The sequence below is a fragment of the Stenotrophomonas sp. YJH_SMC_65 genome (assembly GCF_059369475.1).
Genome location: NZ_JCAFSR010000012.1, coordinates 1 through 54230, shown reverse-complemented (window position 1 = coordinate 54230; position 54230 = coordinate 1). Strand labels below are relative to the sequence as shown.

General features: G+C 67.0%; 57 protein-coding genes and 4 tRNA genes (1 of these 61 running past the window's edge). 26 read left to right on the top strand and 35 right to left on the bottom strand.

Translation table 11 applies throughout. The features are described from left to right. The 3 genes in view from AC5P7A_RS18850 to AC5P7A_RS18840 are tightly spaced (each overlapping or abutting the next) and all read right to left on the bottom strand, a layout consistent with a single transcriptional unit that may run on beyond the window. A protein-coding gene (locus AC5P7A_RS18850) for a purple acid phosphatase family protein (protein WP_014646781.1) crosses the window boundary here: on the bottom strand, positions 1-350 show its start. It extends 1018 nt beyond the left edge of the window; the window shows 350 of its 1368 coding nt (coding positions 1-350); the start codon lies at positions 348-350; its stop codon lies off the left edge, out of view. After that, on the bottom strand, positions 347-1462 hold the full coding sequence (locus AC5P7A_RS18845; protein WP_032959149.1) for an NHL repeat-containing protein: 1116 nt from the start codon (positions 1460-1462) through the stop codon (positions 347-349). The genes AC5P7A_RS18850 and AC5P7A_RS18845 overlap by 4 nt, the downstream gene beginning before the upstream one ends. Beyond that, positions 1462-3975 (bottom strand): TonB-dependent receptor, encoded by a 2514-nt coding sequence (locus AC5P7A_RS18840; RefSeq protein WP_425604835.1) that lies wholly within the window; start codon positions 3973-3975, stop codon positions 1462-1464. The genes AC5P7A_RS18845 and AC5P7A_RS18840 overlap by 1 nt, the downstream gene beginning before the upstream one ends. Positions 3976-4192: 217 nt before the next feature. On the opposite strand from AC5P7A_RS18840, the gene upp reads away from it, so the two are divergent. Further along, positions 4193-4825 carry a uracil phosphoribosyltransferase gene (gene upp, locus AC5P7A_RS18835; protein ID WP_005409099.1) on the top strand — a complete coding sequence of 211 codons (633 nt, stop codon included), beginning with the start codon at positions 4193-4195 and terminating at the stop codon, positions 4823-4825. A 114-nt stretch (positions 4826-4939) separates the two neighbouring features. Here upp and AC5P7A_RS18830 read toward each other — a convergent pair whose 3' ends face one another. Continuing rightward, complete coding sequence (locus tag AC5P7A_RS18830) at positions 4940-5419, bottom strand: SRPBCC family protein (RefSeq protein WP_495220456.1); 480 nt, start codon at positions 5417-5419, stop codon at positions 4940-4942. Then, the gene (locus AC5P7A_RS18825) at positions 5400-5825 is read right to left on the bottom strand and encodes an ArsR/SmtB family transcription factor (protein WP_229653747.1); all 426 of its coding nucleotides are present in this window, start codon (positions 5823-5825) and stop codon (positions 5400-5402) included. The genes AC5P7A_RS18830 and AC5P7A_RS18825 overlap by 20 nt, the downstream gene beginning before the upstream one ends. Positions 5826-5882: 57 nt before the next feature. Between AC5P7A_RS18825 and AC5P7A_RS18820 the strand changes: the two genes are divergently transcribed. Beyond that, entirely contained in the window at positions 5883-6176 is a 294-nt protein-coding gene (locus AC5P7A_RS18820) for a PsiF family protein (protein WP_046430010.1), read from the top strand. A gap of 85 nt (positions 6177-6261) precedes the next feature. On the opposite strand, the gene AC5P7A_RS18815 is transcribed toward AC5P7A_RS18820, so the two are convergent. From AC5P7A_RS18815 to rsmD, 6 genes are all read right to left on the bottom strand, one after another. Further along, the gene (locus tag AC5P7A_RS18815) at positions 6262-7149 is read right to left on the bottom strand and encodes an MBL fold metallo-hydrolase (protein ID WP_019338337.1); all 888 of its coding nucleotides are present in this window, start codon (positions 7147-7149) and stop codon (positions 6262-6264) included. Positions 7150-7269: 120 nt separating this feature from the next. After that, a complete protein-coding gene (gene ggt / locus AC5P7A_RS18810; protein WP_014646774.1) occupies positions 7270-9000 on the bottom strand; it encodes a gamma-glutamyltransferase in 1731 nt (576 codons plus the stop codon). Further along, positions 8997-9278: a YfhL family 4Fe-4S dicluster ferredoxin gene (locus AC5P7A_RS18805; protein ID WP_004153175.1), complete on the bottom strand. Its 282-nt coding sequence runs from the start codon at positions 9276-9278 to the stop codon at positions 8997-8999. The genes ggt and AC5P7A_RS18805 overlap by 4 nt, the downstream gene beginning before the upstream one ends. Positions 9279-9410: 132 nt before the next feature. After that, positions 9411-9902 (bottom strand): hypothetical protein, encoded by a 492-nt coding sequence (locus AC5P7A_RS18800; protein WP_032959157.1) that lies wholly within the window; start codon positions 9900-9902, stop codon positions 9411-9413. Positions 9903-9962: 60 nt separating this feature from the next. Beyond that, a complete protein-coding gene (gene coaD, locus AC5P7A_RS18795) occupies positions 9963-10472 on the bottom strand; it encodes a pantetheine-phosphate adenylyltransferase (protein ID WP_014036814.1) in 510 nt (169 codons plus the stop codon). Between the two features lie 26 nt (positions 10473-10498). Further along, positions 10499-11077 carry a 16S rRNA (guanine(966)-N(2))-methyltransferase RsmD gene (rsmD, locus tag AC5P7A_RS18790; protein ID WP_014646773.1) on the bottom strand — a complete coding sequence of 193 codons (579 nt, stop codon included), beginning with the start codon at positions 11075-11077 and terminating at the stop codon, positions 10499-10501. An 813-nt stretch (positions 11078-11890) separates the two neighbouring features. Between rsmD and htpG the strand changes: the two genes are divergently transcribed. After that, positions 11891-13780, top strand: coding sequence for a molecular chaperone HtpG (gene htpG / locus AC5P7A_RS18785; protein ID WP_046429950.1), 1890 nt, complete (start codon positions 11891-11893; stop codon positions 13778-13780). Between the two features lie 216 nt (positions 13781-13996). On the opposite strand, the gene AC5P7A_RS18780 is transcribed toward htpG, so the two are convergent. Beyond that, positions 13997-14296, bottom strand: a complete 300-nt coding sequence (locus AC5P7A_RS18780; RefSeq protein ID WP_014646771.1) for a hypothetical protein — start codon at positions 14294-14296, stop codon at positions 13997-13999. A 129-nt stretch (positions 14297-14425) separates the two neighbouring features. On the opposite strand from AC5P7A_RS18780, the gene ftsY reads away from it, so the two are divergent. From ftsY to AC5P7A_RS18765, 3 genes are all read left to right on the top strand, one after another. Then, positions 14426-15757, top strand: a complete 1332-nt coding sequence (gene ftsY / locus AC5P7A_RS18775) for a signal recognition particle-docking protein FtsY (protein WP_046429948.1) — start codon at positions 14426-14428, stop codon at positions 15755-15757. 82 nt (positions 15758-15839) lie between these two features. Then, positions 15840-16964 carry an A/G-specific adenine glycosylase gene (gene mutY / locus AC5P7A_RS18770; protein ID WP_046429947.1) on the top strand — a complete coding sequence of 375 codons (1125 nt, stop codon included), beginning with the start codon at positions 15840-15842 and terminating at the stop codon, positions 16962-16964. Positions 16965-16969: 5 nt separating this feature from the next. Then, positions 16970-17239, top strand: a complete 270-nt coding sequence (locus tag AC5P7A_RS18765) for an oxidative damage protection protein (protein WP_004153160.1) — start codon at positions 16970-16972, stop codon at positions 17237-17239. A gap of 74 nt (positions 17240-17313) precedes the next feature. Here the strand turns inward: AC5P7A_RS18765 and AC5P7A_RS18760 are convergent, their stop codons facing one another. The 10 genes from AC5P7A_RS18760 to AC5P7A_RS18715 all read right to left on the bottom strand — a co-directional run bounded on the left by AC5P7A_RS18760 (position 17314) and on the right by AC5P7A_RS18715 (position 24242). Then, positions 17314-17763, bottom strand: coding sequence for a DUF6491 family protein (locus AC5P7A_RS18760; protein ID WP_032958624.1), 450 nt, complete (start codon positions 17761-17763; stop codon positions 17314-17316). A gap of 107 nt (positions 17764-17870) precedes the next feature. Beyond that, the gene (gene lolD, locus AC5P7A_RS18755; protein WP_014036806.1) at positions 17871-18584 is read right to left on the bottom strand and encodes a lipoprotein-releasing ABC transporter ATP-binding protein LolD; all 714 of its coding nucleotides are present in this window, start codon (positions 18582-18584) and stop codon (positions 17871-17873) included. Next, a complete protein-coding gene (locus tag AC5P7A_RS18750; RefSeq protein ID WP_032958619.1) occupies positions 18577-19818 on the bottom strand; it encodes a lipoprotein-releasing ABC transporter permease subunit in 1242 nt (413 codons plus the stop codon). The genes lolD and AC5P7A_RS18750 overlap by 8 nt, the downstream gene beginning before the upstream one ends. 23 nt (positions 19819-19841) lie before the next feature. Next, positions 19842-20291, bottom strand: coding sequence for a hypothetical protein (locus tag AC5P7A_RS18745; protein ID WP_053496093.1), 450 nt, complete (start codon positions 20289-20291; stop codon positions 19842-19844). After that, positions 20242-20490, bottom strand: a complete 249-nt coding sequence (locus tag AC5P7A_RS18740; protein WP_005409080.1) for an FAD assembly factor SdhE — start codon at positions 20488-20490, stop codon at positions 20242-20244. Before AC5P7A_RS18740 ends, AC5P7A_RS18745 begins: the two co-directional genes overlap by 50 nt. Before the next feature lie 75 nt (positions 20491-20565). Further along, entirely contained in the window at positions 20566-21351 is a 786-nt protein-coding gene (locus AC5P7A_RS18735; RefSeq protein WP_005409079.1) for a succinate dehydrogenase iron-sulfur subunit, read from the bottom strand. 66 nt (positions 21352-21417) lie between these two features. Beyond that, complete coding sequence (sdhA, locus tag AC5P7A_RS18730; RefSeq protein WP_495220455.1) at positions 21418-23208, bottom strand: succinate dehydrogenase flavoprotein subunit; 1791 nt, start codon at positions 23206-23208, stop codon at positions 21418-21420. Between the two features lie 31 nt (positions 23209-23239). Continuing rightward, positions 23240-23626, bottom strand: coding sequence for a succinate dehydrogenase, hydrophobic membrane anchor protein (gene sdhD, locus AC5P7A_RS18725; protein ID WP_005409077.1), 387 nt, complete (start codon positions 23624-23626; stop codon positions 23240-23242). Next, positions 23623-24015, bottom strand: a complete 393-nt coding sequence (sdhC, locus tag AC5P7A_RS18720; protein ID WP_024958620.1) for a succinate dehydrogenase, cytochrome b556 subunit — start codon at positions 24013-24015, stop codon at positions 23623-23625. The genes sdhD and sdhC overlap by 4 nt, the downstream gene beginning before the upstream one ends. Before the next feature lie 56 nt (positions 24016-24071). After that, positions 24072-24242: a DUF1674 domain-containing protein gene (locus AC5P7A_RS18715; protein WP_005409075.1), complete on the bottom strand. Its 171-nt coding sequence runs from the start codon at positions 24240-24242 to the stop codon at positions 24072-24074. Between the two features lie 39 nt (positions 24243-24281). Here AC5P7A_RS18715 and ygfZ point away from each other — a divergent pair, with 39 nt between their 5' ends. After that, the gene (gene ygfZ / locus AC5P7A_RS18710) at positions 24282-25157 is read left to right on the top strand and encodes a CAF17-like 4Fe-4S cluster assembly/insertion protein YgfZ (protein WP_032958610.1); all 876 of its coding nucleotides are present in this window, start codon (positions 24282-24284) and stop codon (positions 25155-25157) included. 103 nt (positions 25158-25260) lie between these two features. Here ygfZ and AC5P7A_RS18705 read toward each other — a convergent pair whose 3' ends face one another. Then, complete coding sequence (locus AC5P7A_RS18705; RefSeq protein ID WP_049442320.1) at positions 25261-26343, bottom strand: ABC transporter ATP-binding protein; 1083 nt, start codon at positions 26341-26343, stop codon at positions 25261-25263. Positions 26344-26695: 352 nt separating this feature from the next. On the opposite strand from AC5P7A_RS18705, the gene zwf reads away from it, so the two are divergent. From zwf to AC5P7A_RS18680, 5 genes are all read left to right on the top strand, one after another. Beyond that, a complete protein-coding gene (zwf, locus tag AC5P7A_RS18700; RefSeq protein WP_014646761.1) occupies positions 26696-28132 on the top strand; it encodes a glucose-6-phosphate dehydrogenase in 1437 nt (478 codons plus the stop codon). After that, positions 28129-29136 carry a glucokinase gene (gene glk, locus AC5P7A_RS18695; protein WP_014646760.1) on the top strand — a complete coding sequence of 336 codons (1008 nt, stop codon included), beginning with the start codon at positions 28129-28131 and terminating at the stop codon, positions 29134-29136. The genes zwf and glk overlap by 4 nt, the downstream gene beginning before the upstream one ends. Continuing rightward, positions 29133-29858, top strand: a complete 726-nt coding sequence (pgl, locus tag AC5P7A_RS18690) for a 6-phosphogluconolactonase (protein ID WP_014646759.1) — start codon at positions 29133-29135, stop codon at positions 29856-29858. The genes glk and pgl overlap by 4 nt, the downstream gene beginning before the upstream one ends. Positions 29859-29916: 58 nt before the next feature. Further along, positions 29917-31833, top strand: coding sequence for a phosphogluconate dehydratase (edd, locus tag AC5P7A_RS18685; RefSeq protein ID WP_032958604.1), 1917 nt, complete (start codon positions 29917-29919; stop codon positions 31831-31833). Between the two features lie 116 nt (positions 31834-31949). Then, positions 31950-32609 carry a bifunctional 4-hydroxy-2-oxoglutarate aldolase/2-dehydro-3-deoxy-phosphogluconate aldolase gene (locus AC5P7A_RS18680; protein WP_014646757.1) on the top strand — a complete coding sequence of 220 codons (660 nt, stop codon included), beginning with the start codon at positions 31950-31952 and terminating at the stop codon, positions 32607-32609. 159 nt (positions 32610-32768) lie between these two features. On the opposite strand, the gene AC5P7A_RS18675 is transcribed toward AC5P7A_RS18680, so the two are convergent. From AC5P7A_RS18675 to ispG, 3 genes are all read right to left on the bottom strand, one after another. Further along, entirely contained in the window at positions 32769-33416 is a 648-nt protein-coding gene (locus AC5P7A_RS18675) for a response regulator (protein WP_005416124.1), read from the bottom strand. Positions 33417-33617: 201 nt separating this feature from the next. Next, positions 33618-34367 carry a phosphatase PAP2 family protein gene (locus tag AC5P7A_RS18670; protein ID WP_014646755.1) on the bottom strand — a complete coding sequence of 250 codons (750 nt, stop codon included), beginning with the start codon at positions 34365-34367 and terminating at the stop codon, positions 33618-33620. After that, positions 34348-35613, bottom strand: coding sequence for a flavodoxin-dependent (E)-4-hydroxy-3-methylbut-2-enyl-diphosphate synthase (ispG, locus tag AC5P7A_RS18665; protein WP_087922229.1), 1266 nt, complete (start codon positions 35611-35613; stop codon positions 34348-34350). The genes AC5P7A_RS18670 and ispG overlap by 20 nt, the downstream gene beginning before the upstream one ends. Positions 35614-35727: 114 nt before the next feature. Here ispG and AC5P7A_RS18660 point away from each other — a divergent pair, with 114 nt between their 5' ends. Together AC5P7A_RS18660 and AC5P7A_RS18655 are read left to right on the top strand one after the other, a co-directional pair. After that, complete coding sequence (locus tag AC5P7A_RS18660; protein WP_032960817.1) at positions 35728-36954, top strand: ATP-binding protein; 1227 nt, start codon at positions 35728-35730, stop codon at positions 36952-36954. Beyond that, complete coding sequence (locus AC5P7A_RS18655; RefSeq protein ID WP_012510702.1) at positions 36951-37520, top strand: response regulator transcription factor; 570 nt, start codon at positions 36951-36953, stop codon at positions 37518-37520. Before AC5P7A_RS18660 ends, AC5P7A_RS18655 begins: the two co-directional genes overlap by 4 nt. A gap of 124 nt (positions 37521-37644) precedes the next feature. On the opposite strand, the gene pgi is transcribed toward AC5P7A_RS18655, so the two are convergent. The 6 genes from pgi to pcnB form a co-directional block, all read right to left on the bottom strand. After that, complete coding sequence (pgi, locus tag AC5P7A_RS18650) at positions 37645-39159, bottom strand: glucose-6-phosphate isomerase (protein WP_049442316.1); 1515 nt, start codon at positions 39157-39159, stop codon at positions 37645-37647. Continuing rightward, positions 39156-39536 (bottom strand): aspartate 1-decarboxylase, encoded by a 381-nt coding sequence (gene panD / locus AC5P7A_RS18645; protein WP_014646751.1) that lies wholly within the window; start codon positions 39534-39536, stop codon positions 39156-39158. The genes pgi and panD overlap by 4 nt, the downstream gene beginning before the upstream one ends. A gap of 161 nt (positions 39537-39697) precedes the next feature. Beyond that, positions 39698-40537 carry a pantoate--beta-alanine ligase gene (gene panC / locus AC5P7A_RS18640; RefSeq protein ID WP_014646750.1) on the bottom strand — a complete coding sequence of 280 codons (840 nt, stop codon included), beginning with the start codon at positions 40535-40537 and terminating at the stop codon, positions 39698-39700. After that, on the bottom strand, positions 40534-41349 hold the full coding sequence (gene panB, locus AC5P7A_RS18635) for a 3-methyl-2-oxobutanoate hydroxymethyltransferase (RefSeq protein WP_014646749.1): 816 nt from the start codon (positions 41347-41349) through the stop codon (positions 40534-40536). The genes panC and panB overlap by 4 nt, the downstream gene beginning before the upstream one ends. Before the next feature lie 34 nt (positions 41350-41383). Beyond that, complete coding sequence (folK, locus tag AC5P7A_RS18630; RefSeq protein ID WP_495220454.1) at positions 41384-41869, bottom strand: 2-amino-4-hydroxy-6-hydroxymethyldihydropteridine diphosphokinase; 486 nt, start codon at positions 41867-41869, stop codon at positions 41384-41386. Positions 41870-41872: 3 nt separating this feature from the next. Further along, the gene (gene pcnB, locus AC5P7A_RS18625; protein ID WP_032960826.1) at positions 41873-43252 is read right to left on the bottom strand and encodes a polynucleotide adenylyltransferase PcnB; all 1380 of its coding nucleotides are present in this window, start codon (positions 43250-43252) and stop codon (positions 41873-41875) included. A gap of 52 nt (positions 43253-43304) precedes the next feature. Here pcnB and AC5P7A_RS18620 point away from each other — a divergent pair. Beyond that, positions 43305-43379 (top strand) — tRNA-Glu (locus AC5P7A_RS18620). A 526-nt stretch (positions 43380-43905) separates the two neighbouring features. Here the strand turns inward: AC5P7A_RS18620 and AC5P7A_RS18615 are convergent. Continuing rightward, positions 43906-45330 (bottom strand): sugar porter family MFS transporter, encoded by a 1425-nt coding sequence (locus AC5P7A_RS18615; RefSeq protein ID WP_495220453.1) that lies wholly within the window; start codon positions 45328-45330, stop codon positions 43906-43908. Between the two features lie 180 nt (positions 45331-45510). On the opposite strand from AC5P7A_RS18615, the gene fdxA reads away from it, so the two are divergent. After that, positions 45511-45834, top strand: coding sequence for a ferredoxin FdxA (gene fdxA, locus AC5P7A_RS18610; protein WP_005409054.1), 324 nt, complete (start codon positions 45511-45513; stop codon positions 45832-45834). Positions 45835-46021: 187 nt separating this feature from the next. Here fdxA and AC5P7A_RS18605 read toward each other — a convergent pair whose 3' ends face one another. Both AC5P7A_RS18605 and dapA read right to left on the bottom strand, forming a co-directional pair. Next, positions 46022-46537: a hypothetical protein gene (locus AC5P7A_RS18605; RefSeq protein ID WP_032960832.1), complete on the bottom strand. Its 516-nt coding sequence runs from the start codon at positions 46535-46537 to the stop codon at positions 46022-46024. 32 nt (positions 46538-46569) lie between these two features. Further along, complete coding sequence (dapA, locus tag AC5P7A_RS18600) at positions 46570-47463, bottom strand: 4-hydroxy-tetrahydrodipicolinate synthase (RefSeq protein WP_032960833.1); 894 nt, start codon at positions 47461-47463, stop codon at positions 46570-46572. Positions 47464-47626: 163 nt separating this feature from the next. On the opposite strand from dapA, the gene AC5P7A_RS18595 reads away from it, so the two are divergent. The 10 genes from AC5P7A_RS18595 (at position 47627) to AC5P7A_RS18550 (ending at position 53579) form a co-directional block, all read left to right on the top strand. Further along, positions 47627-48187 carry a glycine cleavage system transcriptional repressor gene (locus AC5P7A_RS18595; RefSeq protein ID WP_005409051.1) on the top strand — a complete coding sequence of 187 codons (561 nt, stop codon included), beginning with the start codon at positions 47627-47629 and terminating at the stop codon, positions 48185-48187. 91 nt (positions 48188-48278) lie between these two features. After that, positions 48279-48758, top strand: coding sequence for a peroxiredoxin (locus AC5P7A_RS18590; protein ID WP_014646743.1), 480 nt, complete (start codon positions 48279-48281; stop codon positions 48756-48758). Positions 48759-48842: 84 nt separating this feature from the next. Beyond that, the gene (locus AC5P7A_RS18585) at positions 48843-50243 is read left to right on the top strand and encodes a PhoH family protein (RefSeq protein ID WP_014646742.1); all 1401 of its coding nucleotides are present in this window, start codon (positions 48843-48845) and stop codon (positions 50241-50243) included. Beyond that, positions 50240-50746, top strand: a complete 507-nt coding sequence (locus tag AC5P7A_RS18580; RefSeq protein ID WP_014646741.1) for a hypothetical protein — start codon at positions 50240-50242, stop codon at positions 50744-50746. The genes AC5P7A_RS18585 and AC5P7A_RS18580 overlap by 4 nt, the downstream gene beginning before the upstream one ends. 12 nt (positions 50747-50758) lie before the next feature. Beyond that, positions 50759-51427, top strand: coding sequence for a YoaK family protein (locus tag AC5P7A_RS18575; RefSeq protein WP_329889838.1), 669 nt, complete (start codon positions 50759-50761; stop codon positions 51425-51427). Positions 51428-51535: 108 nt separating this feature from the next. Then, positions 51536-52345 carry a bifunctional hydroxymethylpyrimidine kinase/phosphomethylpyrimidine kinase gene (thiD, locus tag AC5P7A_RS18570; RefSeq protein ID WP_046429932.1) on the top strand — a complete coding sequence of 270 codons (810 nt, stop codon included), beginning with the start codon at positions 51536-51538 and terminating at the stop codon, positions 52343-52345. Next, entirely contained in the window at positions 52342-53268 is a 927-nt protein-coding gene (locus AC5P7A_RS18565; protein WP_142234573.1) for an alpha/beta hydrolase family protein, read from the top strand. Before thiD ends, AC5P7A_RS18565 begins: the two co-directional genes overlap by 4 nt. Further along, a tRNA-Arg gene (locus AC5P7A_RS18560) sits at positions 53259-53335 on the top strand. Before AC5P7A_RS18565 ends, AC5P7A_RS18560 begins: the two co-directional genes overlap by 10 nt. A gap of 58 nt (positions 53336-53393) precedes the next feature. Further along, positions 53394-53470 (top strand) — tRNA-Arg (locus AC5P7A_RS18555). Positions 53471-53502: 32 nt separating this feature from the next. Then, positions 53503-53579 (top strand) — tRNA-Arg (locus AC5P7A_RS18550). Positions 53580-54230 lie beyond the last annotated feature (651 nt).

Sequence of the window (54230 nt, the reverse complement as noted above, 5' to 3'; positions counted from 1 at the left end):
TGCAGGCCATCGATATCTGCCCGATGGTGGTGCGACAGACCGTTCTCGGTCTGCAGCGCGCGGGTCGTCGCACGCACCTGGCGGATGCCTTCAATGGCCGGCGAATCTGCGGCCAGCGCGATTTCCAGCAGCGGCGCCTGCACGCTGTCGTCGGTACGCCAGGCCACGGCGAACCCATGACTGGAATCAACCGCCGGCGAGGCGACGATGCGGTCCGGCACCGTCGTCGCCGCGTAGTGGCGGCTACCTGCCGGCACCTGGGTATTCGGTTCGGCCGCCGCGAACGACAGCGACGGCAGCGCCAGCAGCAGGCCCAGCGCCAGCGCGCGCATTACGCACTGCCCGCTCATGCGCCACACTCCAGCGGCAACGCCAGCTGCTTGGCGATGCTCTCCCAGTCGAAGGCCACCACGCCCTGGTCGTCATGTACTGCATACAGCGCACCGTGTGGGAAGCGCGCGCTGGGCTGCTGCATCATCCAGATGCCATCGGTGTTGGCCACGGTATTGCCCTGGAACGCGCCGACCGGCTTCAGCGTGTGCCGGTCGAACAGGTGGAACACGCTGCGCTGCTTGCCCTGTTCGGTGGTGATCCACCAGCCGTCCTTGCCGCAGGTGCGCAGGGTCACGCCTTCGGCCTGGGCCTTGAACACGTCGCGGCCAAAGGTGGTGCCAGTGAAGCGGCCCGCCAGGGTGTAGACCTTGAACTCGCTGGCGTAGCGCTCGTCCTCTTCGGCAATCAGCAGCCGGTCGTTCTCGGGGTCGCCCCAGATCGACTCGACCACGCGCAGTGCACCGGCCTCGGTGGTATCGCCGATGCTGGCCACCAGCTTCGCCTCGACCTTCGCGCCGTCGCGGGTCACATGGTACTGGCGCACGCGCTTGTCCAGCTCGGCCAGCGGCGGCAGGATGTCACGCCCCTGCGCATCCTCGCCGTTGTCCCAGGAATCGGTGACGTAGACGCTGTAGCCATCGGCACGGCGGTCGACCCACAGACCGTACGGCTTGCGCAGGTCGTCCGCAGCGAAGGTCGCCAGCGGCGCGAAGTCCGGCAGGCTCAGCACCTGCACGCGGTGATTGTCGCGCTCGACGATCCACAGCAGGTCGTCGGTCACCGCGATGCCGTTTGGGCGGTCGAACTGCCCCGGTGCGGTGCCGCTGCTGCCGACGTCACGCAGGTGCTGGCCGGTGCTGCCGTCGTAGACCACCAGCTTGTCGGTGGCCTTGGCGGTGGCGATCAGCCACAGCGCGCCGTCCGGCGCGCGCCAGGCCGCCGGCGAGTCGATGTTGTCGGCCGGGGTCATCGGTGACAGGAACGCTTCGGCGATGGTGCTCACCACGCGCTCGCCATTGGCGGCCGGCGCGGCCGCTCCCGCAACCGGATCGTTGCCGGTGGCCGGCGTGCAGCCGGCGACCAGCGTAGCCGCCAGCGCGGCGGCCAGGACAGTGACGCCACGCCCCATCACAGCGCCACCTTCAGGCCCAGCGCATAGGTGCGGCCGTACTCTTCCATCTGCAGGGTGCGCGAGCGGGTGCCCTGGTAAAGCTCCAGCGGCTTGTCCAGCAGGTTCTGCGCTTCGAAGTACATGCTCACGCGCGGGGTGAACTTGTAGTCCAGCGAGAAATCGAGCTGGGTGTTGGGTGCCACGTAGATGTCGAATGCACGCCCCTTGCCGATGCTGTCCAGATACTCGCTGCGGTACACGGCCGCCAGACGCGTGCTTACACCGTACTTTTCATAGCCGATGTGTGCGCTGTAGACATGCTTGGAAGCGCGCGGCAGGGTGAAGTCCTCGCCCTCACGTCCCTTGATGCCGGCATCGAACGTGGTGTCCAGCCAGGTGCCACTGGCACCGATCAGCAGGCCATCCAGGCCCTCCGGCAGGAAGGCCAGCTGCTGCTGCCAGTTGAATTCCGCGCCACGCACGGTGGCCTTGCGACCATTGATCGGCTGGGTCACGTCGAATCCGCCGTAGGCCGGATCATTGGTCCGCACGGTCTCCACGATGTAGCCATCGATCGACTTGTGGAACAGGCCCAGCGAAACGATGCCGCTGCTGCCGATGTACTTCTCCACCGACAGGTCGATGTTCTTCGACTCGTACGGATCCAGTTCCGGGTTGCCCAGGCGCACTTCCTCGTCACCGCGGCTGTAACCCACGCGCGGCGAGACGTCGCCGAAGGACGGGCGCGATACGGTCTTGTTGGCCGAGGCGCGCAGCACCCAGTCATCGGCCGCGTCATAGCGCAGATGCAGGCCCGGCAGCACGTTGGTGTAGCTGCTGTTGGCCACGCGCGGGGTGACGGTGAAGCTGCGGCCGTTGGCGGCCACGTCCACCTGGTTGCCGACTGCCTTGAAGCGGGTGTTCTCCACGCGCACGCCGCCGATGATGCGCAGCGCGCCCACATCCCAGGTACCCATGGCATAGCTGGCGAAGATGTCCTCGCTGGCCACGTAATCCTCTTCCAGCGACGTCATCGCATTGCCGCCGACATCCTGCGGGCGGGCGCTGTACTGGCCACCATTGGCGGCCCAGAACGCGCGCATCGCAGCCGAGTCCATGCCATCCCCCATGTTGCCGTGGCGATGCTCCGGCGAAGAGGTGGTCCAGCTCGACAGCACCACCTTCGGGCCGACGCGCAGTTCGCGCTCATCGACATTCACGTCGCGGTCGCGCCAGCGGCCGAGCAGGCCGAACTTGATGCTGCTGCTGTCGCCGTCGAAGCGCACGTTGACCTGCGCGCTGTGTTCCTTGTCGTTCACCTGCTTGGGCGAAAGCACGACGCGGTCGAACGCGTAGTTGCCGTTGTCCAGCCACTGCGGATTGTCGAAGCTGTAGCTGGGCAGGCGGCTGCTCTGGTCCAGGGTGCCATTGAAGGCCTTGCCGTTGAGCTTGAAGCGCGCCTCCATCTCGTCGTTCACGCGCTCTTCGGTACGGGTGTAGCCGATCCGGTAATCGACCACGGCGTTGGTCAGCTTGTTCTCGCCACCAAGACTGGCCGCAAAGGTGTTCTCCTTCTTGGTGCGGTAGCGCATGCGCTTGTCGATCGAGTCCTTCGGCATGCCATCGAGCCGGTACTGGTCGGTGCCGGTCTTGACCATCTTCGCGTCGTCGAAGTTGAAGATCACGCGCTGGCGGGTCTCCGCATCGTCGAACTGGCTGTACAGCGTGCGCAGGTAGTACGTGCTGTCTTCGTTGGGGCGCCAGTCGAGGTTGAGGTTGGCACCGATGCGCTTGCGCTCGATCTCGTACTTGCGGTGCTGCAGGTTGATCGCGGTCACGTCACCGGGGGCGGCATCGTCCTCGCCGTCGTACTCCACTTCGGTGTTGTCCGACTCGAACCGGCGCTTCTGGTAATTCACGCCCAGCGCCACGCCGAACGTGTCGTTGAACACTTCGCTGTAGTTGAAGGCGGCCTTGGGGCTGGTCTCGCCGGACAGCTGCTGGTGGCTGCCCTCGATCTTGCCGCGCAGGCTGCGGCCGTCGCGGTCGAAGGCCGACGCCGATTCCACCAGCACGGCGCCGCCGATGGCATCACCGGGCATGTCCGGGGTCGGCGACTTGACCACGCGCAGGCGCTCGGTGGAGTCCGATGGGATCACGTCCAGCGGCGCGGCGCGGCTGGAATCTTCCGGCGTACCGATGGCGATGCCATCCACGCTGACGCTGTTGAGATTGGCATCCAGGCCGCGAATGACCACGAAGCGGCCTTCGCCCTGGTCGCGGGTCACGCTGACGCCCGGCAGGCGCTGCAGTGATTCGGCCACGTTCTTGTCCGGATACTGGCCCAGGGCATCGGAGGACACCGCGTCCTCGATGGCGTCGCTGCTGCGCTTGAGGTCGACCGCGCGGATCTGCGATTCGAGCTGGGCGCGCACTTCGATACGGTCCAGGTCTACCGCGTCGGCCGCCACGGCGCCGGTAGCGGCTACCGCCTGTTGCCCGGCAGCCTGCAGCGGTGCCGCGGCCCCCATCGCCAGGGTCAGGGTGATGGCAACGGCCAACGGAGTCTTGATATGCACTGGGAATCCCCATTCCTGTTAAGAATGGGTCTGCACGGTATGTCCGCAAGGTTGCATGGCAGTGACATGAGGCTGCACATTTCATGTACATCAGATCCAGGCCCGGTTTGGGGTTCGACACGCCAATCCGGCAAAATGGCCTCCTCTCTCCTTTTCCCCCTTCCCGACCATGAAGATCGTCGAAGTGCGCCACCCGCTGGTGCAGCACAAGATCGGCCTGATGCGCAACGCTGCGCTCAGCACCAAGGATTTCCGCGAACTGGCCAACGAGCTGGGTACGCTGCTGGCCTACGAGGCCACCGCCGACCTGGACACCGAGCCGCACACCCTGCCCGGCTGGGCCGGCCCGGTGACGGTGCAGCGTATTGCCGGCGCCAAGATCACCGTGGTGCCGATCCTGCGTGCCGGCCTGGGCATGCTCAGCGGCGTGCTGTCGCTGATACCGGCGGCCCGTGTCAGCGTGGTCGGCCTGCAGCGCGACGAGGAAACCCTGCAGCCGGTGCCCTACTTCGAGCGCCTGACCGGCCGCCTGGAAGAGCGCGACGCGCTGATCCTGGACCCGATGCTGGCCACCGGCGGCACCCTGATCGCCACCATCGACATGCTCAAGCGTGCCGGTGCCCGCCGCATCAAGGGCATCTTCCTGGTGGCCGCGCCGGAAGGCATCGAAGCGGTCAAGGCCGTGCACCCGGACGTGGAGATCTACACCGCAGCCATCGATGCCCAGCTCAACGACAAGGGCTACATCCTGCCGGGCCTGGGCGACGCCGGCGACCGCATCTTCGGTACCCGCGTCGGTTGATCCGGTGAACCGGGGTCAGAGCCCTTTCACAGCGAAAGGGATCCGACCCCAACATCGCGGGGGTCGGACCCCTTTCGCAGAAAGGGCCCTGACCCCACCACCCCGCATTCCGGCCTACAGCCCGGCGGCGAAGGCTTCCAGCTGGTCGATGGCGGTGTTCCAGCCGTTGAAGAAGCCCAGCTGCTCATGCTGGTCACGCAGGGCCTTGTCCGGGTGCATCACCCGCGCGGTGTAGCGGCAGCCCTGCCCCTCGTCCTCCATCGTGATCACGGCGGTAAAGCCCAGCCAGGGTGACTGCGGTCGCCAGCCCGCACCCAGCATCGAGGTGAACACCAGGCGCTGCTGCGGCACGATCTCCAGGAAACTGCCCGGATTGTCACTGCTGCCGCCATCGGGGCCCTGCATGAAGGTGTGGAAGGCCCCGCCGGGGCGCAGGTCGAATGCGCGTACCTCGGTGGTCCACGGCTTCGGGCACCACCACTGGCGCAGCAGTTCCGGGTCGGTCCACGCCCGCCACAAGGCGGCGCGCGGTGCGTTCAGCACACGGCTGATCACCAGATCGGTGTCGGGGTTGTTACCTGCGTCTACGGCCATGGGCCTGCTCCTGTCGGTGAAGGGTTTCGACGAAATCGACCATGCGGTCGGAACGCGCTTCCCAAGCCGCACGCTGTTCTGCGAGCCATTGTTCGGCCTGGCCCAGCCGCGCCGGCACCAGTTCGCAGGTGCGTGTGCGCCCCTGCTTGTGGCTGCGCACCACGCCGCTGCGCTCCAGCACGGCCAGGTGTTTCATCAGCGAGGGCAAGGCCATCTCGAAGGGTTCGGCCAGCATCGACACCGTGCGCGGTCCCTGCCCAAGCGCCGCTACGATCGCGCAACGGGTCGGGTCGGCCAGTGCCTGGAAGACGTCTTCAATGGCAGGATAATACTTACCCATATAGCTAAGTAATACGCCGGTCTGAACGTTGCCGCAAGCAGGCGCGGCACTGGCGTGATTCTTCACGTGGCCTTGCCGGCCTGAAGCGAATGCTCCGCGCACCCGCCACCCTTGGAGCTCCCGATGAAAGCCTCTTTCCTGCTGGCCGCCGTCCTGCTGGTCGGCCTGCCCCTGGCTGCCAACGCCACCACCCCGCAGCAGCAGCGCATGGCCGAATGCTCGGCCAAGAACAAGGGCTTGAAGGGTGATGCCTACAAGACCGCGCAGAGCTCCTGCCTCAGCGGCCACGCTGCCGAGACCAAGGCGGTCAATCCGCAGCAGGAACGGATGCGCAAGTGCAACGCTGACGCGGGCGCGAAGAAGCTGGCCGGTGATGCGCGCAAGACCTTCATGAGCAGCTGCCTGAAGTCGTCATAATCGTCGCGTCCGGATCGAACGCCATCCACGCATGGCGTGGATCTACCACCGTCAGTGAAAGGCCGGGCATTGCCCGGCCTTTTCATTACCCCAGGGCGCGCGCCTTCAGCTCGCCCTGTTCGTGCAGGGTCACGAAACGTCCCTTGTCATCACGGCCCAGCTGCGCCAGCGCCACCTGCGGGTCGTGGGTGAAGAACAGCCGCACGTTGCGCGCCAGCTTGTCTTCAAGGAACTGCCGCTTCTCGTCGATCAGCAGCTCGGCGTTGCGGTCGTAGCCCATGGTGATCGGCACGTGTACCCATGAGCGCCCCGGGATCAGGTCGGCACAGAACACCACGCCACCATGCGCACTTTCGCCGGCATGCGCGTGACCGACGATCTCGGCCAGCATCAGTCCCGGCGTATGCCCGTCGCTGTAGCTGAAGCGCACGCTGCGGCCAAGTGCCTTCGAGTACTCCCCGTCCACCACTTCCAGCCGGCCACTGGCCTGCAGCAGGCCCGGCAGTTCCGGAATGAAGCTGGCACGGTCGCGCGGATGCGGCTGCACGGCGCGCTGCCAATGCTGCGCACCGACCACGTAGGTCGCGTTGGGGAACAGCAACTCGGGTTCACGCCCTTCGCTCCATGCCGCCAGCAAGCCGCCAGCATGATCGAAATGCAGGTGGCTGAGCACCACCACATCGATATCCTCGTGCTCGAAGCCGGCTTCGCGCAACGAATCGATCAGTACGTGCTGGCTTTCCTGCACGCCGTAGCGCTCGCGCATGCGCGGATCGAAGAACGCCCCGATACCGGTTTCAAACAGCACGGTCTTGCCTTCCAGCGGACTGGCAAGCAGTGCGCGGCAGGCCAGCTCGATGCGATTGAGCTCGTCCGGTGCCGCCCATTTTTCCCACAACGCACGCGGTGCGTTGCCGAACATCGCGCCGCCATCGAGGCGCTGCGAGTTTCCACGAATAGACCAGAGTTTCATGCGTCGATTATCGGCGCCGGCCCGTTAAATAATCGCTAGAAAGGAAACAGAAAACCCCGCCGGCAAAGGCGGCGTTTCGGTAATCTGCCGGATTGCCGGCCAGCAGCCGGCGCTACCGGATCAGCGTGCCGGCACGACCTGGGCGCTGCCCACCGGGTTGCGGGGGTCGCTGCCGCCGAACAGCTTGTTCGCCTTGCGGTCCCATTCCACGGTCTGCAGGTTGCCCCACACGTGACTGGAACCGCGGCCGCCTGCGGCGACGTCACCCGGCAGGTCGATCTTGTGGCCCATCGCCTGCAACTGCTTCACCGTCGCCGCGTCGAACGCATCGTCCTCGGCTTCGATCAGGTCCGGCAGCCACTGGTGGTGGTAGCGCGGCAGCGCGGCCACCTGCTGTGCATCCAGGCCGTCGTCGTAGCCGAGGATGCCCAGCAGCACCATGGTGATGATGCGGCTGCCACCCGGGGTGCCCAGCACCACGACCTTGTCGGCGTTCTCCATGAAGGTCGGCGTCATCGAGCTGAGCATGCGCTTGCCGGCCTTCGGCGCATTGGCCTCATAGCCCATCACGCCGAACGCATTGGGCGTGCCCGGCTTCAGCGCGAAGTCGTCCATCTCGTTGTTCAGCAGCACGCCGGTGCCCTTGGGAATCAGCCCCGAGCCGTACAGCAGGTTGACGGTCTGGGTGGCGCCGACGCGGTTGCCATCGCGGTCGATGATCGAGAAGTGCGTGGTCTCGTCATCTTCCAGCGGCGTCGGATTGCCCGACAGCAGGTCGCTGGGCGTGGCCTTCTCCGGATGGATGGTCGCCCGCAGGCCCTGCGCATAATCCTTGCTGGTCAGCACTTTCTGCGGGATCTGCACGAAGTCCGGATCGCCGAGGAAGAAGGTGCGGTCGCGGTAGGCGCGGCGCATCGACTCCACCACCAGGTGGGTGCGGTGGGCCGGGTCCATCTTCCTGATGTCCCAGCCTTCCAGGATCTGCAGCATGCTGGCCAGCGCGATGCCACCGGACGACGGCGGCGGCGCGGTGGTGATCTTCCAGCCGTTGTAGTTGAACACGATCGGCTCGCGCTGCTTGACGCGGTAACCGGCCAGTTCTTCAGCGGTCCACTTGCCGCCAGCCTGCTTCACGCCCGCCAGCAACAGCTTTCCGGTCTGGCCCTTGTAGAAGCCATCAAAGCCACCCGCGGCCAGGCGCTCCAGCGTCTGCGCCAGTTCCGGCTGCTTGAACAGGTCACCGCTGGCGATCGGCTTGCCATTGCGCAGGTAGACCTCGCGCGTGCCGGGATAGCGCTCCATCACTTCACGCCGCGACGCGTAGCCCTTGGCCATGCGGTCGTACACCGGGAAACCTTCGCGCGCGATGCGGATCGCCGGCTGCAGCGAGGCCGACAACGGCAGCTTGCCATGCTTGGCCGACAGCTCGACCAGCGCTGCGGGCAGGCCGGGAATACCCGCCGACCAGGCACCGTTGACCGAACGATCACGGTCCAGGTTGCCCTGCTTGTCGAGGAAGGCCTGCGGGGTCGCCGCAGCCGGGGCGGTCTCGCGCGCATCCAGCATCACATCCTTGCCGGTGGCCGCGTCGTGCAGCAGGAAGAAGCCGCCGCCGCCCAACCCGGAACTGATCGGCTCGACCACCGCCAGCGTGGACGACACCGCCACTGCAGCGTCGAAGGCGTTGCCGCCCTGCGCCAGGATGTCGATGCCGGCCTGGGTGGCCAGTGCGTGGCCGCTGGCAATGGCCGCGCCATCAGGGCGATCGGCACGGGCCGGGCTGTCAGCCCAGGCCATGGGGCTCAGCAGCAGGCCGAGCAGCAACAGGGGGCGGACGATCAGCGTCTTCATTCGGATGGGGGCTCCGCGTAGAGTTCGGGGTGATCGTGCTGCAGCTGGCGCAGCTTGGCCAGCAGCTGGTCTTCCGTTTCCACGATCTCCGGGTCCGGGTCGATGCACTCGACCGGGCAGACGACCACGCACTGTGGCTCGTCGAAATGACCCACGCATTCGGTGCAGCGCGCAGGGTCGATCACGTAGATGGTTTCACCCATCGCAATGGCCTGGTTGGGGCAGGCCGGCTCGCATACGTCGCAGTTGACGCAGAGCTCGTTGATTTTCAGCGACACGGCGATACTCCTCGCCCGCGCCCTGGGACAAAGGACCGGCCAGCGCGGGCGCGCGGGCCGGTCAGGTCATCAGCGGCGCCCTTGCAGGATGCCGCCCGGGCCATGCCGTAGCATGGCCGCCATGGCTCGGTATTACTTGGCTTCGACGAAAATGTACTCGGCACCGGTCGGCTGGATCGCAGCCTGCACGCGGGCGTTGTCGGCCGACTGGCCGATGAAGACGACGCGCACGCCCTTCATCGAATCCGGCGACACGTCCTTGAACACGGCCTGGATCATGTCAGCCATCTTGCCCGAGGCCGACGAACCGAAGGCCAGCATGTTGCCCGGCTGCACGCCACGGGCCACGGCCTGGGTCGCGCTTTCGGTCTGGCGCTCGTACTTGGCCTGGAAGTCCGGGTCCGATTCCGGCGAGAGGTAGTACAGGAACGGGCTGTTGGTGATGTTGCCCATGTTCTGGATCGCCACTTCCTGCAGGTACTTCTTCCAGCCTGCATCGTCGTCCTTGGCCGGGGCGACCAGGGCCGGCTTGGCCTCGTCGACCGGAGCGGCCTCTTCCTTCTTGCAGGCGGTGAAGGCCAGGGCCAACGAAGCGATCAGCATCGCGCGCATGGTGGTGTTCATGGGTTTCCTCCCGGAATGGTGCGTGGTGGTGTACGTAATGGGGTGCGGGTACAGCGGGGCTTACGACTGTGCCGACTTCGCTTCGCGGACCTTGCGCAGGGCTTCGAGCACCGCGGCCGGCACGAAACCGGACACGTCGCCGCCCAGGCGCGCGATCTCGCGGACCAGCGAGGACGAAATGAAGCTGTGCTGCTCGGCCGGGGTCAGGAACAGGGTCTCGACCTCGGGGATCAGGTGGCGATTCATGCTGGCCATCTGGAATTCGTACTCGAAGTCGGACACCGCGCGCAGGCCGCGCAGCAGCACCCCGCCCTGCACCGAACGTACGAAATGGGCCAGCAGGGTATCGAAGCCGATGACCTCGACGTTGCCGTGGTGGGCCAGCGCGCCACGCGCCAGCTGCACGCGCTGCTCCAGCGGCAGCGCCGGGCCCTTGGACGGGCTCTGCGCCACGCCGACCACGACCTTTTCGAACAGCGGCGCGGCCCGGCTCACAAGGTCGATATGACCGTTGGTGATGGGGTCGAACGTGCCGGGGTAGACGGCAATGCGGCGATTGGCCACGGTCATGGGCGGATGCAGATGTTCAGATGAGGTCAAAGTGTAGCAGTGGCACGGCGGTACAGGGCAAAGCGCACCTCGCGGGTGCCACCCTCGCGGTGCAGCAGCCAGTCCGGCGGCAGCACCGGCACGTGGCCGGCCGGCGATTCCAGGTACAGCCAGGCGTCGGCGGCCAGGTGCCGCGGCAGCTGGGCCAGCACGTCCTGCCACAGGCCATCGGCAAACGGCGGGTCGATGAAGACCAGATCGGCCTGCTGCGCCTGCGCCCCTTGCAGCCAGCGCAGGGCATCGGCCTGCACGACGGTGATCTGGTCGCTGGCCTGCAGCCTGGCGACGGCGGCGGTCAGGTTGCGTCCCAGCTGCGCATCGCGCTCGACCAGGGTGGCGTGGGCAGCGCCACGCGAGACCGCCTCCAGGCCCAGCGCGCCACTGCCGGCGAACAGGTCCAGCACGCGGGCCCCGCCGAGCTTGGGCATCAGCCAGTTGAACAGGGTCTCGCGCACGCGGTCGCTGCTGGGGCGAAGGCCCGGCAGGGTCGGCACCGGCAGCCGGGTATTGCGCCAGCGCCCGCCGATGATGCGGACCTGGCCGTCATTGCCACCGCGGCCGCTCATCGGCGCCCCCGGCGGGAGGAATTCGAGAAATTCAGCATGAGCGGGATTGTAGTTCGGCCGAGCGGCGCCCGGCACCCGCAGAAGCCGAAGCAACAGCAACAGCGGGCATCCCCGTGGGATGGCGGGGTGGGTCCGGTTGAGGGGGACGCTGCAAGTACGTCCATGTAAGCTCGGTCGCCGCATCCATGCGGCTCACGCCCCCTCAACCGGACCCACCCCGCCTTCGACAGTTTCCTGCGATCTGTCGGAACGGCTCTTGGGGTCAGATCCGTTTTCCTGCAGAAAACGGATCTGACCCCATTGGATGCACCCCGCCTTCGACAGTTCCCTGCGATCTGTCGGAACGGCTCTTGGGGTCAGATCCGTTTTCCTGCGGAAAACGGATCTGACCCCAGATTTATTTCGATGTCTGACAGATGTGTCGACCAAGGTCGACACCCACCAACAGCCGAGTGAACCTGTCAGAGGCGGGGCGGTGTGGGGTGGCAGGACCGTTGGCGCCATGGATGGCGCCATCGAGCCCCCATGGGTGAGGGCGCTTTGCTTGCGAAGCACTGCTTCGCGAGCGCCCGAACGCACAGCCGCCAGCGGCTGGGCCGGCCCCCGGAGGGGGGTTTACGGCGTGTCCTGCCAACCCACACCGCCCCGCCATCCCACGGATAGCCCGCTGTTGCTGTTGCTGTTGCTGTTGCTTCGGCCTCTGCAGGTGCCGGGCGCCGCCCGGCCGACCAACCCCTTGATTTCGGGACAATCAGCCATACCCCTTGGCGAGGCCGCACGCGCTGGCGCGGCATTGCACATGGAGCCCTATCGATGACCGAGACCACCCAGACCGAAACCCTTGGCTTCCAGACCGAAGTCAAGCAGCTGCTGCAGCTGATGATCCACTCGCTGTACTCCAACAAGGAGATCTTCCTGCGCGAGCTGGTCTCCAACGCCGCCGACGCCGCCGACAAGCTGCGCTTCGAGGCCCTGACCCAGCCGGCCCTGCTGGAAGGCGACAGCGAACTGCGCGTGCGCGTCAGCTTCGACCCCGCCGCCCACACCATCACCATCGAAGACAACGGCATCGGCATGAGTCGCGCCGAGGCGATTGCCCATCTCGGCACGATCGCCAAGTCCGGCACCGGCGATTTCCTGCGCCAGCTGTCCGGCGACCAGAAGAAGGATTCGCAGCTGATCGGCCAGTTCGGCGTCGGCTTCTACAGCGCCTTCATCGTTGCCGACGAGGTCGAAGTGACCTCGCGCCGCGCCGGCCTGGCCGCAGGTGAAGGCGTGCGCTGGACCTCGCGCGGCGAAGGCGATTTCAACGTCGCCACCGTCGACAAGGCCGAGCGCGGCACCCGCATCGTCCTGCATCTGAAGGATGGCGAGCATGATTTCGCCGACGGCTGGCGCCTGCGCAGCATCCTCAAGAAGTACTCGGACCACATCGGCCTGCCGATCCAGATGCCGAAGGAAGGCGAGGAAGGCGCCACCGTCGAGTGGGAGACCGTCAACCGCGCCAGCGCGCTGTGGACCCGTCCGCGCACCGAGATCGGCGACGCCGAGTACACCGAGTTCTACAAGCACGTGGCGCACGACCACAGCGATCCGCTGGCGTGGAGCCACAACAAGGTCGAAGGCAAGCTGGAGTACACCTCGCTGCTTTACGTGCCCGGCCGCGCGCCGTTCGACCTGTACCACCGCGATGCGCCCAAGGGCCTGAAGCTCTATGTGCAGCGCGTGTTCGTGATGGACCAGGCCGAGCAGTTCCTGCCGCTGTACCTGCGCTTCATCAAGGGCGTGGTCGACTCCAACGACCTGTCGCTGAACGTCTCGCGCGAGATCCTGCAGTCCGGCCCGGTCATCGATTCGATGAAGGCGGCGCTGACCAAACGCTCGCTGGACATGCTGGACAAGCTGGCCGCCGACAAGCCGGAGCAATACGCCACGTTCTGGAAGGAATTCGGCCAGGTGCTGAAGGAAGGCCCGGCCGAGGACTACAACAACCGCGAGAAGGTGGCCGGGCTGCTGCGCTTCGCCTCCACCCGCGGCGACAGCGATGCGCAGACGGTGTCGCTGGCCGATTACCTCGGCCGCATGACCGAAGGCCAGGACAAGATCTACTACCTGACCGGCGAGAGCTACAGCCAGGTGCGCAACAGCCCCCACCTGGAAGTGTTCCGCAAGAAGGGCGTGGAAGTGCTGCTGCTGACCGACCGCATCGACGAGTGGCTGATGGGCTACCTGACCGATTTCGACGGCAAGGGCTTCGTCGACATCGCTCGTGGCGATCTCGACCTGGGCGCGCTGGAAACCGAAGCGGACAAGCAGGAACAGGAAGCCGCGGCGAAGGACAAGCAGGGCCTGGTCGAGCGCCTGAAGACCGTGCTGGGCGATGACGTGGCCGAAGTGCGCGTGTCACACCGCCTGACCGATTCGCCGGCGGTACTGGCCATCGGCGAACAGGACCTGGGCCTGCAGATGCGCCAGATCCTGGAAGCCAGCGGGCAGAAGGTGCCGGACAGCAAGCCGGTGCTGGAAATCAACCCGGGCCACCCACTGATTGCCAAGCTGGATGCCGAAGCCGATGGCGCGCGTTTCGACGACCTCGGCCGGGTGCTGTTCGACCAGGCCGCGCTGGCCGCCGGTGACAGCCTGAAGGACCCGGGTGCCTACGTGGCGAGGCTGAACAAGCTGCTGCTGGAGCTGTCGGCCTGATCGACAGGGTGGTCGCCGGGCATGGCCCGGCTTACCCGGCGGTGCTCTGGTAGAGGCCGACCTTGGTTGGCGCCCCAAAAGCGTGCCAACCAAGGTTGGCACCTACCGGGGCGGATCGAGCGTGCCAGCCAAGGTTGGCACCTACCGGCGCGGGTGGAGAGTGCCAACCAAGGTTGGCACCCACCAGGGGCGGCGGTTGGCGCCTGCCGAAGGGGTTCAGGCGTCGCGATCCAGCAGCGAACCCAGCATCTGGTCCTGGCGGCGGATCACCGCGGCATTGGCGGCGAAGGCCACCACCTCGGCTTTCGCGGCCAGCAGGTCACCCAGCGGCGCGCCGGCATCGGCGCCGACGGGAATCACCGCGGCCTGCACCCCACCCTGCCCGGCAGCACTGCGCTGCAGCTGCAGGCGCTGGGCATCCGGGGTCGCCAGGTTGGCCACGTTGTGCGCAGCCACCTGCACGCCCTGCTGGGACGCACGCATCCCGCCGAGGGCAATTCCCATCACGTTGTCCATGGCGGTCTCCGGGCCGCACGACGCAGCCCTCCGGACCGGTTAACGGCCGGCGGGCCGCGACCTTGAGTCCACATCGGCCCGACAGGCCCGAGTGGTAGCATATCCCCCTGATTTCAGCGCCTTTTGCCAATGCTCAGTTTTTTCCGCCGCAAGAAGCCCCAGGATGCCCCCGCAGCGGAGGCACCCAAGACCCAGCACTACTCGGCTGAAGAGCTGGCGGCGGCGTTCCCGTCGGCCGCGCCGGTCGAGGACAAAGAGCCAGCACCGGTAGCCGTACCGGCCGCGCCTGCGCCGGCCGAGCCGCCGCCGGCAGCCGTCGTTCCGGTCGCTTTCGAGCCCACCCCGGTGGTTCCGGCTCCGGTGGTTCCGGCTCCGGTCGTTCCCGCTCCGAGCGCTCCGCAATCGGCCGCCCGGATCGACGTCGCCCCGGTGGCGGCCCCGGCCATCGAACCGGCACCCGCACCACTGCCTCAGCCCACCCCGGCACCGGTCACCGACGACCTGCCTGCCGCCGCCTCGATCGATGCCGTTCCGGCGCCTGCCGGCAAGCCCGGCTGGCGCGAACGCCTGCGCAACAGCGTCATCGCGCGCAGCTTCGGTGGACTGTTCTCGCGCAACCCCAAGCTCGACGACGATCTGCTGGACGAACTGGAAACCGCACTGATCACCGCCGACGTCGGCGTGGGCGCCACCACCGATCTGGTCGAGGGCCTGCGCAAGCGCATGAAGTCGCGCGAGTTCGCCGACGCCAATGCGCTGCTGGCCGCGTTGCGCGCCGAGCTGATCGCGATCCTGCAGCCGGTGGCCAAGCCGCTGGTGATCGATCGCAACGCCAAGCCCTTCGTGGTGCTCACCGTCGGCGTCAACGGCGTCGGCAAGACCACCACCATCGGCAAGCTGGCCAAGCGCTTCAAGGACGACGGCCACAGCCTGATGCTGGCTGCCGGCGATACCTTCCGCGCCGCCGCCGTGGCCCAGTTGCAGGCCTGGGGCGAGCGCAACGGCGTAGCCGTGGTCGCGCAGGGGCAGAACGCCGATGCCGCTTCGGTGGCATTCGACGCGCTGCAGGCCGGCAAGGCCCGCGGCACCTCGGTGCTGATCGCCGATACCGCCGGCCGCCTGCACACCCAGTCCGGCCTGATGAACGAGCTGGGCAAGATCCGCCGCGTGCTCGGCAAGATCGACCCCACCGCCCCGCACGAAGTGCTGATGGTGATCGACGGCACCACCGGCCAGAACGCGCTGTCGCAGTTGCGCCAGTTCAATGCCGCAGTGAACGTGACCGGCCTGGTGGTGACCAAGCTGGACGGCACTGCCAAGGGCGGCGTGGTGTTCGCGCTGGCCCGCGAGTTCGGCATCCCGATCCGCTTTGCCGGTATCGGCGAGCGCCCGGAAGACCTGCGCGTGTTCGATCCGGAAGCGTTCGTCGACGCCCTGCTGCCCGAAGCGCTGGGCGCCTGATACACCGCGCAGCCACGCATGGCGTGGCTCTACCGCAGCCTGGTAGAGCCACCCCACGGGTGGCTGCCTCTCTGGAACTCCAATGCCCCGCCAGCCGCACGCCAGCGCCGAAACTGCAGAACGGGACGGTTTCGTCGCCCGCCTGCTGCACTGGTTCGACGACCATGGTCGCCACGACCTGCCCTGGCAGCACCCACGCAGCCCCTATCGGGTCTGGCTGTCGGAAATCATGCTGCAGCAGACCCAGGTAGCCACGGTCATCCCGTACTTCCAGCGGTTCCTGCAGCATTTCCCGACGCTGCCCGACCTCGCCGCCGCCAGCAATGACGCGGTGATGGCGCAGTGGGCCGGGCTCGGCTACTACGCCCGCGCACGCAACCTGCATGCCGCCGCGAAGCGCTGCGTGGAACTGCACGACGGCGACCTGCCGCGCGATTTCGATGCCTTGCATGCCCTGCCCGGCATCGGCCGCAGCACCGCAGGTGCGATCCTCAGCCAGGCCTGGAACGATCCGTTCGCGATCCTCGATGGCAACGTCAAGCGCGTGCTCAGCCGTTACCACGGCATCGACGGCTTTCCCGGCCTGCCGGCCATCGAGAAACAGTTGTGGTCGATTGCCGAGGCGCACGTGGCGCAGGTGCCGGCCGGGCGAATGGCTGATTACACCCAGGCGCAGATGGACCTGGGTGCGACGGTGTGCAGCCGCGCCAAGCCAGCCTGCGTGATCTGCCCGCTGCAGGACGCGTGCGCGGCGCGCCGCGAAGGCCGTACCGCCGAACTGCCCACGCCCAAGCCCAGCAAGACCCTGCCCGAGCGCGAAGCCGTGGCCCTGCTGCTGCGCGATGCCCAGCAGCGCGTGCTGCTGCAGAAGCGGCCGGACACCGGCATCTGGGCGCAGCTGTGGACGCTGCCGCAGGCCGATGCCGGCAGCGTACTGCAGGACTGGTTCGACGCGCACGTCGAAGGTTCGCTGGAAGACGCCGAGGAACTGCCGGTGTTGCAGCACACCTTCAGCCACTACAAGCTGCACCTGCAGGTACTGTCGCGGCAGGTGCACGGCCTGCGCGTGGAAGAACCCACGCTGCGCTGGGTCGCCAACGACGAGCTGCCCGCGCTGGGCCTGCCAGCGCCGATCCGCAAGCTGCTCGACGGCGCCACGACCAAGGCGCCGAAACGAAATTCCAAGAAACCCCGCAACCACGAGTGAGTGCCATGTCCCGAACCGTCTTCTGCCAGTACGAACAACGCGATGCCGAGGGCCTGGACTTCGTGCCCTACCCCGGCGAACTGGGCCAGCGCATCTTCAACAACATCGGCAAGCAGGCCTGGGCCGCGTGGCTCGCGCACCAGACCATGCTGATCAACGAAAACCGCCTGTCGCCGCGCACCCCGGAGCATCGCGCATTCCTTGAGGGCGAACTGGTCAAGTTCCTGTTCGAGAAGGACGCGGAAAAGCCTGCCGGCTTCACCCCGGAAGCCTGACCCAAAGGTAGTGCCGGCCGCTGGCCGGCATCGCGCAGATGCCAGGTTGCCGGCCAGCGGCCGGCACTACCGCGCTATTTCGTATTTTCCTCGCGCTCCTGCACCTGCGCCTGGCGCAGCTCCTGCTCGGAGGCACGCAGTGCCTTCACGTCCAGCTTGCGGATGCTGTTGATGAAGCACGGCATGCGCGGGCCACCGGTCGGGTCGCGCACCAGCACCTTGTCGAAACGCGATGACACGCGGCCCATGCTGCTGGTCAACCCGATGGCGGTGGCGTACGACAGGTCCGGGCACGGACCACTCAGTTCCAGCAGGTAAGCCTCGCTCGGCCGGGTCCACACCGCCAGCGCGCTGTCACCCAGTTCGGTCCAGCCATTGAGGCTGCCGAAGAACTGCATGTCGTTCTGCGGCGCGCCGGCGTGGGCGCGGTACAGATCCAGTTTCTCGGTACTGCTGAGCCGGCCGGTGGTCGCGCAGGCGGCCAGCGCCAGGCAGAGTCCGGCGATCAGGATCGGGGTCTTCATGGCGATCTCCTCGGGGAACCTGCTGCGATCATGCGCCGGCCGATGTGCGACCGGCGCGAGGGCAGGTAAACCCGTTCAGGCGCCGGGAGGCGGCCGTTGCCGGCCGCTCAGACGTCGGCGTGGGCCAGTGCGTGCAGGCGCCCTTCGCGCAGCTCCAGCACCCGGTCCAGGCGCCGCGCCAGGCTGCGGTCGTGGGTAACCAGCACCAGGCTGGTATGACGCGCGCGGTTGAGTTCCAGCATCAGCTCGAACACGGTGCCCGCGGTGCGGTCATCCAGGTTGCCGGTCGGCTCGTCACCGAGCACGCAGGCCGGATGATTGACCAGCGCACGTGCCACCGCGGCACGTTGGCGTTCGCCGCCGGACAGCTCGCCCGGCTTGTGGTCCAGGCGATGTCCGAGGCCGACCGCTTCCAGCAGCGTGGTGGCCCGGCTGCTCGCTTCGGCCACGGCAGTGCCGGCCAGCAGCACCGGCATCATCACGTTTTCCAGCGCGGTGAACTCAGGCAACAGGTGGTGGAACTGGTAGACGAAGCCCAGCGCCTGGTTGCGCAGCAGGCCACGCGCGGTGTCCGACAGCGCGGACATGCGCTGGCCGGTCACGTAGACCTCGCCTGCGGTCGGAATATCCAACCCGCCCAGCAGGTGCAGCAGCGTGCTCTTGCCGGCACCGGAGGCACCGATGATCGCCACGGTTTCGCCGGCGGTCACGGTCAGGTCCAGTCCATCGAACACCGGGGTCTGCATGCGCCCTTCGGCGTAGGTCTTGCCCAGTGCTTCGGCGCGGATCACCTCATCGCCGCGGTTGAAGACCTTATTCATAACGCAGGGCCTCCGCCGGCTGGGTGCGTGCTGCCCGCCAGGCGGGATACAGGGTGGCCAGGAAGCTCATCAGCAGCGCGACCACGGTGATCGCCACCACGTCGCCGGTCTGCATGTCGGTCGGCAGGCCGGTGATGTAGTACACATCCTCCGGCAGCAGCTTGACGTTGAACACGCTCTCGATTGCACCGAGGATGCGTTCCAGGTTGAGGGTCAGGGTGATGCCGCCGATCAGGCCGGCCAGCGTGCCGAAGATGCCGATCAGCGAACCCTGCACCATGAACACCTGCATCACCCCGCCCGGGGTCAGGCCGAGGGTGCGCAGGATGGCGATGTCGGCCTGCTTGTCGGTCACCAGCATCACCTGCGAGGACACCAGGTTGAACGCACCCATGGCGATGATCAGCGACAGCAGGATGCCCATCACCACCTTCTCCATGCGCAGCGAGTGGTAGAGGTTGGCGTTCTGCTGGGTCCAGTCACTTACCCGGTACGCACCACCCAGGCTCTGCGCCAGGTCCACACCCACTTCCAGCGAGCGGTCCATGTCGTGCAGTTTCAGCCGCACGCCGGTGGCGCCGTCGCTGCGCAGCACGCGCTCCAGGTCCTGCATGTTGGCGAAGCCGACGCCCCGGTCGACCTCGTTGTAGCCGGCCTCGAAGATGCCGCTGACGGTGAAGCGTTTCATCCGCGGCACGGCACCGGCAGGCGTGCCCTGCACTTCGGCGAAGGTCACCAGCACCTGGTCACCGACGTCGACGCCGAGCCAGATCGCCAGTTCCTTGCCCAGCAGCAGGTTGAAGCTGCCCGGCGTCAGGCTGGCATAGCTGCCCTTGGTGACCTTCTTGTCGATCACCGATACCTTCGGCTCCAGCGCCGGATCGATGCCCTGGATGATCGCACCCTGCACGCGCGGGCCGCTGATCATCGACTGGATCTCGATGTACGGCGCGGCACCGGCCACGCGCGGATCCTTGCGGGCCACGTCGACCACGCGCATCCAGTCCGGCATCGGCTCGCCGTCGCGGCTGATGGTGGTGTGCGCGGTCATCTGCAGCAGGCGGCTGCGGATTTCCTTCTGGAATCCGCTCATCACCGCCAACGTGGTGATCAGCACCGTAACGCCGAGCGCGATGCCCAGGATCGATGCCATCGAGATGAAGGAGATGAAGCCGTTGCGGCGCTTGGCGCGCAGGTAGCGCAGGCCAATGGCCACGGGAATGGGTTTGAACATGCAGGCACGCCGGTCAATTCAGCTTATGGTGCCATCGTCCGGGGCTGACGGGAAACGGCGCGTGCGGCCACGGCCAGTCGCAGTTCACGTCGCTGCCCGGAATCGAGCACATCCGGCCAGAACAGCAGGCACCGGCGGCGCTGGTCCTGATGCCAACGCAACAGCAGCCACGGCCCGCGCACCACCAGCCGGGGTGCCTCGACGTCCTGCCCGGCCACCCGAATCGGCTCGGGAAGCGGAGGCAGAAGCACCTGCACGCGCGGCCTGCGCTGGCGCCAGGCCAGTTCGGCCAGGCCCGTGCACCAGGCCAGCACCACTGCGGGCATCAGCAGCCGTGAAGGCAGATCCGATGCGCGCAGCAGCCACGGCGCAGCCAGCAGCACCGCCAACTGGGCGGCGGCCTGCAGCCGCGAGGGGCGCCACTCAAGGCTTGAGGGCGAGGATCTTCTGCATGAGGGGGATCGCGTGCGCATGCGGGCAGGCCTCGTAGCCCATGAACCAGCGCCACAACTTATCGTCCTCGCAGTCGAGCAGGAACAGGAAAACCTCGCGCTCTTCGGTCGGCGCAGTGCTCCACTCGTGGTCCAGGTAGCGGCCGAACAGCTGGTCCAGCTCACGCATGCCGCGGCGACAGCGCCAGCGCAGCTTCTTCAGCAGAACGTCTTCTTCCATCGTGTTTCTCCAGATACAGCAAAGCCACGCATGGCGTGGCTCTACTGGGGTCATGCAACTACCCTGCGCCGTGTATCAGGCGCGGCGTTCCATCATCAGCTTCTTGATCTCGGCGATCGCCAGTGCCGGGTTCAGGCCCTTCGGGCAGGTCCGGGCACAGTTCATGATGGTGTGGCAGCGGTACAGCTTGAACGGATCTTCCAGATCGTCCAGGCGCGCACCGGTGTCCTCATCGCGCGAGTCGATGATCCAGCGGTAGGCCTGCAGCAGGATCGCCGGGCCCAGGTAACGCTCGCCGTTCCACCAGTAGCTCGGGCAGCTGGTCGAGCAGCAGGCGCACAGGATGCACTCGTACAGGCCGTCCAGCTTCTTGCGGTCTTCCGGCGACTGCAGGCGCTCGCGGTCCGGCGGTGCCGGGGTCTGGGTGCGGATCCACGGCTTGATCGACGCGTACTGCGCGTAGAAGTGGGTCAGGTCCGGAACCAGGTCCTTGACCACGTTCATGTGCGGCAGCGGGTAGATCGGCACTTCCTTCTTGCCGCAGTCCGAGATGGCTCGGGTGCAGGCCAGGGTGTTGGTGCCGTCGATGTTCATGGCGCACGAACCACAGATACCTTCGCGGCACGAGCGGCGGAAGGTCAGGGTCGGGTCGATCTCGTTCTTGATCTTGATCAGGGCGTCCAGGACCATCGGGCCACAGGCGTCCAGATCGACTTCATAGGTATCGGTGCGCGGGTTGCTGTCGTCGTCCGGACTCCAGCGGTAGATCTTGAAGGTGCGCACGTTCTTGCCGCCGTTCTTGACGGGGAAGTGCTTGCCCTTCGTGATCTTGGAATTCTTGGGGAGTGAAAACTCGGCCATGGCTGCTCTCGTTGGCTCAGGCGGCCCGCGCCCGTGGGCGCGGATTGCATGGTAGGCGGGGTCGGATCAGTACACGCGCGGCTTCGGCGGCACCACGGACACGTCGTCGGTCAACGTGTACATGTGCACCGGACGGTAGTCGAAGCTGCACTTGCCCTTCTCGTCGACGCTGACCAGGGTGTGCTTCTGCCAGTTGACGTCGTCGCGGTCCGGGAAGTCCTCGTGCGCATGCGCGCCGCGGCTTTCCTTGCGCTGTTCGGCCGAGTTGATCGTCGCCACCGCATTGAGCAGCAGGTTGTTCAGCTCGTAGGTCTCGATCAGGTCCGAGTTCCACACCAGCGAACGGTCGGAGACCTTCACGTCCTGGAACGAGTCGAAGATCTTGTCCATCTTCTCGCAGCCTTCCTTCAGCGTCTGGCTGGTGCGGAAGACCGCCGCGTCGGCCTGCATGGTGCGCTGCATGCGATCGCGGATGACCGAGGTCGGGGTATCGCCGTTGGCGTGGCGCAGCTTGTCCAGCAGGCCCAGCGCCTTGTCGCAGGCATCGGCCGGCAGCGGCTTGTGCGCAGCGCCCGGCTTGATGGTCTCGGCACAGCGGTTGGCCACGGCACGGCCGAACACCACCAGGTCCAGCAGCGAGTTCGAGCCCAGGCGGTTGGCGCCGTGCACGGACACGCAGGCCGCTTCGCCGATGGCGTACAGGCCCGGCACTACCGTGTTGTCGTTGTCGCCGACCTTCTGCACCACTTCGCCGTGGTAATTGGTCGGGATGCCGCCCATGTTGTAGTGCACGGTCGGGATGACCGGAATCGGCTGCTTGTGTACGTCGACGCCGGCGAAGATGCGGGCGCTCTCGGCGATGCCCGGCAGCTTCTCGTCGATCACGCCCGGGCCGAGGTGGGTCAGGTCGAGCAGGATGTGGTCCTTGTGCTCGCCGACGCCGCGGCCTTCGCGGATCTCGATGGTCATCGAACGGCTGACCACGTCGCGCGAGGCCAGGTCCTTGTAGTGCGGCGCGTAACGCTCCATGAAGCGCTCGCCGCTGCTGTTGCGCAGGATGCCACCTTCACCGCGGACACCCTCGGTGATCAGGCAGCCGGCGCCGTAGATGCCGGTCGGGTGGAACTGCACGAACTCCATGTCCTGCATGGCGATGCCGGCACGCATGGCCAGGCCGCCACCGTCGCCGGTGCAGGTGTGCGCCGAGGTGGCGCTGAAGTAGGCACGGCCGTAGCCGCCGGTGGCCAGTACCACGCCCTGGGCGCGGAACAGGTGCAGGGTGCCGTCGGACATGTCCAGGGCCAGCACGCCGCGGCAGGCGCCTTCCTCGTCGAAGATCAGGTCGAGCGCGAAGTACTCGATCATGAAGCGCGCGTCGTGCTTCAGCGACTGCTGGTACAGCGTGTGCAGCATCGCGTGGCCGGTACGGTCGGCCGCCGCGCAGGTACGCTGCGCCGCCGGGCCTTCGCCATACTTGGTGGTCATGCCACCGAACGGACGCTGGTAGATCTTGCCTTCGGCGGTGCGCGAGAACGGCACGCCGTAATGTTCGAGCTCGATGATGGCCGGGATGGCCTCACGGCACATGTACTCGATGGCGTCCTGGTCGCCCAGCCAGTCCGACCCCTTGATGGTGTCGAAGAAGTGGTAGCGCCAGTCGTCCTCGCCCATGTTGCCGAGCGCGGCCGAGATACCGCCCTGGGCGGCAACGGTGTGAGAACGGGTCGGGAAGACCTTGGTCAGGCACACGGTCTGCAGGCCCTTGGCGGCCAGGCCGAACGTGGCGCGCAGGCCGGCACCGCCGGCGCCGACCACGACCATGTCGTACTTGTGTTCGGTGATCTTGTAAGCGGACATCTAATCTGGATTCCTGTGTAGGTGCCTGGGCTCAGGCAACGCCGAGGGCGATGCGGCCCACCGCAAACACACTGACGATCATGCCGAGCACGGCGACGAACTTCACCGCGGTCTGCAGCACCAGGGCCAGCAGCGATTCGTGGATGTAGTCTTCCAGCACGACCTGCATGCCGAGCTGCGCGTGCCAGAACATCGCGATCAGCAGGCCGATCAGCGGCACCGCGTTCCACGGCTTGGCCACGGCGGCGGCGGCGGTGGCGTAGTCCGAGCCCAGCAGGCCCAGCACGAAGACCAGGAACCAGATGCCCAGCACCACCAGTGCGGCGGCGGTCAGGCGCTGGTGCACGAAGTGCTCGGTGCCGGTCTTGGCCGAGCCAAGGCCGCGCACGTTCTTCAACGGGGTACGGAACTTGCTCACGCGGCACCTCCGAACATCACATAGGCCCACACCAGCAGGGTGATCACCAGGCTGCCGATGACCGACAGCCAGCTGCTGCGGATGAAGGCGGGGATGCTGAAGCCGATGGCGAAGTCCTGCACGACGTGGCGGATGCCATTGCACAGGTGATAGGCGAACGACCATGTCCACGCGAACAGGAACACGCGGCCATACCAGGCCCCGGCATGGCCGGTGAAGCAGTTCCAGGACTCGGGCCCCATCATCAGGGCCAGCAGGCCGGCGGCGATGATGAGGGCACCAACAGACAGAAAGACGCCAGTGGCTCGATGCAGGATCGAGGTGGCCATCTGAATCTGCCAGCGATACACCTGAAGGTGCGGGGAAAGTGGGCGTTGTCTGGTCGCCATTCGCTGGGCTCGTTGTCTCGGCTGGGCGGCACACGGCCGCGTTGGCTCAATGCTGATCAGAAATCGATGCAGCGTCCGTTTTTCTCCCAATCGCCATACCGCACCGGATCAAGTCCGCCGCGGCCGCCGAATTCTTCCGCTTTTTCCTGTTCCACGGGCACGGGTGCCGCGGGGACCAGCGGGGCTTCAGATTCGTCGTCGGGAGTGGGGGTTGTTTGGCCTATCATGTTCGGTCTCGCAACGCACAAATTTTAGACCTCGTTCACGTGCCTGACAACCTGCCCCCTGCTTTCGTCGGATATCCGCGCCTGCCCGGCCACCAGCTGCTGAGCCTGCAGGGCCCGGATGCGGCTGTCTTTGCCCACGCCCAGTTCAGCAGCGATGTCACCGCCCTGCCCCTGCAGCACTGGCAGTGGAGTGCCTGGCTGAGCGCCAAGGGCCGCACCCTGGCGGTGTTCCAGCTGCTTCGGCTGGCCGAAGACCACGTGATGCTGGTGCTGGCTGACGGCGATGCCGATGCGATTGCGTCGCAACTGCAGCGCTTCGTGTTCCGCCGCAAGGTGAAGGTGCAGGTGCGCAGCGATCTGGCGGCGGCTGGCGCGTTCACCGCGCCCGAGGCCGCCAGCGGCGCGGCGATTGCGCAGACCGCAGGCGACGGCTGGGAGCTGGACCTGGGCAGCGATGCCCTGCCGCGCACCCTGCGCGTTGGCAGCGCCGACGCGTTCGCGGCCGGCAATGAAGCCGATGAGGCCGCTTTCGCCCTGGCCTGGCGCCAGGCCGACCTGCGCTACGGCCTGCCGCGGCTGGAAGAAGGCCAGCGCGAAGTGTGGACCCCCCAACAGCTGGGCCTGGACCGCCTGAACGGCTACAGCGTGAAGAAGGGCTGCTATCCCGGCCAGGAAATCGTCGCCCGCACCCACTTCCTCGGCAAGGCCAAGCGTGCGGTGCAGTTGCTGCATACCGCAGCACCGGCACAGGCCGGCGATGGCGTGCAGCAGGATGGCGCGGGGCTGGGCACGATTGCCAGCGTGGCCGGCGACCTGGCACTGGCGGTACTGCCACTGGAGGCCAGCGACGCTGACCTGCAGGTGGGCGATGCCATTGCGCAGCGCGTGCCGTTGCTGGATGGCCTGGCCCGCTGAAGCAGGCGGGGACCTGCACGGATGGGTGCAGGAATGGTAGTGCCGGGCGCTGGCCGGCAACCATGCAGGGTTGAGGTTGCCGGCCAGCGGCCGGCACTACCCCTTACAGGCGCTCGCCGGTTTCCGCGCTGAAGAAATGCAGGCCCTGCGGGTGGATCGCCACGCGGATCTGCTCGCCCACCTCGGGCAGCGCCTGCGGCGCCACGCGCATGGTCAGCGCGTGCTGGCCACTGCTGAGGTTGACGAAGATCTCGTTGCCGACCGGCTCGATGCCTTCGATCCGCGCGCTGAACGCATGCGCATCGTCGGCGGCCGCCGGCTGCAGATGCTCCGGACGCACGCCCACCGCGATCGGCTTCTGCAGCCACGCCGGGTCGATGGTGGCCTGGCCCAGCGGCGCACACCAGTCACCGTCGACCACGGTCACGCCACCGGCATCGCCCTGCAGCGTGCCGCGCAGCACGTTCATCGCCGGGCTGCCGAGGAAGCCCGCCACGAACAGGTTGGCCGGGCGGTCGTACAGCGCCATTGGCGTATCGATCTGCTGGATGATGCCGTCCTTCAGCACCACGATGCGCTGGCCGAGGGTCATCGCTTCCACCTGATCGTGCGTCACGTAGATCATGGTGGTGCCCAGCTTGCGGTGCAGCTGCGCGATCTCGGTACGCACGCTGTGGCGCAGCTTGGCATCCAGGTTGGACAGCGGTTCGTCGAGCAGGAACACCGCCGGCTCGCGCACCAGCGCACGGCCCAGCGCGACACGCTGGCGCTGGCCACCGGACATCGCCTTGGGCAGCTTGTCCATCATCTCGGTCAGGCCCAGCGTCTGCGCCGCCTCGGCGATGCGCTTGTCGATGGTCGCCTTGTCGTGACCGCGCAGCTTCAGGCCAAAGGCCAGGTTCTCGGCCACGGTCATGTGCGGGTACAGCGCATAACTCTGGAACACCATCGCGATGTCGCGATCCTTCGGCGCCACGTCGTTGACCACGCGATCACCGATGGTCAGCGTGCCGCCGCTGATCTCCTCCAGGCCAGCCACCATCCGCAGCAGGGTCGACTTGCCACAGCCGGACGGGCCGACCAGCACCATCAGCTCGCCATCGGCGACCTCGAAGCTGGCGTCCTTCACCGCGACCTGGCCGTTGTCATAGACCTTGCGCACACCCTGCAACTGCACTTTTGCCATATCACCTATCCGGTCCGCCCGAAGCCGGGCTGTCTTTTGGGACTGCCTCGGCCCTCCCGATGGCAGTGATGATTGCGCGCTTGCCGCATGACGGCGAGCACTGCAATCGAATACAGTTGCCCATTCTGCCATGTAAACGTTTTCACGTGGCACTATCCGATGATCGGTGCGCACCGATCTGCGTCGGCGGTTGAACGAAGGTTCCGCCGAGGCAGTGGTTTCGAATGGAACGGTCTTCCGGCACCCCGGAGAACGCCCCTGACGAACCTCGGACAGGCAGTTGCGCGGATGTCCCCCGAACCCAGCCATGAAGCGATTGACAACGATGTCACCCGGATCTGAAACTCGAGCGATGCACGACACCCTCTTCCTGTTCGGTGCCACAGGTGATCTGGCCCAGCGCTACCTGTTCCCTTCGCTGCTTCGCCTGCTTGGCGACGGCCTGCTGCCGGAGGACTTCCGCATCCGTGCGCTGGCCCTGTCCGGGCATGACACCGAAGCCTTCCATGACATCCTGCGGCCGCGCCTGCAGCAGGCCATGCCGATGGCCACGCAGGACGACATCAGCGCCCTGCTGCGTCGCATCGACTACCGCTCTGTGGACCTGCGCGACGTCGACTCGGTTGCCGCCGCGGTCGCCGACCTCGTGCACCGCAAGTGCGTCAGCTACCTCGCCATCCCGCCGGGCCTGTACATCTCCACCTGCGAAGGCCTGGCCAAGGGCGGCGCCCTCGCCGCGCCGGCACGCCTGATGCTGGAAAAGCCGATCGGCAGCGACAGCGAGAGCGCCGAGGAAATCATCAGCACCATCGGCCAGTGGATCGACGAGGACCGCGTGTTCCGCCTCGACCACTACCTGGGCAAGGCCGCGGTGCAGAACCTGATCGCACTGCGCTTCGGCAACACGCTGCTGGAAGCGGTGTGGAACCGCAACTACATCGAATCGGTGCACATCCTGGTGGCCGAAAGCGAAGGCGTGGATGGCCGCGATGCCTATTACGCCCGCTCCGGCGCGCTGCGCGACATGGTGCAGAGCCACATCCTGCAGCTGCTGTGCATGGTGGCGATGGAACCGCCGGCATCGCTGGAAGCCGATCGCATCCGCGACGAGAAGGTCAAGGTGCTGCGCGCCCTGCGCCCGCTCGATGCCAGGCACGCCGCGCGTGACAGCATCCGTGGCCGCTACACCGCCGGCACCATCAATGGCCAGCCGGCACAGGCCTACCAGCCGCCGGAAGGCAGCGACGTGGAAACCTTCGCCGGTGTCACCGCGCATATCGACAACTGGCGCTGGAGCGGCGTGCCGTTCCACCTGGTCACCGGCAAGCGCCTGCCCGAGCGCACCACCCGCGTGGTGGTCACGCTGAAGCCGGTCACCCACTGGCTGTTCGAGCGCCCGCAGCGCGCGCAGGCCGCACCGAACCGCCTGGTGTTCCAGCTGCAGCCGCAGGAAAACATCGAACTGGGCCTGATGAGCAGCCTGGCAGGCCCGGAATGGGGCGCGCTGGAGCTGCATCCGCTGGAGCTGGAACTGTCGGTGCCGACCGGCCTGCACCGCCGTATCGCTTACGAACGCTTGTTCCTGGATGCCTTCAACGGCAACCACACGCTGTTCGTGCGCGATGACGAAGTGCGTGCGGCCTGGGCCTGGATCGACAGCGTCGCCGACGCCTGGAAGGACGCCAAGCTGCCGCTGGAGCCCTACCCCGCCGGCCAATGGGGCCCGGGCAATGCGGGCGGGTTCCTGCCGCAGGACCTGGACGCGCCCGACAGCGGAGCGTCGGCATGAGTGCCAGCTCGCAGCCAGTGCTGGTCGCCGACATCGGTGGCACCAACGCGCGCTTCGCCCTGGCCGACACCTCGCTGGACGCACCGCTGCAGAAGGACAGCATCCGCGAGTACGCGGTGGCGGAGTTCCCGTCGCTGGGTGATGCCGCGCGCCACCATCTGGAACAGATCGGCGCCACGGCAAGCCGCGGCGTGTTCGCCGTGGCCGGTCGCGTGGATGGTGACGAAGCACGCATCACCAACCATCCGTGGGTAATCTCGCGCAGCCGCACCGCTGCCATGCTCGGGTTCGACGAACTGCACCTGATCAACGACTTCGCCGCACAGGCGATGGCGATTTCGCTGCTGCAGCCCGATGACGTGGTCCAGGTCGGCGGGGCTGCCTGGGTACCGGGCAAGCCCGGCCAGCCACGCAACTACGCGGTGATCGGGCCCGGTACCGGGCTCGGCGTCGGCGGCCTGATCATGCGCCACGGCCGTTGCTATCCGCTGGAAACCGAAGGCGGCCATGTCAGCTTCCCGCCGGGAACCCCGGAAGAGATCCGCATCCTGGAGATCCTGTCCGAGCAGTTCGGCCGCGTCTCCAACGAGCGCCTGATCTGCGGCCCCGGCCTGGTCAACATCCATCGCGCCGTGTGCGAGATGGCCGGCATCGATCCGGGCCAGCTGCAGCCGGTGGACGTGACCGCCCGCGCCCTGCACGGCGATCCGCAGGCGATGCGCACCGTGGATGTGTTCTGCGCCGTGTTCGGCGCCATTGCTGGCGATCTGGTGCTGACCCAGGGCGCCTGGGACGGCGTGTTCCTGACCGGCGGGCTGACCCCGAAGATGCTCGATTCGCTGCAGCACTCCGGTTTCCGCCAGCGCTTCGAGCACAAGGGCCGGTTCTCTTCCATCATGGCGCGCGTGCCCTCGTTGGCGGTGATGCATCCCCACGCCGGACTGCTGGGCGCCGCCGCCTATGCCGCCGACGCCGAACGTGACGCACCTGGAGTTGCCGCATGAGCCCTACCACCTTCCACGACGACCGCATCGAGTTCATCAACCATGGCGATGCCGATGGCTGGATCGAAGCCGTTGCCGCCGAGATGGCGCACACCCTCAACCACGACATCAACGAAGTGGGCCGCGCCCGCATCCTGCTGTCTGGCGGCACTACACCGGCGCCGGTCTACCAGGCGCTGGCCGAGTTGGACGTGCACTGGGACCGGGTGGAAGTGAGCCTGGCCGACGAGCGCTGGCTGTCGCCGCAGGATCGCGACAGCAATGCCTGGCTGGTGCGCGAGCACCTGCTGAAACGCGCCGAGGGTGCGCATTTCGATCCACTGGTGCGGATCGGCAAGCCCCTGCCCGAATGCGTGTACACCGCCAACCTGCAGGCACAGCACAGCCAGCCGCCGAGCCTGGTGGCACTGGGCATGGGCAACGACGGCCACACCGCCTCGCTGTTCCCGGGCTCGAAGGACCTCGCCCGCGCACTGGAAAGCACCCTGCCCTATGCCGCGCTGGATGCCACCGGCTGCCCGGGCGCGAACCAGTGGCCGCTGCGCATCACGCTGACCCCGCATGGGCTGCGCCAATGCCGACAGCGCCTGCTGCTGCTGCGCGGCAAGCAGAAGCTGCAGGTGCTGCGCCAAGCGTTGGACAGCAACGACGCCCAGCAGTATCCGATCCTCAACGCGATCAACCTGGAAGGCGCGCGCCTGCGCGTCCACTGGGCTGATTGATGTCGGCGGCGGTGCCCTGCCGCCGCTTGCCTCTCGCCACCTTGAACGCCGGTAGCCAATGAGCCTCCATCCGCAATTGCAAGCCATCACTGAGCGTGTCATCCGCCGCAGCGCCGCCTCGCGTGCCGCCTACCTGGCCGCGATCGACGCCTCCCTGCGCGAAGGCCCGTTCCGCAGCCGCCTGAGCTGCGGCAACCTCGCCCATGGATTCGCCGCCTGTGGCGGTACCGACAAGAGCCGCCTGCGCGGCGGCGTGACGCCGAACCTGGGCATCATCACCGCCTACAACGACATGCTCTCGGCGCACCAGCCGTTCGAGACCTATCCCGAGCAGATCCGCGAGATCGCCCGCGAGCTGGGTGCCACCGCACAGGTGGCCGGCGGCGTGCCGGCGATGTGCGACGGCGTCACCCAGGGCCGCGGCGGCATGGAACTGTCGCTGTTCTCGCGCGATGTGATCGCCCAGGCCACTGCGATCGGCCTCAGCCATGACATGTTCGATACCACCGTCTACCTCGGCGTGTGCGACAAGATCGTGCCGGGCCTGCTGATCGGCGCGCTGGCCTTCGGCCACCTGCCGGCGGTGTTCGTGCCGGCCGGCCCGATGACCCCGGGCATCCCGAACAAGCAGAAGGCGGAAGTGCGCGAGCGCTATGCCGCCGGCGAAGCCACCCGCGAAGAGCTGCTGGAAGCCGAGTCCGCCTCGTACCACGGCGCCGGCACCTGCACCTTCTACGGCACCGCCAATTCCAACCAGGTGCTGCTGGAAGCGATGGGCGTGCAGCTGCCGGGCGCATCGTTCGTCAATCCGGGCACGCCGCTGCGCGACGCCCTCACCCGCGAAGCCACCGAACGTGCACTGGACATCACCGCGCTCGGTGACGACTTCCGTCCGCTGGGCCGGATCATCGATGAGCGCGCGATCATCAACGCGGTCATCGCGCTGATGGCCACCGGCGGTTCGACCAACCACACCATCCACTGGATCGCAGTGGCGCGTGCCGCCGGCATCGTGCTGACCTGGGACGACTTCGACGAACTGTCGCAGCTGATTCCGCTGCTGGCCCGCGTCTATCCGAACGGCGAGGCCGACGTGAATCGCTTCGCGGCCGCTGGCGGACCGGCCTTCGTGTTCGGCGAGCTGATCAGGGCGGGCCTGATGCACGGTGACCTGGTCAGCGTGGCGCGCGGCGGCATGGCCGACTACGCGCGCGAGCCGCAGCTGCGCGACGGCCAGCTGGTCTACCTGCCGGGCCTGCAACACAGCGCCGATGACGAAGTGGTGCGTGGCGTCGACAACCCGTTCGAGCACCAGGGCGGCCTGCGCCTGCTGCGCGGCAACCTGGGCAAGTCGCTGATCAAGCTGTCGGCGGTGAAGCCGCAGTACCGCACGATCGAAGCACCGGCCGTGGTTGTCGATGCGCCGCAGGTGCTGAACAAGCTGCATGCCGGCGGTCTGCTGCCCGAGCACTTCGTGGCGGTGGTGCGTTACCAGGGCCCGCGTGCCAACGGCATGCCGGAACTGCATTCGCTCGCGCCGCTGCTGGGGCTGCTGCAGAACCAGGGCCGGCGCGTGGCACTGGTCACCGACGGCCGCCTGTCCGGCGCCTCGGGCAAGATTCCGGCGGCGATCCATGTGACGCCGGAAGCGGCGCGCGGTGGTCCGCTGGCCAAGGTCCGCGAGGGCGACATGATCCGCCTTGATGGCGAGGCCGGCACACTGGAAGTGCTGGTGGACGCGGCCGAGTGGGCCGCGCGTCCGCTGGCCCCGAACACGGCGCCTGCCGCGCATGACCTGGGCCGCAACCTGTTCGCGATCAACCGACGCGTGGTGGGGCCGGCCGATCAGGGTGCGATTTCGATTTCGTGCGGGCCGGCGGCGGCCGATGGCGGGCCGTGGGAATACGACGCGGAGTACGAGCTGGGGCACGATGCCGCAGCGGCGGCGGCGCCGCATGAGGCAAAAGACGCCTGAAGCGAAAAGCCGCGGCAGGCTTCCCGGCCTGGGCAGTAGAGCGCCCTGGACAATTCCCGGCGCGTCATTTGCGCTGCGGCCACTGAATCAAGAAGAGCAAAGGCAAGGGCAAAAGCATGGGTATCGAACAACATCAGGTGAAGGCGGCGGAGCTGTTGCGTGCGGCGGGCATCCTGCCGGTGGTGACGATTCATACGCTGGACCAGGCGCGTGCGGTCAGTGCGGCGTTGCTGGAAGGTGGCCTGCCGGCGATCGAGTTGACGCTGCGTACGCCAGTGGCGATGGAAGCATTGGCGATGCTCAAGCGCGAGCTGCCGGACGTGGTGGTGGGCGCCGGCACGGTGCTGACCGTGGAGCAGATGCAGCAGTCGATCGATGCGGGCGCGGACTTCCTGGTGACCCCGGGTACGCCACCGGCGCTGGCCGATGCGCTGGCGGCGGCACCGTTGCCGGTAGTGCCGGGTGCGGCCACGCCGACCGAACTGCTGTCGCTGTATGCGCGCGGCTTCCGCGTGTGCAAGCTGTTCCCTGCCACCGCCGTGGGGGGGCTGGCGATGATCAAGGGTCTGGCCGGCCCGGTTGCCGACCTCAAGCTGTGCCCGACCGGCGGCATCACCGAAAACACCGCCGCCGAGTACCTCGAGCAGAAGAACGTGGTCTGCATCGGCGGTTCGTGGATGGTGCCGGGCAGCTGGATCGCCGACGGTCAGTGGGACAAGGTGCGCGCCAGCGCCGCCGACGCCGCGAAGATCATCAAGCGCGTACGCGGCCACTGAGCCCGACGCAGCTGTAGAGCCGAGCCCATGCTCGGCTCCGCGCCCGCAGGCCGGAAAGCAGCCGAGCATAGGCTCGGCTCTACATTTCCTCTATCGGCAGTGACGGCGCACGGAACCTGTCGGTGGCCCTGCGGAGGGCTCAGCCGTTGGCCGAATCCCTTACAGCGGCCGTGCCGGATCCACCAGCCCGTACTGGCTGGCCATGCGCGCCAGCGCGATGTTGTCGTGGATCCCCATCTTCTCGAACAGCCGCGCCTTGTGCGTGTTCACTGTCTTCGCGCTCAGGCTCAGGCGCCGCGCGATGTCTTCCTGGCGCAGGCCCTGGGTCAGCAGCAACGCCACTTCCAGCTCGCGCGGCGACAGGCTGTCAAATGGAGAGCCGTTGCCTTCAACGGTCGACAAGGCCAGGTTCTGCGCGATGCTGGTGCCCAGGTAGCGACGGCCCATGGCCACATCGCGCACCGCACGCAGCAGCTCCTGTGCATCGCAGCCCTTGCCGATGTAGCCCGCAGCCCCGGCTTCCAGCAAGCGCTTCGGCAGCGGACCGTCTTCCAGCACCGACACGATCACCACGCGGGTGTTGCGATGGCTGCGGACGATGCGCTCGGTCACCTCCATGCCACTCACGCCGGGCAGGTGCAGGTCGCACAGCACCACGTCCGGCAGCAGCTGGCGGACGTCGCGCAGCGCATCTTCGCCGGTCTCGGCTTCGCCCACCACCTCGATGTCGGTCTCCCCCGACAGGATCATCTTCATCCCGGTGCGGACCAGTGCGTGGTCATCCACCAGGTAGACTCGAATCGTCATTCACGTACCTCTTCGAATGCGGCCATTGCAGGTCAAGCTAGGCAGGGCGCCGATACCCCTGCAAGCGCGTTCGAGATGCGACCCGGGCATTCTGCCTTGCGCATCACAGTACCGCGCGTTGTGCTTGCCCCCTGTCTTGCAGAACCTGCTGCAACGAAACAACTGATCTATTACGTAGACGCCCCGGAGGGGCCATCCACGTCAATCCCCCTGTGATGATGCTTCGCTGGCCGTCGCTGGCGGCGAATCCTGACGTCGCCAAGGATGCCGGCGACTGAACATGACCAGATAGCACCCTACCACCCAAACCAGCGCGGCACACCATCCGGCCAGGATATCGGAGGGGTAATGCACGCCCAGATAGACCCGGGAGACGCTGACCAGCAGGCTGAACGCGGGCGCCAGCAGCAGCACCGGCCAGCGCCAGCGGGTGTTCCAGGCCAGCAGCACCAGGGTCACGGCCAGGGTCATCGAGCCCATCGCGTGGCCGCTGGGAAAGCTGAACGTCGATTCCGGCGCGATCGATTCCCACAGGCTGGGGCGCTGGCGCTGGAAGAAATGCTTGCTGCCCATGTTCAGCAGCGCCGAGCCGACGAAGCTGACCGCCACGAAGGTGGCCTCACGCCAACGCCGGTAGCCCAGCAGCACGCCGATGATCAGCACGTCGGCGGGAATCAGGAACCATTCGTAGCCCAGCCTGGAAATGAGCACGAAGAAGCGGTCAAGCAGCGGTGAGTGCAGGCCATGCATCTGCCACAGCAGCGGCGCATCGAAATGGAACGATTCAAATTCGTGCACTTCGTCGGCCAGCGCGACGAAACCCGCCAACGGCAGCAGCACGCCACCGAACAGCAGCACCAGGCGCCAGGCATTGCGGGCCATCCAGTGGCGGAAACCGGAGGCGGACTCCGGCGCAGCGAGGATCGCAGGCTTATCCGGCGCTTCGGACATATTTGTGTTCGACGTAATCGTCGATCAGGGCGACGAACTCCTGGGCGATGTTCTCGCCACGCAGGGTCACCTTCTTCTCGCCATCGACGAACACGGGCGCGGCCGGGGTTTCGCCGGTGCCCGGCAGGGAAATACCGATGTTGGCGTGCCGCGACTCACCCGGCCCATTGACGATGCAGCCCATCACCGCCAGGGTCATGTTCTCCGCACCCGGATGGTGGATCTTCCACAGCGGCATCTTCTCGCGCACGTGGTTCTGCACCACCTTGGCCAGTTCCTGGAAGAACTCGGAGGTGGTGCGGCCGCAGCCCGGACAAGCCGTGACCAGCGGCGTGAAGGCACGCTGGCCGGTGGTCTGCAGCAGTTCCTGGGCGACGATCACTTCCTGTGTGCGCGACTGGCCCGGTTCCGGGGTCAGCGAGATGCGGATGGTGTCACCGATGCCTTCCTGCAGCAGCACGCTCAGCGCCGCCGACGAGGCGACGATGCCCTTGCTGCCGATACCGGCCTCGGTCAGGCCCAGGTGCAGGGCAAAATCGGAGCGCTGGGCCAGGTCGCGGTACACCGCGATCAGCTCCTGCACGCCACTGACCTTGGCCGACAGCACGATGCGATCGCGCGGCAGGCCGAGCTCCACCGCCTGCTCGGCCGAATCCAGCGCCGAACGGATCAGCGCCTCGCGCAGCACGCGACCGGCATCCCAGGGCTGCTCGCGCAGGTTGTTCTCGTCCATCAACTTCGCCGCCAGGGCCTGGTCCAGCGAGCCCCAGTTGGCACCGATGCGCACCGGCTTGTTGTAGCGGATCGCGAACTCGATCAACTGAGCGAACTGCAGATCCTTCTTCTTGCCGAAGCCGACGTTGCCCGGATTGATGCGGTACTTGGCCAGCGCTTCGGCACATGCCGGCTCGGCGGTCAGCAGCTGGTGGCCGTTGTAGTGGAAATCACCGATCAGCGGCACGTCGATGCCCATCATCGCCAGCTTGTCGACGATGCGCGGGATCGCCGCAGCGGCTTCCACGGTATTGACGGTCAAACGCACCATTTCCGAACCGGCCCGCCACAGCTCGGCCACCTGCTTCACGCTGGAGGCCACGTCGGACGTGTCGGTGTTGGTCATCGACTGCACCACGACCGGCTTGCCTCCGCCTACGGTGACCCCGCCGATCTGCACGGCATGGGTCTGGCGGCGGGGCCAGGAGGTGGCATCGGAGGGAGGAGTCGGGCGGGTGACGGCGTCGTGCATGGGCGCATTCTACCGCCCGCCCCCGCATTCCGGGTGACTCGCATTCAGCCGGTGGCACGGCTGCGGCCGATTGTCGCAGGCACAGCCGCCCGTGAACGCATACGATGAGCGTGAATGACCGGTCCCGACGCCCCGTTTCTCCGTACCCTGTGCAGCCTGCGCTGGCTTGCCGTAGGCGGCCAGGCCGCCACCATCCTGGTTGCCACCTGGGTGCTGGGCCTGCCGTTGCCGCAGCTGCCGCTATGGGCCGGCGTGGCGGTGCTGGCCCTGTTCAACATCTATACCCAGTTGCGTCCGGACGCGGCTGACACCGCACCGCTGACCGCGTTCGGCCACATCCTGGTGGACGTGATCATCCTGACCTGGATGGTCGGCTGGAGCGGCGGCATGGCCAACCCGTTCAGCTCGCTGTTCCTGATCCTGATCGCGCTGGCCGCGTTCGCCCTGCCCCTGCGCTGGGCATTGGCGGTCGCACTGGCCTGCCTGCTCGGCTACGCCGCCAGCGGCATCTTCGGCCAGCCATTGCCGGACGGTTATTTCCGCGCGCAGGACCTGAATCGCTGGGGCGTGGTCGCCAACTTCCTGATCTCCGCCGCGGTGGTACTGGCCTTCTCCACCCGGCTGGCGCTGGCCCTGCGGGAGCGCGAACTGGAACTGTCGGCACTGCGCGAGCGCTTCGCCCGCAACGAGGGCATCGTCGCGCTGGCCACCCATGCCGCCTCGGTGGCGCATGAACTGAACACGCCGCTGGCGACCATGACCCTGCTGGCCGACGATGTGGCCGAGCGCAGCGAAGAGCCGGAAGTGCGCGAGGACATGGAAACCCTGCGCGAGCTGCTGGTGCAGTGCCGGGAGCGCGTGCTGGCGCTGGCTGCTCCGGCCTCGGCCGACGCACCGGGCCGCAGCCATTCCAGCGCACAGCAGGTGCTTGAGCAATGGCGCCTGGTGCGGCCGACCATCGACCTGCACCGCAACGATGATGCGCCGCTGCGGCTGCCGCTGGACCCGGGCGTAGGCCATCTGCTGATGGTCCTGCTCAACAACGCCGCCGATGCCGGCGAGAAAGCCGGCCGGCCACGCGTGGACCTGGACCTGCGCATCGAAGGCGACGACCTGATCGGCGAAGTCCGCGACTACGGCCATGGCTTCGACGCCCGTGCCGCCGTGCTGCCGGGCAAGCTGTTCGGCAGCAGCAAGAGCGAGGGCATGGGCGTCGGCCTGGCCCTGTCCCATGCCACCATCGAACGCCTCGACGGCGAGATGTGGATGCGCCCGGCCCAGGGGGCCGGCAGCCGCGTCGGCTTCCGCCTGCCGCTGGCCCCACGCGAGGACACCCCATGAGCCTTCACCATTCCACCCTGGGCCTGCTGGTCGACGACGACGAGCTGTACCTGCGTACCCTGCAACGCAGCCTGGCCCGCAAGGGGCTTGAAACGCAGACCGCACAGGATGCCGCCAGTGCGCTGGCGCTGGCCCGGCAGCATCCACCGGCCTTCGCGCTGATCGACCTGAAGCTGGGCAGCGATTCCGGCCTGGCACTGATCCAGCCGCTGCGCGCGCTGCGCGCGGACATGCGGATCCTGCTGGTGACCGGCTACGCCAGCATCGCCACCGCGGTGGAGGCGATCAAGCTGGGTGCGGATGATTACCTGCCGAAGCCGGCCACGGTGCCGATGATCCTGCGCGCCCTCGGCGAGGAAGACGACGGCCCGGCCGACGATGGCGAAATGGAAGTGCCCGATGCGATGACGCCGATCAGCCGCCTGCAGTGGGAACACATCCAGCAGGCGATGCACGAGACCGGCGGCAACGTGTCAGCGGCCGCGCGCCTTCTCGGCATGCACCGGCGCTCGCTGCAGCGCAAACTGGCCAAGCGGCCAAGCCCGGAGCGCGACCCGAGCCGGTGACACGGTAGTGCCGGCCGCTGGCCGGCAACCCATCCGCTGCGGTAGTGCCGGCCGCTGGCCGGCAACCTCATGAACGATTGAAGCATCACCTGGATGCCGGCCAGCGGCCGGCACTACCAGAGCATCAGCGCTTCAGCTGCGCCAGGATCTCGCGGGTCATCGGATCGGCAACCGCCACATCCTCGCCCTGCAGCGCCGGCAGCAGGCCACTGGCCAGTTGCTTGCCGAGCTCGACACCGAACTGGTCGAACGCGTTGATGTTCCAGATCACCGACTGCACGTACACGGCGTGTTCGTACATGGCGATCAGCGCACCCAGTGCCTGCGGGGTCAGCGCGTCGAGCAGGATCAGCGTGCTCGGCCGCCCGCCCGGGTAATCGCGGTGCGGATCATCGCTGCTCTGGCCATTGGCCAGCGCCTCGGTCTGTGCCAGCAGGTTGGCCAGCAGCGCCTGGTGATTGATCGTGTAGGGATCATCGTTGTGCACACAGCCGATGAAGTCGGCCGGAACGACGCTGGTGCCCTGGTGCAGCGCCTGGAAGAAGCTGTGCTGCACATCGGTGCCTGCCCCACCCCACCACACCGGCACGGTGTCGGTGGTGACCGGCGCACCATCACGCTGCACGCGCTTGCCCAGGCTTTCCATCACCAGCTGCTGCAGGTAGGCCGGCAGCAGCGCCAGACGCTGGTCATAGGTCATCACCGCATGCGTGGCATGGCCCAGCAGGTTGCGGTTCCAGATGTCGGTCAGGCCGTGCAGCACCGGCAGGTTGCGCTCCAGCGGTGCATCCAGCGCATGCGCATCCATCTGTGCGGCGCCTTCCAGCAGCTGCTCAAAGCGCTCGAAGCCGATCGCCAACGCGATCGGGAAACCGACCGCCGACCACAGCGAATAGCGGCCACCCACCCAGTCCCACATCGGCAGTACGCGATCGGCGGCGATCGCGAAGGCCTTGGCGGCGCGATCCGGATTGGCGCTGACTGCATACAGGCGCTCGCTGCCGCCCAGCCAGTCGTGCAGGATCTGGCCGTTGAGCAGCGTTTCCTGCGTACCGAAGGTCTTGGAGATGAGGATGCCGGCGGTCTTGGCCGGATCCAGCGTGGCCAGCGTGCGCTGCATGGCGGCGCCGTCCACGTTCGAGACGAAATGCACGCGCAGGCGCGCACCGCTGACCGGACGCAGCGCGTCGGCGACCAGGCGCGGGCCAAGGTCGGAACCACCGATGCCGACGCTGACCACATCGGTCACGCCACTGTCTTCCAGCGCGCGCACCAGCACGCCCATGCGCTGGCGGATCGCGCGCGCGGTGGCATAGGCCTCGGCCGCCACCGGCGCATCGACCACATCGCCGCGCAGCGCGGTATGCAACGCAGCGCGCCCTTCGGTCAGGTTGACCTGTTCGCCGCGGAACAGGCGCGTGATGGCACCGCCGACATCACGCTCGGCAGCCAGCGCCAACAGCGCCTGCAACGCCGCGGCATCGTATTTCTGCCGTGCGAAATTGACGTACAACGGACCGACCCGCAGCGCCAGCTCCTGTACACGGCCGGGTTCGGCGGCGAGCAGGCTGGGAATGCTTGCGCCCTTCAGGCGCTGGGCGTGGGAATGCAGCGAGTCGAATCCGTTGTTCGTTGTCATGCGGCCTGGGTCGGGATCGTGTCGTTGGTGTGGGTGATCTGGTTGTTGCCATCAACGTACACCAGCTTCGGCCTGAAGCTGTCAGCTTCCTGCTCGGTCATGCTGGCGAACGCGGCGATGATGATGATGTCACCGACCTGCACGTGGCGCGCAGCGCCACCGTTGAGCGAGACAACGCCGCTGCCGGCTTCGGCGCGGATGGCATAGGTCGAGAAACGCGCACCATTGGTCACGTCCCAGATGTGCACCTGCTCGAACTCGCGGATGCCGGTGGCAGCCAGCAGGTTGTCATCGATGGCGATCGAGCCTTCGTAGTTCAGCTCGGAATGGGTGACGGTGGCGCGATGGATCTTGGTCTTGAGCAGGGACAGGTGCATGGGGGCGCTGCAACGGCAAAGGAAAGAGCGGATTCTAGCACCCGCGCAGCGCGGGGCATCACGGCCGGCAACCTGTTCAGGTAGGCGGTGAAACCGGGGTCAGAACCCTTTTCCCCTGGAAAAGGGATCTGACCCCATGCATCGCGCGGCGCCGCCGGAACTCAGAACTCCAGGTTGTCGATCAACCGGGTGGTTCCCAGGCGCGCGGCAATCAGCGCCACGCGGCCACCGCCGTCGAAGGTCGGCTCGGCCAGCTCCGGGGTGCGCAGCACCGCGTAGTCGACCTGGAACCCGGCTGCCTGCAATGCGGCCGTGGCGTCGGCTTCGATGCGATCACGTGCCTGCCCCGCCACGTAGCCCTCGCGCATGCCCAGCAGGGTGCGGTGGATGGTGGTCGCGACCGGGCGCTGTTCGTCGCTCAGGTACTGGTTGCGCGAACTCTTGGCCAGGCCATCCTCGTCGCGCACGATCTCAGCACCGACGATCTGGATCGGGAACGACAGCTCGGCCACCATCTGCCTGATCACGGCGAGCTGCTGGTAGTCCTTGCGGCCGAACACGGCCACGTCCGGCTGCACCTGCAGGAACAGGCGCGCCACCACCGTGCAGACGCCATCGAAGTGCCCCGGGCGGCTGGCGCCTTCCAGCACTTCACTGACACCCGGCGCGTGCATGCGCGTGGTCCTGTCCACGCCCAGCGGATACATCGTCTCCACGCTGGGCAGCCACACGGCATCGCAGCCGACCTGCTCCAGCCCGGCCACGTCGGCCTCGGGCGTGCGCGGGTAGCGACTGAAATCCTCGTTGGGGCCGAACTGGGTCGGATTGACGAAGATGCTCGCCACCACCTTGTCGGCGTACTGGCGGGCCAGGGTCACCAGCGAATGGTGCCCCCCATGCAGGTTGCCCATGGTCGGCACCAGCGCCACGCGCAGGCCCTCACGCTTCCACTGGGCGATCTGCTCGCGCAACGCGCCGAGCTCGTTGAAGGTCTGGATCATTGGGCGTAGGCGTGCTGTTCGTCGGGGAAGCTGCCGTCGCGCACCGCGTCGGCAAAGGCGCGGGTGGCACCGGCCACCGAGCCACCTTCGGCAAGGAAATCCTTGACGAACTTGGGACGGCGATGGCCACTGTCCAGGCCGAGGAAATCGTGCAGCACCAGCACCTGGCCATCGCACTGCGGGCCCGCGCCAATGCCGATGGTCGGCACATCCACCGCAGCGGTCACTTCGGCAGCGACCGGGGTCGGCACGCATTCAAGCACCATGATGCTGGCGCCTGCGGCGGCCACGGCCCTGGCGTCCTCCACCAGCTGGCGCGCAGCATCGCCGCGGCCCTGGATCTTGAAGCCGCCCAGTCGCAGCACCGACTGCGGGGTCAGGCCGAGGTGCGCGCAGACCGGAATCTCGCGCTCGACCAGGTAGCGGATGATGTCGACCTTGAAGCCGGCACCTTCGATCTTGACCATCTCGGCACCGGCCTGCAGCAGCTGCAGCGAGGCATCCAGCGCGCGTTCCGGGGTGGCATCGGCGCCGAACGGCAGGTCGGCCACCAGCAGCGCACGCTGCAGCACGCGGGCCACGGCCCGGGTGTGGTAGACCATGTCGGCCACGGTCACCGGCAGGGTCGAATCATGACCCTGCACGACCATGCCCAGCGAATCGCCGATCAGGATCAGATCGACGCCGTTGGCATCGAAGGTGCGGGCGAAGCCGGCGTCGTAGGCGGTCAACATGACCAGCTTCTGGCCATTGCGCTTGGCCTCGGCCAGGGCGGGAACGGTCCAGGGCTTGCTGTCTGCGTGGGTGCTCATGTGCTGATAACCGGGGGAGATAACCCGGGCATTATCACCCTATCGGCGCGATCCCGCAGGCATCGACCCGCATCACTGCATCCTGCACGCGTCCATGGCCAGGAATTGCCAGTTCCGGCGCGATTTCGGCCAGCGGCACCAGCACGAAGGCACGCTCGTGCAGGTACGGATGCGGCACCTTCAGCCCAGGCTGGTCGAGCGCCTGCGCGCCATACAGCAGCAGGTCCAGGTCCAGCGCGCGCGGGCCCCAGTGCACTGCCGGATCACGCGTGCGACCGAAGCGCTGCTCCAGCGCCAGCATGGCCTGCAGCAGCTCATCGGCCGGCAAGGTGGTTTCGACCGAGGCCACCGCATTGACGAACGGCGGCTGGTCTTCATTGCCCCAGGCCGGCGTTGCGTAAAGCCGCGAGGCCTGGCGCAGCCGGGTCCCGGGCAGGCCGTCCAGCGCGGCAATCGCCGCGCCGACGGTGGCGGCCGCGTCGCCGAGGTTGGCGCCGAGGCCGATCCAGGCAAGGGTCATCGCTTACTCGCCCGCTGCACCGGCCGCGGCACCCGGACGACGGCGGCGACGGCGGCGCTTGCGCGGCGCTCCGCTCTCGTCGTCGCCATCTTCGCTGTGCATCGCATCCAGCGACGACTCCAGCTCACGACCGGACTGCGCCTGCGCTTCGCGCCAGAACTCGACATCGGCGGCGTGCTCGGACGACGCCACCTGGCGCAGGCTGAGGAAATCGAACGCGGCACGGAAGCGCGGATGGGTCAGGGTGCGGAACACGCGCTTGCGCTGGCGCGAGCTGAAGCGCGACTGCAGCAGCCAGATTTCCTGCATCGGCAGCGAGAAGCGGCGCGGCAGCGCGATGGTGCTCAACTGCTGCACGGTGACGCGGTCGGCGGCGCGGCGCTGCGCCTCTTCCGGTGCCACGCCCTGCTTGAGCAGGGTCGCCTGTGCACGGCAGAACGCCGGCCACAGCAGCAGCGCGAACAGGAACGCCGGCGAGACCGGTTCGTCGTTAGCCACCCGCGCATCGGTATTGGCCAGGCCCTCGACCAGCATGCGGCGCAGCGCGCCGGTGCGGTTGGCTTTCAGCGCCTTGGCGCTTTCCGGGAACAGCACGTCGAGCAGGCCGTAACGCTCAAGGCCTTCGAAGCTGGCCACGCCGTGTCCGGACAGGAACAGCTTGAGCACTTCCTCGAACAGGCGCGCTGGCGCGGCTTCGTTGAGCAGGCCGGCCAGGTGCGGGATCGGCGCGGCAGTACCCTCTTCGATCTGGAAGCCGAGCTTGGCCGCCAGGCGCACCGCTCGCAGCATGCGTACCGGGTCTTCCTGGTAGCGCTGCACCGGGTCGCCGATCAGCTTCATCAGGCGCGCCTGCACGTCCTCGAAACCACCGGTGTAGTCGCGCACCGAGAAGTCCTCGATGGCGTAGTACAGGGCGTTGCAGGTGAAGTCGCGGCGGATGGCGTCGTCTTCGATGGTGCCGTACACGTTGTCGCGCACGAGCATGCCGTTTTCCATCTCGCGGTCGCCGCTGCCGTCATCGCTGTTGGCACGGAAGGTGGCGACTTCGATGATTTCGCGACCGAACACTACGTGGGCGAGGCGGAACCGGCGGCCGATCAGGCGGCAGTTGCGGAACAGCTGCTTGACCTGCTCGGGCGTGGCGTCGGTGGCCACGTCGAAATCCTTGGGTTGGCCATTGACCAGCAGATCGCGCACCGCGCCGCCGACAAGGTAGGCGCCGAAGCCGGCATCGCGCAGGCGGTAAAGCACGCGCAGGGCGTTCGGGCTGATGTCCTTGCGGGAGATCGTGTGCTGGTCGCGCGGGATGACGCGCAGGCTGAACGGTGATGTAGCAGAGGAAATGATGTTGGCGCTTCCGGTTGAAGTTTCGGGATTGCCCAATGGCATCGAGGTGCATATACTAGCGCTCCTGCCTCGGCAGCGACACAGTTACGCTCCCTTCGTCTAGTGGTTAGGACGTGGCCCTCTCAAGGCTAAAACAGGGGTTCGAGTCCCCTAGGGAGCGCCAGTCGCCGCAGCAGGAACCGAAAAAGCCCGCCTTGTGCGGGCTTTTCTGTTTTCCGGGATTGCAGTGATTGCGGTCGGGTTGGTCGCTTTGGCGCCTCCCTGCAATCGGCTCGAGCCGGTGGGGTCCCCCAGGGCAGGACACGCCGTGAACCCATCCATGGGGGCTCGATGGCGCCATCCTTGGCGCCAACGGTCCTGCCCTGGGGGACCCCACCGACTCTGGACGGTTTCCCGCCAGCTGCGGCAACAACCGACCAGCGCTTCGCCGCATCCGCACGCACCATGAAACTGTCAGGAGGGGGCAGGCCGCCCTCTCCAGGACCGTTGGCGCGATGGGTTGGGCGCATGCGCCCGACGGGTTGCGCAGGAGCCCAAGCCTGGTCTTGCCGAGTGCGCAGGACAGCGCACGCGAGCAAGGCGCCATCGAGCACCATGGATGGGCTCTTGCGTGTCCTGGAGAGGGCGGCCTGCCCCCTCACACTCTGGACAAGCAGGCGCCGATGGAACGCAACCGAAGCCAGTCGCCGTCAGCCTTCCATCTGCTCCAGCTCCTTGCCCTTGGTCTCGCGTACGTAGCGGACCACGAAGACGATCGAGAGGATCGCCGCGACCGCGTAGATGCCATAGGCGCCGGCCAGGCCGATGCCGGCCAGCAGCATCGGGAAGGTCACGGTGATCGCGAAGTTCGAGGTCCATTGCGCCGCACCCGCCACCGCCAGCGCCGGGCCGCGGATCTGGTTGGGGAACATCTCGCCCAGCATCACCCACATCACCGGGCCCCAGGACATGTTGAAGAACACCACGTAGACGTTGGCGGCGACCAGCGCCAGCCGCCCCATGCCATCGGACAGCTGCAGGCGCCCGCCGGCCAGGCTGCCGCTGGCAAACGCCACCACCATCAGCACCAGCGCCACCGACATGCCGACCGAGCCGACCCACAGCAGCGGCTTGCGCCCGATGCGGTCGATCAGCAGCACGGTGAGCAGGCAGGCGCCGATGCTCAGCGCGCCGGACAGCACATTGATCAGCAGTGCGTCGCTTTCAGAGAAGCCCACCGCCTGCCACAGCACCGCGCCGTAGTAGAACACCACGTTGATGCCGACCAGCTGCTGGAACATGGCCAGGCCGATGCCCACCCAGAGGATCGGGCGCAGCCTGCCGGTAGCCCTGCTGCGCAGGTCGCCGAAGCGCGGCTTGTGCTGGTCCTGTGCCAGGCTGGCTTCGATCTCGGCCTGCTTGGCCCGGGCAGCGGCCTCGCCGTACAGTCGCGACAACACCACACTCGCCTGCCCCTGGCGGCCCTTCAGCACCAGGAAGCGCGGGCTTTCCGGAATCACCAGCAGCAACAGCAGGAACAGCGCGGAGGGCAGCGCCTGCATCCAGAACATCCATCGCCAGGCTTCGTGGCCCAGCCACAGCGGCTCGGTCGAGGCGCCGGCGGCGCGGGCCAGCAGGTAATTGCTGAGGAAGGCCGCGAACAAACCGCAGATGATGGCCATCTGCTGCACCGTGGCCAGCCGGCCGCGATAGCGCGCCGAGGCGACTTCGGCGATGTAGGCCGGTGACATCACGCTGGCCGCCCCCACCGCAAAGCCGCCCAGCACGCGGGCCGCGATGAACAGCCAGGACGCGTGGGCCGCCCCGGCGCCCAGCGCCGAGACCAGGAACATCAGCGCGGACACGATCAGGACACCACGGCGCCCCAGGCGGTCGCCCAACCAACCGGCCAGGAATGCACCGACCGCGCAGCCCAGCAGCATCGAGGCAACTTCGAAACCCAGCGCCGCCTCGCTGGAGTTGAAGGCCTGGCGCAGGCCATCGACCGTGCCGTTGATGACACCACTGTCGAAGCCGAACAGGAAGCCACCAAGCGTGGCCACGCAACTGATCAGGACGATGAACGCTGTGTTTTCACCACCGTGGGAGGCGGTGCGGGACGGGGCCTGGGACATGGACGATCCTGCTGGGAAGGGAGCCCGGCCACCAGGACCGGTTGTCGCGCAGCCTCGCACACGCCCTGCCGTGCCGCCAATGGCCGCGCCTGCCAGACGCCCGTTTTCCGTCCCATCCCGACACCGGGGGCCAACCTGTTCTAGAATTGGCGGGTTCAGGAATCGATCCACCCCCAGCCCATGCCCTTTGTCGTCACCGAAAACTGCATCAAGTGCAAACACACCGATTGCGTGGAAGTGTGCCCCGTGGATTGCTTCCACGAAGGCCCGAACTTCCTGGTGATCGACCCGGATGAGTGCATCGACTGCACCCTCTGCGAGCCGGAGTGCCCGGTCAACGCGATTTTCCCCGAGGACGACGTCCCCGCCGGCCAGGAAGGCTTCGTTGCCCTCAATGCCGAGCTGGCGAAGGAATGGCCGGTGCTGACCGTGCGCAAGGACCCGCCCGCCGACGCCGGCGAATGGGACGGCAAGCCGGACAAGCTGAAGCTGCTGGAGCGCTGAGAAGCGCCCGCGGCGGCAACGGAAAAGGGCGCCCATGGCGCCCTTTTCTGTTCTCGGTAGGTGCCAACCTTGGTTGGCACAAAAGCGCCGACCAAGGTCGGCCTCTACCAAGGCACGTCTTCCGGTAGGTGCCAACCTTGGTTGGCACGGAAGCGCCGACCAAGGTCGGCCTCCACCAGGGCGACCCTTACTGAGCCAGCTTCGCCTTCAGCGCGGCGATCAGCTTCACCGGCGCTTCGGCGGTGGCCGGCAGGCCACGCGGGTCGACCGCGGAGATGTAGGCACCTGCATCAACCGCCACCACGCGGACCAGGAAGTTGCTGCCTTCGTAGGCCACGTCGTACGAGCCCAGCAGCTGCGCGCGGCTGGCGATGGTCACGCCTTCGACGCCTTCCAGCGCGGTACCGACCTTGGCGAAGGCTTCATCCTTGCCACCGGCAATGGTGAAACCGGTGTTGCCCACCGCCGGGGCTGCGGCGACCGGCGCCGCCGGCTTGGTGGCCGAGGCCAGTGTCGGCACCTTGTTGTCGGTGGTGGCGTTGGGCAGGTTCAGGTCCGGCGGTACTTCCAGCGGGCGCATTTCCGGGGCCAGGGCGTAGTCGCCCTTGACGCCACGCTTGAAGCAGCCGGTGGTGCCGGCCGCAACAGCTACAGCAAGCAGGGCGTAGGACAGCACGCGGACAGTGGAAACGGATTGACGCATGTGAATCTCCTGGGTCAGACCAAGACGGAAGGTCAGTGGCTGGAAAGGGCTTCGAGGGCGGCGATGTCGCCGGCAAGGTGGTCGGCCGCGGGATGATGTGCTGCCGACAGCGGCAGCAGCGGCAGGCGCAGGTCATGGCCGATGCCGATGCGGCGCAGCAGCGCCTTGACCGGGATCGGGTTGGGTTCGACGCCACAGAAATCATGGAAGGGATGCAGGCGCGCGTCCCACGACTCGGTGGCTTCGTGGTCGTGCGCGGCAGCCAGCTCGCACATCCGGCGATACGCGCCCGGAAGCACGTTGGAACCGACCGAGATCAGGCCATCGATGCCGGCCCGGATCGAACGCGCGGCGGTGCCGTCGTCGCCACTGAGCACCGCGAACGTCGGGCTGCGCAGCGCCAGCAGCGCCTGCACCCGGCCGGTGTCACCCACCGCTTCCTTGATGCCGACGATATTGGGGTGGCTGGCCAGCTCGGCCACGGTCTCCGGCTGCATGTCGCAGCCGGTACGGCCGGGCACGTTGTACAGCACGACCGGCAGCCCGCCCTGGTCGGCCACCGCGCGATAGTGCGCGATCAGGCCAGCCTGGGTCGGCCGCACGTACGGCGGGGTGACCACCAGTGCGTGGCTGGCGCCAAGGGCGGCGGCACGGCGGGTCTGTTCGATGGTCTTGGCGGTGCCCGACAGGCCGGTGCCGGCCATGACCGGGATGCGGCCGCCGATGCGTTCGACGGCGCTGGCCAGCAGCTGGTCGTACTCGGCATCGGTCAGGGTCGCCGCTTCGCCGGTCGAGCCAGCCACGACAACGCCATGGACGCCACCCTCCAGTTGCAGGTGCAGCAGGCGCTGCCAACCATCGGGATCGAGGGCGCCGTCGGCCCGGAACGGGGTCGCCAGCGCGGTGATGAGGCCGGAAAGGGACAAGGACGTGCTGCTCTTGGCTGGGAAGGGAAACGCCCGCCACGAAAGGCTGGGGGCGGCCTGAATGTTACTTGCGGCGCGAAAGCACGGGCAAGTATGCTGGACACCGGTGGATCCCCGCCTCTGGCGGGCATTCAGACTCACGCATGCATTACCCGGAATCGCCTTGACCGACACCACCCCGCGCCCCGCGCCGAGCGAAAACCACCTCCTGATCAACGCCTATACGACGCATCCGGAGTCCCCCCTGCTGTCCGTCACCCGCCGCATCGCCGACAGCGGCTGCAACCTGGTGGACGCACGCCTGGCCACGGTCGGCCGCGATGTCTCGGTCACCGCCCTGGCCACCGGCTCCTGGGACTCGGTGGCCAAGCTCGAGGCGATGCTGACCCGGCTGGAGCGCGAGGAGGGCCTGAAGCTGGTCTGGTACCGCACCGCCGCCAAGCAGGCGCAGTCCAACCTGCTGCCGTACATCGTCGAAGTGATCGCCGCCGACAAGCCGGGCATCCTGTTCCAGCTGGCCGACTTCTTCGACCGCCAGGGCATCACCATCGAGAACCTGCAGAGCACGCGCTACCGCGCCATGCAGACCGGTGCGGAAATGTTCAGTGCACAGGTCACCATCGGCGTGCCGGCCAACATGCACATCGCCGCGCTGCGCGACGATTTCCTTGAGTTCTGCGACCACCTGAACCTGGACGCGATCATGGACCCGATGAAGTTCTGAATGAATTCCTGATTTTTCGCGCGCCTCTCACGGGCGCGTGGCGTTTCATGCAATTGTCTTGGAAAGAACCCAGGCTCGACAGAAGGACCTCATGAACAACGGCGATACCCTGGACAGCACCACCCTCTCCCTGCCGCTGGCGCTGTCCGGTGGCGACCAGGCCACCCTCGGCGACTATGCCGGCCAGTGGCTGGTGTTGTACTTCTACCCCAAGGACAGCACTCCCGGCTGCACCACCGAAGGTATCGACTTCAACGCGCTGCTGCCGAAGTTCAAGAAGGCCGGCGCGGTCGTGCTGGGCGTCTCGCGCGATTCGGTGAAGTCGCACGACAATTTCTGTGCCAGGCAGGGCTTCGGCTTCCCCCTGGTCAGCGATGGCGACGAAGCGCTGTGCAGCGCCTTCGACGTGATCAAGATGAAGAACATGTACGGCAAGCAGGTACGTGGCATCGAACGCAGCACCTTCCTGATTTCCCCCGACAGCCGCATCGTGCAGTCCTGGCGCAAGGTCAAGGTCGCCGGCCATGCCGATGCCGTTCTCGCCGAACTGAAGGCCTCCCAGTCCAAGTGAGTCCCACTGCCTACTGTGTCTGCCATCACCCTGCCCGGCAGCAGGCCGTGGTGGTTTTTCCCTGTCCGTAACCAGGAATCGACGATGACCCGAGGCAAGCGCATCTACGTGCTGGATACCAACGTGCTGATGCACGATCCGACCGCGCTGTTCAAATTCGAGGAGCACGACGTTTACCTGCCCATGCAGGTGATCGAGGAGCTGGACAACGGCAAGAAGGGCACCTCCGAAGCGAGCCGCAACGCCCGCCAAGTGAGCCGCTTCCTCAACGAGCTGGTGCAGGCCTCCGGCCTGGACAACCTGGCCGACGGCATTCCGCTGCAGCGCCCGAATGGGCTGCAGCTGCGCGGCAAGCAGAGCGCCGGCAAGCTGCGCTTCCAGACCAGCCATTTCGACGCTGGCAAGAGCTTCGGCAAGGTGATCCCGGACAACGCCATCCTCGGCGCGATCCTGGCCCTGAAGGAAGAAACCCCCGACCTGCCGGTGGTGTTCGTCTCCAAGGACATCAACCTGCGGATCAAGGCCGCCATCGCCGGCATCGTGTCCGAGGACTACGAGAACGACCGCGCGCTGGACGATTTCAGCCTGCTCTACACCGGCGCTACCGAGCTGCCGGAAGACTTCTGGAAGCGCCACGGCGACGACCTGCGCAGCTGGAGCGACAAGGGCCGTACCCATTACGAAATCCAGGCGCAGGACGGCGAGGAGTGGTACCCGAACCAGTACGTCTACCTGCCCGGCGAAGATGAAGTCGAGCTGCGCGTCAGCCGCGTGGTCGGTGACGGCAAGGTGGTGCTGTCGCTGGTCGATGATTTCCGCCACGGCAGCCACGCCGTGTGGGGCATCAGCGCACGCAACCGCGAGCAGAACTTCGCCCTCAACGCACTGATGGATCCGGAGATCGACTTCGTCACGCTGCTGGGTACCGCCGGCACCGGCAAGACCCTGCTGGCGCTGGCCGCCGGCCTGGCGCAGACGATGGACCAGCAGCGCTACCGCGAGATCATCATGACCCGCGCCACGGTCAGCGTCGGCGAGGACATCGGTTTCCTGCCCGGCACCGAAGAAGAGAAGATGACGCCGTGGATGGGCGCGCTGACCGACAACCTGGAAGTGCTCACGCACAACCAGGAAGGCGGCACGTGGGGGCGCCAGGCGACCAACGACCTGCTGGCCAGCCGCATCAAGATCCGCTCGATGAACTTCATGCGCGGCCGCACGTTCCTGTCGCGCTACCTGATCCTGGACGAGGCGCAGAACCTCACCCCGAAGCAGATGAAGACGCTGATCACCCGCGCCGGCCCCGGCACCAAGATCGTCTGCCTGGGCAACGTCGAGCAGATCGACACCCCGTACCTGACCGAGACCACCTCGGGCCTGACCTACGCGGTGGATCGCTTCAAGAACTGGCCGCATAGTGCACACATCACCCTGCGCCGTGGCGAGCGTTCGCGCCTGGCCGATTACGCTTCGGAGGTGTTGTGAACCGCCGCACCCGCCTGCTGCTGCCCACGGCTGCAATCACCCTCGCAGCCGTGCTGGGCGCCTGCACCACTACGCGCGGCCCGGCCAGTGTGCCCACCGCCGAGCGCACCGGCCAGTCCTGGGTGGTCACCCGCCCGATCATCGCCGCGCAGGTGCTCGACACCTGCTCGCGGCCCAGCCCCGGCCGCGAGGCCGGGCGGGTCAGCGGCTACTGGGCACCCAGCCGGCAGCAGATCGACCAGCTGGAAGCGAATCTGTCTTCGCTGGAGGCCCAGGTGCCGAAGGTGCTCGACTTTGACCGGCAGTACGTCGGCATCGAAAGCGCAGGCCGACGGCTGATCTACATCAATGCCTTCCACCTGCCCGACGACAGCGGCATCAATCCGGCCCGCGAAGCGATCCGCGTCTGCGATGGCGGCGCGCAGTTCTGGGGCGCGGTGTTCGACCCGGCCAGCAACACCTTCAGCGAGCTGCAGTTCAACGGCGGCTTCGGCGGGCCCTGAGGGGCCCCGCCGATGGGAATACGCCTGCCCACCTGGGTCTGGATCGGCGCGGTCGCGCTCTCGTGCGTGGCCGGCATGGTCAACGTGGTCGGCTTCCTCGGTTTCGAGCACCAGGCGGTCAGCCACATGACCGGCAGTACCAGCCAGCTCGGCATGGCACTGGCCCAGGGTGACTGGCGCGCGGTCGGACACCTGTGGGGACTGCTGATCGCGTTCTCGCTGGGCGCAATGCTCAGCGGCCTGCTGATCCAGGACAGCACCCTGCAGCTGGGCCGACGCTACGGCGTGGCGCTGGCGCTGGAATCGGCTCTTTTGCTGGTGTCCATTCCGCTGTTCGAACAGCACCAGATCTGGGGCGCACTGGCCGCCGCCATGGCCTGCGGCCTGCAGAATGCAATGGCCACCACTTTCAGCGGCGCGGTGGTGCGCACCACCCACCTCAGCGGCATGTTCACCGACCTCGGCATCGGCCTGGGCCACCTGCTGCGCGGACTGCCGTTGCAGGTGCGACGACTGACCCTCAGCGGCCTGATCATCAGCGGCTTCCTCGCCGGCGGCATCCTCGGCGCCTGGCTGTTCGTGCGCTGGCAGTACGACGCCCTGCTCGCCCCGGCCATGCTGACCGGCCTGACCGGACTGGGTTATGTGCTGTACCAGCAGTGGGCGCGTTGGCGGCATTGAGGGCGGCGCTCCGGGGGGTCAGATCCCTTTTCCTGCGGAAAAGGGATCTGACCCCATCTATCAGCGGCGACGCTACCTCCTTTACGGTGACCACGGCACAATCGCTGGATGAGCCCGACCACTCCCGTTTCCGCCCTCACCATCGCCGGCTCCGACTCCGGCGGCGGTGCCGGCATCCAGGCCGACCTGAAGGCTTTTGCAGCGCATCGCGTGCATGGCCTTTCCGCGATTGCTGCACTGACCGCGCAGAACACCCGCGGCGTCATCGCCGTGCATGTACCGCCGATCGATTTCCTGCGCGCGCAACTGGACGCCTGCTTCGACGACTTCGACATCCACGCGGTGAAGCTCGGCATGCTGGCCAACGCCGAGGTGATCAATGCCGTCGCCGATGCATTGGAGCGCCATCGCCCGCCACACGTGGTGCTGGACCCGGTGATGGTCGCCACCAGCGGCGCGCGCCTGCTGGAAGACAGCGCCCTGCAGGCGATGCGCGAGCGGCTGATCCCGCTGGCCACGCTGATCACCCCGAACACGCCGGAAGCAGAGCTGCTGGTCGGACGGAAGATCGGCAACGGCGACGACGCGGAGCGCGCCGCTTCCGCCCTGCTCGACCTGGGCGCCGGTGCGGTGCTGCTCAAAGGTGGCCATCTGCAGGAAGGCAACCGCGTGATCGACCGCTACTTCGACGGCGTCAGCAGCGAAGAATTCATCCATGCCCGCCTGCCGCTGGACGCACATGGCACCGGCTGCACGCTGGCCTCGGCCATCGCCGCGCAACTGTGCAACGGCTTGAGCCTGGCCAATGCCTGCGAAGCCGGTATCGACTACGTTGCACGCGGCCTGCAGCAGGGCTATGCCCCCGGCCGCAGCGAGGTGCTGGTGCTCGATCACTTCGGCGCGGCACCACACGCATGAGCCTCACACCGGACGTCCTCGCCGTGCAGTGCGCTGATGGCCATCGCTACGAAGTGATTGCCTGCGTGCCTGCACAGCCCATCGCGCGCCTGCTGTGGCTGCCGGCACTGGGCGTGGCCGCGCGCCACTACCTGCCGCTGGCGCAGGCGCTGGCGGCGAAGGGCGTGGCGGTGTACCTGCACGAGTGGCGCGGCAATGGCAGCAGCTCACTGCGGCCGTCGCGCACGCAGGACTGGGGCTATCGCGAGGTACTCGAACAGGATCTGCCCACCAGCCAGGCGGTCCTTGTCGCGGCGGATGACGAGGCCGGCGCGCTGCCCTGGATCATCGGTGGCCACAGCCTCGGCGGTCAGCTGGCCTGCGTGCATGCCGGCCGCAATCCGCAGCACTTCAACCGCTTGTGGTTGGCGGCCAGCGGCTCACCGTTCTGGCGTGGCTTCCCACCACCGCGGGGCTGGCTGCTGCCACTGGTCTACCGCTTCCTGCCGTGGATCGCACAGCGCCAGGGCGTGCTGCATGGCCGGCGCCTCGGCTTCGGCGGCACCGAAGCGCGCGGACTGATCGCCGACTGGGCGCGCGTGGGCCTGAACAACCACTATGCCGCGGCCGGCATGGACGAAGACCTCGACGCACAGATGGCGCGCGTGCATGGCAGCGCGCAGGCGGTGTTGATGGAACACGACTGGTTGGCACCGACCGGATCGATGCAGACATTGCTGGCCAAGCTGCCGAATGTGGACGCGCAGCTGCGCGTGCTGTCGGCGCAGGAACTGGGCACGCGTGCGGATCATTTCGCCTGGTTGAAGGCCCCTGACGCTGTGGCGGACCGCTTTTTCATTCAGTTGGATGAAAATTTTCACAAAACTGTTGACGGTACGCGCCGACATCCGCATAATTCCGCTCCTGTCGCAGGGCGCCCGTAGCTCAGTTGGATAGAGTACCTGGCTACGAACCAGGCGGTCGGGAGTTCGAATCTCTCCGGGCGCACCACTCGACAGGTTTTCAGCATCCGCCGCTGGAAATGCAGTAAAATTTGATTGTGTACCGCGCGCCCGTAGCTCAGTTGGATAGAGTACCTGGCTACGAACCAGGCGGTCGGGAGTTCGAATCTCTCCGGGCGCACCATACACAGTCAGCACAACAAGTTTATGTAATTGGCGCCCGTAGCTCAGTTGGATAGAGTACCTGGCTACGAACCAGGCGGTCGGGAGTTCGAATCTCTCCGGGCGCACCATTACACCGAAACAGCAGGCCTCGGCCTGCTGTTTTTTTGTGCGTGTTTTTCGGCAGGGCTGCGCCCTGCCCCCCTGGTAGTGCCGGCCGCTGGCCGGCAACCTCAACGACAACAGCAGCAGCACGCATTCCGTGGGTTGGCGGGGCGGTGTCGGCGTGCGGGGACGCCGCAAGTACGTCCATGTAGCAACTGTGTTGATGGAGGGGCTTGGCCCCTCCATCAACACAGTTGCTACATGGCGATCGTCGAGATCCAGGCTTACACGGCGGCCCACGCCGGCTCTCGACACCTACGCTGCCAGATTCCGATCAGATAAGGCTTGGCAGCCGCATCCATGCGGCTGACACCCCGCACTCCGACACCGCCCCACCTTCGACAGGTTCACGCGGCTGTTGGTAGGTGTCGACCTTGGTCGACACATCTGTCAGATATCGAGTGAATTCATCCACGCATGACGTGGATCTACCGTGTCGACCAAGGTCGACACCTACCAGAGCAGTACGCCGTTCCGACAGATCGCGGAAAACTGTCGAAGGCGGGGTGGGTCCGGTTGCGGGAGTGTCCGCGGCATGGATGCCGCGGCCAAGCCCCCATGGGTGAGGGCGCTTTGCTTGCGAAGCACTGCTTCGCAAGCGCCCGAACGCACAGCCG

What these genes read in the sequence shown, in the direction of transcription:
- AC5P7A_RS18845 (WP_032959149.1), bottom strand. Translation starts at nt 1,462, where the DNA reads ATGGGGCGTGGCGTCACTGTCCTGGCCGCCGCGCTGGCGGCTACGCTG.
- AC5P7A_RS18840 (WP_425604835.1), bottom strand. Translation starts at nt 3,975, where the DNA reads ATGGGGGCCGCGGCACCGCTGCAGGCTGCCGGGCAACAGGCGGTAGCC.
- upp (WP_005409099.1), top strand. Translation starts at nt 4,193, where the DNA reads ATGAAGATCGTCGAAGTGCGCCACCCGCTGGTGCAGCACAAGATCGGC.
- AC5P7A_RS18830 (WP_495220456.1), bottom strand. Translation starts at nt 5,419, where the DNA reads ATGGCCGTAGACGCAGGTAACAACCCCGACACCGATCTGGTGATCAGC.
- AC5P7A_RS18820 (WP_046430010.1), top strand. Translation starts at nt 5,883, where the DNA reads ATGAAAGCCTCTTTCCTGCTGGCCGCCGTCCTGCTGGTCGGCCTGCCC.
- AC5P7A_RS18815 (WP_019338337.1), bottom strand. Translation starts at nt 7,149, where the DNA reads ATGAAACTCTGGTCTATTCGTGGAAACTCGCAGCGCCTCGATGGCGGC.
- ggt (WP_014646774.1), bottom strand. Translation starts at nt 9,000, where the DNA reads ATGAAGACGCTGATCGTCCGCCCCCTGTTGCTGCTCGGCCTGCTGCTG.
- AC5P7A_RS18800 (WP_032959157.1), bottom strand. Translation starts at nt 9,902, where the DNA reads ATGAACACCACCATGCGCGCGATGCTGATCGCTTCGTTGGCCCTGGCC.
- coaD (WP_014036814.1), bottom strand. Translation starts at nt 10,472, where the DNA reads ATGACCGTGGCCAATCGCCGCATTGCCGTCTACCCCGGCACGTTCGAC.
- rsmD (WP_014646773.1), bottom strand. Translation starts at nt 11,077, where the DNA reads ATGAGCGGCCGCGGTGGCAATGACGGCCAGGTCCGCATCATCGGCGGG.
- htpG (WP_046429950.1), top strand. Translation starts at nt 11,891, where the DNA reads ATGACCGAGACCACCCAGACCGAAACCCTTGGCTTCCAGACCGAAGTC.
- AC5P7A_RS18780 (WP_014646771.1), bottom strand. Translation starts at nt 14,296, where the DNA reads ATGGACAACGTGATGGGAATTGCCCTCGGCGGGATGCGTGCGTCCCAG.
- ftsY (WP_046429948.1), top strand. Translation starts at nt 14,426, where the DNA reads ATGCTCAGTTTTTTCCGCCGCAAGAAGCCCCAGGATGCCCCCGCAGCG.
- mutY (WP_046429947.1), top strand. Translation starts at nt 15,840, where the DNA reads ATGCCCCGCCAGCCGCACGCCAGCGCCGAAACTGCAGAACGGGACGGT.
- AC5P7A_RS18765 (WP_004153160.1), top strand. Translation starts at nt 16,970, where the DNA reads ATGTCCCGAACCGTCTTCTGCCAGTACGAACAACGCGATGCCGAGGGC.
- AC5P7A_RS18760 (WP_032958624.1), bottom strand. Translation starts at nt 17,763, where the DNA reads ATGAAGACCCCGATCCTGATCGCCGGACTCTGCCTGGCGCTGGCCGCC.
- lolD (WP_014036806.1), bottom strand. Translation starts at nt 18,584, where the DNA reads ATGAATAAGGTCTTCAACCGCGGCGATGAGGTGATCCGCGCCGAAGCA.
- AC5P7A_RS18750 (WP_032958619.1), bottom strand. Translation starts at nt 19,818, where the DNA reads ATGTTCAAACCCATTCCCGTGGCCATTGGCCTGCGCTACCTGCGCGCC.
- AC5P7A_RS18745 (WP_053496093.1), bottom strand. Translation starts at nt 20,291, where the DNA reads ATGCGCACGCGATCCCCCTCATGCAGAAGATCCTCGCCCTCAAGCCTT.
- AC5P7A_RS18740 (WP_005409080.1), bottom strand. Translation starts at nt 20,490, where the DNA reads ATGGAAGAAGACGTTCTGCTGAAGAAGCTGCGCTGGCGCTGTCGCCGC.
- AC5P7A_RS18735 (WP_005409079.1), bottom strand. Translation starts at nt 21,351, where the DNA reads ATGGCCGAGTTTTCACTCCCCAAGAATTCCAAGATCACGAAGGGCAAG.
- sdhA (WP_495220455.1), bottom strand. Translation starts at nt 23,208, where the DNA reads ATGTCCGCTTACAAGATCACCGAACACAAGTACGACATGGTCGTGGTC.
- sdhC (WP_024958620.1), bottom strand. Translation starts at nt 24,015, where the DNA reads ATGGCGACCAGACAACGCCCACTTTCCCCGCACCTTCAGGTGTATCGC.
- AC5P7A_RS18715 (WP_005409075.1), bottom strand. Translation starts at nt 24,242, where the DNA reads ATGATAGGCCAAACAACCCCCACTCCCGACGACGAATCTGAAGCCCCG.
- AC5P7A_RS18705 (WP_049442320.1), bottom strand. Translation starts at nt 26,343, where the DNA reads ATGGCAAAAGTGCAGTTGCAGGGTGTGCGCAAGGTCTATGACAACGGC.
- zwf (WP_014646761.1), top strand. Translation starts at nt 26,696, where the DNA reads ATGCACGACACCCTCTTCCTGTTCGGTGCCACAGGTGATCTGGCCCAG.
- glk (WP_014646760.1), top strand. Translation starts at nt 28,129, where the DNA reads ATGAGTGCCAGCTCGCAGCCAGTGCTGGTCGCCGACATCGGTGGCACC.
- pgl (WP_014646759.1), top strand. Translation starts at nt 29,133, where the DNA reads ATGAGCCCTACCACCTTCCACGACGACCGCATCGAGTTCATCAACCAT.
- edd (WP_032958604.1), top strand. Translation starts at nt 29,917, where the DNA reads ATGAGCCTCCATCCGCAATTGCAAGCCATCACTGAGCGTGTCATCCGC.
- AC5P7A_RS18680 (WP_014646757.1), top strand. Translation starts at nt 31,950, where the DNA reads ATGGGTATCGAACAACATCAGGTGAAGGCGGCGGAGCTGTTGCGTGCG.
- AC5P7A_RS18675 (WP_005416124.1), bottom strand. Translation starts at nt 33,416, where the DNA reads ATGACGATTCGAGTCTACCTGGTGGATGACCACGCACTGGTCCGCACC.
- AC5P7A_RS18670 (WP_014646755.1), bottom strand. Translation starts at nt 34,367, where the DNA reads ATGTCCGAAGCGCCGGATAAGCCTGCGATCCTCGCTGCGCCGGAGTCC.
- ispG (WP_087922229.1), bottom strand. Translation starts at nt 35,613, where the DNA reads ATGCACGACGCCGTCACCCGCCCGACTCCTCCCTCCGATGCCACCTCC.
- AC5P7A_RS18660 (WP_032960817.1), top strand. Translation starts at nt 35,728, where the DNA reads ATGACCGGTCCCGACGCCCCGTTTCTCCGTACCCTGTGCAGCCTGCGC.
- AC5P7A_RS18655 (WP_012510702.1), top strand. Translation starts at nt 36,951, where the DNA reads ATGAGCCTTCACCATTCCACCCTGGGCCTGCTGGTCGACGACGACGAG.
- pgi (WP_049442316.1), bottom strand. Translation starts at nt 39,159, where the DNA reads ATGACAACGAACAACGGATTCGACTCGCTGCATTCCCACGCCCAGCGC.
- panD (WP_014646751.1), bottom strand. Translation starts at nt 39,536, where the DNA reads ATGCACCTGTCCCTGCTCAAGACCAAGATCCATCGCGCCACCGTCACC.
- panC (WP_014646750.1), bottom strand. Translation starts at nt 40,537, where the DNA reads ATGATCCAGACCTTCAACGAGCTCGGCGCGTTGCGCGAGCAGATCGCC.
- panB (WP_014646749.1), bottom strand. Translation starts at nt 41,349, where the DNA reads ATGAGCACCCACGCAGACAGCAAGCCCTGGACCGTTCCCGCCCTGGCC.
- folK (WP_495220454.1), bottom strand. Translation starts at nt 41,869, where the DNA reads ATGACCCTTGCCTGGATCGGCCTCGGCGCCAACCTCGGCGACGCGGCC.
- AC5P7A_RS18615 (WP_495220453.1), bottom strand. Translation starts at nt 45,330, where the DNA reads ATGTCCCAGGCCCCGTCCCGCACCGCCTCCCACGGTGGTGAAAACACA.
- fdxA (WP_005409054.1), top strand. Translation starts at nt 45,511, where the DNA reads ATGCCCTTTGTCGTCACCGAAAACTGCATCAAGTGCAAACACACCGAT.
- AC5P7A_RS18605 (WP_032960832.1), bottom strand. Translation starts at nt 46,537, where the DNA reads ATGCGTCAATCCGTTTCCACTGTCCGCGTGCTGTCCTACGCCCTGCTT.
- AC5P7A_RS18590 (WP_014646743.1), top strand. Translation starts at nt 48,279, where the DNA reads ATGAACAACGGCGATACCCTGGACAGCACCACCCTCTCCCTGCCGCTG.
- AC5P7A_RS18585 (WP_014646742.1), top strand. Translation starts at nt 48,843, where the DNA reads ATGACCCGAGGCAAGCGCATCTACGTGCTGGATACCAACGTGCTGATG.
- AC5P7A_RS18575 (WP_329889838.1), top strand. Translation starts at nt 50,759, where the DNA reads ATGGGAATACGCCTGCCCACCTGGGTCTGGATCGGCGCGGTCGCGCTC.
- thiD (WP_046429932.1), top strand. Translation starts at nt 51,536, where the DNA reads ATGAGCCCGACCACTCCCGTTTCCGCCCTCACCATCGCCGGCTCCGAC.
- AC5P7A_RS18565 (WP_142234573.1), top strand. Translation starts at nt 52,342, where the DNA reads ATGAGCCTCACACCGGACGTCCTCGCCGTGCAGTGCGCTGATGGCCAT.